The 56,522-nt window shown below is 44.5% G+C and carries 59 protein-coding genes; 36 read left to right on the top strand and 23 right to left on the bottom strand.

The window, feature by feature from the left end; all coding sequences use genetic code 11:
- Positions 1-43: 43 nt before the first annotated feature.
- Complete coding sequence (locus tag SLH55_RS02525; protein ID WP_219167156.1) at positions 44-415, top strand: DUF2500 domain-containing protein; 372 nt, start codon at positions 44-46, stop codon at positions 413-415.
- Positions 416-457: 42 nt separating this feature from the next.
- Here the strand turns inward: SLH55_RS02525 and SLH55_RS02520 are convergent, their stop codons facing one another.
- The 3 genes from SLH55_RS02520 to rluF form a co-directional block, all read right to left on the bottom strand.
- Entirely contained in the window at positions 458-1,456 is a 999-nt protein-coding gene (locus tag SLH55_RS02520; RefSeq protein ID WP_219167155.1) for an inorganic phosphate transporter, read from the bottom strand.
- 14 nt (positions 1,457-1,470) lie between these two features.
- The gene (locus tag SLH55_RS02515) at positions 1,471-2,088 is read right to left on the bottom strand and encodes a DUF47 domain-containing protein (RefSeq protein WP_320322509.1); all 618 of its coding nucleotides are present in this window, start codon (positions 2,086-2,088) and stop codon (positions 1,471-1,473) included.
- A 148-nt stretch (positions 2,089-2,236) separates the two neighbouring features.
- On the bottom strand, positions 2,237-2,944 hold the full coding sequence (gene rluF / locus SLH55_RS02510; RefSeq protein WP_219167153.1) for a 23S rRNA pseudouridine(2604) synthase RluF: 708 nt from the start codon (positions 2,942-2,944) through the stop codon (positions 2,237-2,239).
- A 188-nt stretch (positions 2,945-3,132) separates the two neighbouring features.
- Here rluF and SLH55_RS02505 point away from each other — a divergent pair, with 188 nt between their 5' ends.
- The 3 genes from SLH55_RS02505 to SLH55_RS02495 all read left to right on the top strand — a co-directional run bounded on the left by SLH55_RS02505 (position 3,133) and on the right by SLH55_RS02495 (position 4,601).
- Positions 3,133-3,897, top strand: a complete 765-nt coding sequence (locus tag SLH55_RS02505; RefSeq protein ID WP_320322508.1) for a MerR family transcriptional regulator — start codon at positions 3,133-3,135, stop codon at positions 3,895-3,897.
- A gap of 95 nt (positions 3,898-3,992) precedes the next feature.
- Complete coding sequence (locus SLH55_RS02500) at positions 3,993-4,142, top strand: DUF3934 family protein (protein ID WP_206853761.1); 150 nt, start codon at positions 3,993-3,995, stop codon at positions 4,140-4,142.
- Between the two features lie 258 nt (positions 4,143-4,400).
- The gene (locus SLH55_RS02495) at positions 4,401-4,601 is read left to right on the top strand and encodes a cold-shock protein (protein WP_206853758.1); all 201 of its coding nucleotides are present in this window, start codon (positions 4,401-4,403) and stop codon (positions 4,599-4,601) included.
- Positions 4,602-4,678: 77 nt separating this feature from the next.
- Here the strand turns inward: SLH55_RS02495 and SLH55_RS02490 are convergent, their stop codons facing one another.
- Positions 4,679-4,891, bottom strand: coding sequence for a hypothetical protein (locus SLH55_RS02490; protein ID WP_219170433.1), 213 nt, complete (start codon positions 4,889-4,891; stop codon positions 4,679-4,681).
- 243 nt (positions 4,892-5,134) lie between these two features.
- On the opposite strand from SLH55_RS02490, the gene SLH55_RS02485 reads away from it, so the two are divergent.
- From SLH55_RS02485 to SLH55_RS02475, 3 genes are all read left to right on the top strand, one after another.
- Positions 5,135-5,335 carry a cold-shock protein gene (locus SLH55_RS02485; RefSeq protein ID WP_034762315.1) on the top strand — a complete coding sequence of 67 codons (201 nt, stop codon included), beginning with the start codon at positions 5,135-5,137 and terminating at the stop codon, positions 5,333-5,335.
- A gap of 788 nt (positions 5,336-6,123) precedes the next feature.
- A complete protein-coding gene (locus SLH55_RS02480) occupies positions 6,124-7,569 on the top strand; it encodes a DEAD/DEAH box helicase (RefSeq protein ID WP_320322507.1) in 1,446 nt (481 codons plus the stop codon).
- A gap of 103 nt (positions 7,570-7,672) precedes the next feature.
- On the top strand, positions 7,673-8,539 hold the full coding sequence (locus SLH55_RS02475) for an AraC family transcriptional regulator (protein WP_320322506.1): 867 nt from the start codon (positions 7,673-7,675) through the stop codon (positions 8,537-8,539).
- Between the two features lie 210 nt (positions 8,540-8,749).
- Here SLH55_RS02475 and SLH55_RS02470 read toward each other — a convergent pair whose 3' ends face one another.
- Both SLH55_RS02470 and SLH55_RS02465 read right to left on the bottom strand, forming a co-directional pair.
- On the bottom strand, positions 8,750-11,917 hold the full coding sequence (locus SLH55_RS02470) for a bifunctional cytochrome P450/NADPH--P450 reductase (RefSeq protein ID WP_320322505.1): 3,168 nt from the start codon (positions 11,915-11,917) through the stop codon (positions 8,750-8,752).
- Between the two features lie 79 nt (positions 11,918-11,996).
- Positions 11,997-12,572 carry a TetR/AcrR family transcriptional regulator gene (locus SLH55_RS02465; RefSeq protein ID WP_320322504.1) on the bottom strand — a complete coding sequence of 192 codons (576 nt, stop codon included), beginning with the start codon at positions 12,570-12,572 and terminating at the stop codon, positions 11,997-11,999.
- Positions 12,573-12,815: 243 nt separating this feature from the next.
- Here SLH55_RS02465 and SLH55_RS02460 point away from each other — a divergent pair, with 243 nt between their 5' ends.
- The 4 genes from SLH55_RS02460 to SLH55_RS02445 all read left to right on the top strand — a co-directional run bounded on the left by SLH55_RS02460 (position 12,816) and on the right by SLH55_RS02445 (position 17,042).
- Positions 12,816-12,950, top strand: coding sequence for a hypothetical protein (locus tag SLH55_RS02460; protein ID WP_257474962.1), 135 nt, complete (start codon positions 12,816-12,818; stop codon positions 12,948-12,950).
- A gap of 243 nt (positions 12,951-13,193) precedes the next feature.
- The gene (locus SLH55_RS02455; RefSeq protein ID WP_320322503.1) at positions 13,194-14,018 is read left to right on the top strand and encodes an SDR family oxidoreductase; all 825 of its coding nucleotides are present in this window, start codon (positions 13,194-13,196) and stop codon (positions 14,016-14,018) included.
- Between the two features lie 575 nt (positions 14,019-14,593).
- Entirely contained in the window at positions 14,594-15,853 is a 1,260-nt protein-coding gene (hflX, locus tag SLH55_RS02450; RefSeq protein ID WP_320322502.1) for a GTPase HflX, read from the top strand.
- Between the two features lie 109 nt (positions 15,854-15,962).
- Positions 15,963-17,042, top strand: a complete 1,080-nt coding sequence (locus tag SLH55_RS02445) for a carbohydrate-binding protein (RefSeq protein ID WP_320322501.1) — start codon at positions 15,963-15,965, stop codon at positions 17,040-17,042.
- 44 nt (positions 17,043-17,086) lie between these two features.
- On the opposite strand, the gene SLH55_RS02440 is transcribed toward SLH55_RS02445, so the two are convergent.
- The 3 genes from SLH55_RS02440 to SLH55_RS02430 form a co-directional block, all read right to left on the bottom strand.
- On the bottom strand, positions 17,087-18,505 hold the full coding sequence (locus tag SLH55_RS02440; RefSeq protein WP_226672569.1) for an alanine/glycine:cation symporter family protein: 1,419 nt from the start codon (positions 18,503-18,505) through the stop codon (positions 17,087-17,089).
- A gap of 288 nt (positions 18,506-18,793) precedes the next feature.
- Entirely contained in the window at positions 18,794-19,891 is a 1,098-nt protein-coding gene (locus SLH55_RS02435; RefSeq protein WP_320322739.1) for a DUF1648 domain-containing protein, read from the bottom strand.
- Positions 19,892-19,900: 9 nt separating this feature from the next.
- Complete coding sequence (locus tag SLH55_RS02430; RefSeq protein ID WP_219167144.1) at positions 19,901-20,281, bottom strand: GntR family transcriptional regulator; 381 nt, start codon at positions 20,279-20,281, stop codon at positions 19,901-19,903.
- Between the two features lie 251 nt (positions 20,282-20,532).
- Between SLH55_RS02430 and SLH55_RS02425 the strand changes: the two genes are divergently transcribed.
- From SLH55_RS02425 to SLH55_RS02405, 5 genes are all read left to right on the top strand, one after another.
- On the top strand, positions 20,533-21,039 hold the full coding sequence (locus SLH55_RS02425; RefSeq protein ID WP_320322500.1) for a GNAT family N-acetyltransferase: 507 nt from the start codon (positions 20,533-20,535) through the stop codon (positions 21,037-21,039).
- 150 nt (positions 21,040-21,189) lie between these two features.
- Positions 21,190-22,890 (top strand): transglutaminase domain-containing protein, encoded by a 1,701-nt coding sequence (locus tag SLH55_RS02420; RefSeq protein WP_320322499.1) that lies wholly within the window; start codon positions 21,190-21,192, stop codon positions 22,888-22,890.
- Between the two features lie 117 nt (positions 22,891-23,007).
- On the top strand, positions 23,008-25,245 hold the full coding sequence (locus tag SLH55_RS02415; RefSeq protein ID WP_320322498.1) for an EAL domain-containing protein: 2,238 nt from the start codon (positions 23,008-23,010) through the stop codon (positions 25,243-25,245).
- A gap of 492 nt (positions 25,246-25,737) precedes the next feature.
- Entirely contained in the window at positions 25,738-26,370 is a 633-nt protein-coding gene (locus tag SLH55_RS02410; protein ID WP_320322497.1) for a M1 family aminopeptidase, read from the top strand.
- Positions 26,371-26,530: 160 nt separating this feature from the next.
- Positions 26,531-27,148, top strand: coding sequence for a LysE family translocator (locus tag SLH55_RS02405; protein WP_320322496.1), 618 nt, complete (start codon positions 26,531-26,533; stop codon positions 27,146-27,148).
- A 99-nt stretch (positions 27,149-27,247) separates the two neighbouring features.
- Here the strand turns inward: SLH55_RS02405 and SLH55_RS02400 are convergent, their stop codons facing one another.
- Positions 27,248-27,580, bottom strand: coding sequence for a helix-turn-helix domain-containing protein (locus SLH55_RS02400; RefSeq protein ID WP_320322495.1), 333 nt, complete (start codon positions 27,578-27,580; stop codon positions 27,248-27,250).
- A 131-nt stretch (positions 27,581-27,711) separates the two neighbouring features.
- On the opposite strand from SLH55_RS02400, the gene SLH55_RS02395 reads away from it, so the two are divergent.
- Positions 27,712-28,206 carry a lactoylglutathione lyase family protein gene (locus SLH55_RS02395; protein ID WP_098354137.1) on the top strand — a complete coding sequence of 165 codons (495 nt, stop codon included), beginning with the start codon at positions 27,712-27,714 and terminating at the stop codon, positions 28,204-28,206.
- 121 nt (positions 28,207-28,327) lie between these two features.
- Positions 28,328-28,783 carry a GNAT family N-acetyltransferase gene (locus SLH55_RS02390; RefSeq protein ID WP_320322494.1) on the top strand — a complete coding sequence of 152 codons (456 nt, stop codon included), beginning with the start codon at positions 28,328-28,330 and terminating at the stop codon, positions 28,781-28,783.
- 50 nt (positions 28,784-28,833) lie between these two features.
- Here SLH55_RS02390 and brnQ read toward each other — a convergent pair whose 3' ends face one another.
- A complete protein-coding gene (gene brnQ, locus SLH55_RS02385; RefSeq protein WP_320322493.1) occupies positions 28,834-30,129 on the bottom strand; it encodes a branched-chain amino acid transport system II carrier protein in 1,296 nt (431 codons plus the stop codon).
- 290 nt (positions 30,130-30,419) lie between these two features.
- On the opposite strand from brnQ, the gene SLH55_RS02380 reads away from it, so the two are divergent.
- Positions 30,420-30,593, top strand: coding sequence for a hypothetical protein (locus SLH55_RS02380; RefSeq protein WP_219167134.1), 174 nt, complete (start codon positions 30,420-30,422; stop codon positions 30,591-30,593).
- A gap of 41 nt (positions 30,594-30,634) precedes the next feature.
- Here the strand turns inward: SLH55_RS02380 and SLH55_RS02375 are convergent, their stop codons facing one another.
- Positions 30,635-32,053 (bottom strand): NAD-dependent succinate-semialdehyde dehydrogenase, encoded by a 1,419-nt coding sequence (locus tag SLH55_RS02375; RefSeq protein ID WP_219167133.1) that lies wholly within the window; start codon positions 32,051-32,053, stop codon positions 30,635-30,637.
- Positions 32,054-32,241: 188 nt separating this feature from the next.
- On the opposite strand from SLH55_RS02375, the gene SLH55_RS02370 reads away from it, so the two are divergent.
- Complete coding sequence (locus SLH55_RS02370) at positions 32,242-33,177, top strand: NADP-dependent oxidoreductase (protein WP_219167132.1); 936 nt, start codon at positions 32,242-32,244, stop codon at positions 33,175-33,177.
- 47 nt (positions 33,178-33,224) lie between these two features.
- On the opposite strand, the gene SLH55_RS02365 is transcribed toward SLH55_RS02370, so the two are convergent.
- Entirely contained in the window at positions 33,225-34,202 is a 978-nt protein-coding gene (locus tag SLH55_RS02365) for a DUF4003 family protein (protein WP_320322492.1), read from the bottom strand.
- Between the two features lie 140 nt (positions 34,203-34,342).
- Between SLH55_RS02365 and SLH55_RS02360 the strand changes: the two genes are divergently transcribed.
- Both SLH55_RS02360 and SLH55_RS02355 read left to right on the top strand, forming a co-directional pair.
- Entirely contained in the window at positions 34,343-34,555 is a 213-nt protein-coding gene (locus SLH55_RS02360) for a helix-turn-helix transcriptional regulator (protein ID WP_219167130.1), read from the top strand.
- Positions 34,552-34,917 (top strand): permease, encoded by a 366-nt coding sequence (locus SLH55_RS02355; protein ID WP_320322491.1) that lies wholly within the window; start codon positions 34,552-34,554, stop codon positions 34,915-34,917. Before SLH55_RS02360 ends, SLH55_RS02355 begins: the two co-directional genes overlap by 4 nt.
- A gap of 43 nt (positions 34,918-34,960) precedes the next feature.
- On the opposite strand, the gene SLH55_RS02350 is transcribed toward SLH55_RS02355, so the two are convergent.
- Both SLH55_RS02350 and SLH55_RS02345 read right to left on the bottom strand, forming a co-directional pair.
- A complete protein-coding gene (locus SLH55_RS02350; RefSeq protein WP_219167129.1) occupies positions 34,961-35,275 on the bottom strand; it encodes an ArsR/SmtB family transcription factor in 315 nt (104 codons plus the stop codon).
- Positions 35,276-35,710, bottom strand: a complete 435-nt coding sequence (locus tag SLH55_RS02345; RefSeq protein WP_219167128.1) for an SRPBCC family protein — start codon at positions 35,708-35,710, stop codon at positions 35,276-35,278.
- Between the two features lie 259 nt (positions 35,711-35,969).
- Here SLH55_RS02345 and SLH55_RS02340 point away from each other — a divergent pair, with 259 nt between their 5' ends.
- The 3 genes from SLH55_RS02340 to SLH55_RS02330 all read left to right on the top strand — a co-directional run bounded on the left by SLH55_RS02340 (position 35,970) and on the right by SLH55_RS02330 (position 38,236).
- Positions 35,970-36,827, top strand: coding sequence for an AraC family transcriptional regulator (locus SLH55_RS02340; RefSeq protein ID WP_320322490.1), 858 nt, complete (start codon positions 35,970-35,972; stop codon positions 36,825-36,827).
- A gap of 193 nt (positions 36,828-37,020) precedes the next feature.
- Complete coding sequence (locus SLH55_RS02335) at positions 37,021-37,794, top strand: helix-turn-helix domain-containing protein (RefSeq protein ID WP_320322489.1); 774 nt, start codon at positions 37,021-37,023, stop codon at positions 37,792-37,794.
- Between the two features lie 16 nt (positions 37,795-37,810).
- Positions 37,811-38,236, top strand: coding sequence for an SRPBCC family protein (locus SLH55_RS02330; RefSeq protein WP_320322488.1), 426 nt, complete (start codon positions 37,811-37,813; stop codon positions 38,234-38,236).
- Between the two features lie 58 nt (positions 38,237-38,294).
- Here SLH55_RS02330 and SLH55_RS02325 read toward each other — a convergent pair whose 3' ends face one another.
- Together SLH55_RS02325 and SLH55_RS02320 are read right to left on the bottom strand one after the other, a co-directional pair.
- Positions 38,295-39,830 carry a multicopper oxidase gene (locus SLH55_RS02325; protein ID WP_320322487.1) on the bottom strand — a complete coding sequence of 512 codons (1,536 nt, stop codon included), beginning with the start codon at positions 39,828-39,830 and terminating at the stop codon, positions 38,295-38,297.
- Positions 39,831-39,927: 97 nt separating this feature from the next.
- Positions 39,928-40,143: a hypothetical protein gene (locus SLH55_RS02320; RefSeq protein ID WP_320322486.1), complete on the bottom strand. Its 216-nt coding sequence runs from the start codon at positions 40,141-40,143 to the stop codon at positions 39,928-39,930.
- 237 nt (positions 40,144-40,380) lie between these two features.
- Between SLH55_RS02320 and SLH55_RS02315 the strand changes: the two genes are divergently transcribed.
- The 3 genes from SLH55_RS02315 to SLH55_RS02305 all read left to right on the top strand — a co-directional run bounded on the left by SLH55_RS02315 (position 40,381) and on the right by SLH55_RS02305 (position 44,187).
- Complete coding sequence (locus tag SLH55_RS02315; protein ID WP_320322485.1) at positions 40,381-41,247, top strand: DMT family transporter; 867 nt, start codon at positions 40,381-40,383, stop codon at positions 41,245-41,247.
- A 774-nt stretch (positions 41,248-42,021) separates the two neighbouring features.
- Positions 42,022-43,116 (top strand): serine hydrolase, encoded by a 1,095-nt coding sequence (locus SLH55_RS02310; protein WP_320322484.1) that lies wholly within the window; start codon positions 42,022-42,024, stop codon positions 43,114-43,116.
- 39 nt (positions 43,117-43,155) lie between these two features.
- A complete protein-coding gene (locus SLH55_RS02305; protein ID WP_320322483.1) occupies positions 43,156-44,187 on the top strand; it encodes a hypothetical protein in 1,032 nt (343 codons plus the stop codon).
- Between the two features lie 22 nt (positions 44,188-44,209).
- Here SLH55_RS02305 and SLH55_RS02300 read toward each other — a convergent pair whose 3' ends face one another.
- From SLH55_RS02300 to SLH55_RS02285, 4 genes are all read right to left on the bottom strand, one after another.
- Positions 44,210-44,863 (bottom strand): ABC transporter ATP-binding protein, encoded by a 654-nt coding sequence (locus SLH55_RS02300; RefSeq protein ID WP_320322482.1) that lies wholly within the window; start codon positions 44,861-44,863, stop codon positions 44,210-44,212.
- 1 nt (position 44,864) lies between these two features.
- On the bottom strand, positions 44,865-45,902 hold the full coding sequence (locus tag SLH55_RS02295; protein WP_320322481.1) for an ABC transporter permease: 1,038 nt from the start codon (positions 45,900-45,902) through the stop codon (positions 44,865-44,867).
- Positions 45,903-45,974: 72 nt separating this feature from the next.
- Positions 45,975-47,345, bottom strand: a complete 1,371-nt coding sequence (locus SLH55_RS02290) for a HAMP domain-containing sensor histidine kinase (protein ID WP_320322480.1) — start codon at positions 47,343-47,345, stop codon at positions 45,975-45,977.
- Positions 47,342-48,016 carry a response regulator transcription factor gene (locus SLH55_RS02285; RefSeq protein WP_219167116.1) on the bottom strand — a complete coding sequence of 225 codons (675 nt, stop codon included), beginning with the start codon at positions 48,014-48,016 and terminating at the stop codon, positions 47,342-47,344. Before SLH55_RS02285 ends, SLH55_RS02290 begins: the two co-directional genes overlap by 4 nt.
- A 184-nt stretch (positions 48,017-48,200) precedes the next feature.
- On the opposite strand from SLH55_RS02285, the gene SLH55_RS02280 reads away from it, so the two are divergent.
- From SLH55_RS02280 to SLH55_RS02265, 4 genes are all read left to right on the top strand, one after another.
- Positions 48,201-48,872: a sigma factor-like helix-turn-helix DNA-binding protein gene (locus SLH55_RS02280; protein ID WP_320322479.1), complete on the top strand. Its 672-nt coding sequence runs from the start codon at positions 48,201-48,203 to the stop codon at positions 48,870-48,872.
- 21 nt (positions 48,873-48,893) lie between these two features.
- A complete protein-coding gene (gene clpP, locus SLH55_RS02275) occupies positions 48,894-49,478 on the top strand; it encodes an ATP-dependent Clp endopeptidase proteolytic subunit ClpP (RefSeq protein ID WP_219167114.1) in 585 nt (194 codons plus the stop codon).
- Positions 49,479-49,660: 182 nt separating this feature from the next.
- Positions 49,661-50,179 (top strand): hypothetical protein, encoded by a 519-nt coding sequence (locus SLH55_RS02270; RefSeq protein ID WP_219167113.1) that lies wholly within the window; start codon positions 49,661-49,663, stop codon positions 50,177-50,179.
- An 80-nt stretch (positions 50,180-50,259) separates the two neighbouring features.
- Positions 50,260-51,318, top strand: coding sequence for a C45 family peptidase (locus tag SLH55_RS02265; protein ID WP_320322478.1), 1,059 nt, complete (start codon positions 50,260-50,262; stop codon positions 51,316-51,318).
- 51 nt (positions 51,319-51,369) lie between these two features.
- On the opposite strand, the gene SLH55_RS02260 is transcribed toward SLH55_RS02265, so the two are convergent.
- On the bottom strand, positions 51,370-52,044 hold the full coding sequence (locus SLH55_RS02260; RefSeq protein ID WP_320322477.1) for an NAD(P)H-dependent oxidoreductase: 675 nt from the start codon (positions 52,042-52,044) through the stop codon (positions 51,370-51,372).
- 246 nt (positions 52,045-52,290) lie between these two features.
- Here SLH55_RS02260 and SLH55_RS02255 point away from each other — a divergent pair, with 246 nt between their 5' ends.
- The 4 genes from SLH55_RS02255 to SLH55_RS02240 all read left to right on the top strand — a co-directional run bounded on the left by SLH55_RS02255 (position 52,291) and on the right by SLH55_RS02240 (position 55,402).
- Entirely contained in the window at positions 52,291-52,836 is a 546-nt protein-coding gene (locus SLH55_RS02255; RefSeq protein WP_320322476.1) for a GNAT family N-acetyltransferase, read from the top strand.
- A gap of 208 nt (positions 52,837-53,044) precedes the next feature.
- Positions 53,045-53,296, top strand: a complete 252-nt coding sequence (locus tag SLH55_RS02250; protein WP_226672637.1) for a FeoA family protein — start codon at positions 53,045-53,047, stop codon at positions 53,294-53,296.
- A 2-nt stretch (positions 53,297-53,298) separates the two neighbouring features.
- Positions 53,299-54,024 carry a FeoB small GTPase domain-containing protein gene (locus SLH55_RS02245; protein WP_219167108.1) on the top strand — a complete coding sequence of 242 codons (726 nt, stop codon included), beginning with the start codon at positions 53,299-53,301 and terminating at the stop codon, positions 54,022-54,024.
- Positions 54,011-55,402 carry a nucleoside recognition domain-containing protein gene (locus tag SLH55_RS02240; RefSeq protein ID WP_320322738.1) on the top strand — a complete coding sequence of 464 codons (1,392 nt, stop codon included), beginning with the start codon at positions 54,011-54,013 and terminating at the stop codon, positions 55,400-55,402. The genes SLH55_RS02245 and SLH55_RS02240 overlap by 14 nt, the downstream gene beginning before the upstream one ends.
- Before the next feature lie 421 nt (positions 55,403-55,823).
- Here SLH55_RS02240 and SLH55_RS02235 read toward each other — a convergent pair whose 3' ends face one another.
- Entirely contained in the window at positions 55,824-56,360 is a 537-nt protein-coding gene (locus SLH55_RS02235) for a hypothetical protein (protein ID WP_320322475.1), read from the bottom strand.
- Between the last annotated feature and the right edge of the window lie 162 nt (positions 56,361-56,522).

Here is a 56,522-nt window from a genome sequence, read left to right as displayed (position 1 = left end):
AAGTAGATGTTAAAATATAAAAAAGATAAAGGGGAGTATCGACATGTCACCAGGTGGGGATTTTATGTTCCAAGCGGTTCCGATTTTTATCGGGATCATTTTTGTCATCATTATATCCATTATATTGTCTTCTGCCATCAAAGGAGTTGCGCAGTGGAGTAAGAATAATCAGTCACCGACTCTGAATGTACGTGCGAAAGTCATCGGTAAACGGACAGATGTAAGAGGTGGTGGTGAGACAAGGGCTTACAGCCATTACTATCTCACCTTCGAAGTGGAAAGCGGCGACAGGATGGAATTGAGGGTGAAAGATACGGAATATGGCATGCTTGCCGAAGGGGACGAGGGAGAATTGACCTTTCAGGGGGATCGTTACCTTGGGTTTGAACGACTGCCAGTCGAGGCACAACGGTAAAAAGGAAGTCAAAAGGGGGTACCCTTTTGACTTCCTTATTTATTAGAAAAAGAGATTCAAAATATGAAAGAAGATGGCTGCAAGACTTGCTGAAATGGGCAATGTAATGATCCATGTGATCAACATCCTTTGCGCCGTTCCCCACTTCACACCCTTCAATCTGTGAGCAGAACCCACACCGAGGATGGAAGAGGAGATAACGTGAGTGGTACTGACAGGTAGGTGAATGGCTGTTGCACCAAAGATTACGGCTGCTCCCGTCAAATCTGCTGCGACTCCATTCACGGGACGGATCTTCATGATTTTCCCACCGACCGTTTTAATGATTTTCCATCCACCGATCGATGTTCCTAGCCCCATAGCCGTGGCACAGGATACCTGAACCCACGTCTGGATATCATCAGACGTTTGATAGTTGTTGACAATCAGGGCCATCGTGATGATTCCCATCGCTTTCTGAGCATCGTTCGTTCCATGGGTAAAGGACTGCAGTGCAGCAGTCGCGATCTGGATCAGACGGAAATTCCGGTTCGTTTTGGCCAGGTTTCGATTTTTGAAAACGATTTTAAATATACTATAAAGAAGGAAACCTACAACAAAAGCCAGAATCGGTGAAAAGATCAACGCCTGGATGATCTTAATAAATCCGCTGTAATTTAGAGCAGACACACCTGCTGCTGCGATGGCAGCCCCTGCAATTGCCCCAATCAAAGCATGGGAAGAACTGCTCGGTATCCCATAATACCATGTAACTAAATTCCATGTGATAGCGGCAAGAAGGGCTGCCAGGATGACGATGGTGCCGTTCTCAAGTGAGAAAGGGTCAACGATGTCCTTGGTGATTGTTTTCGCGACACCCGTGAAAGCGAGGGCTCCGGCAAAGTTCATGACCGCTGCGAGGATAATGGCATGCCTTGGCTTCAGCGCCTTGGTCGATACGGCTGTTGCGATGGCATTGGCCGTATCATGGAACCCGTTAATAAAATCAAATGCCAAGGCCCCCACAACAATTAATATGGTTAAGATTAAGATTGTATCCATTCCTGCAAGACTCCTTACGCATTCTTCATAATAATGGTTTCAAATGTGTTGGCCACATTTTGGCAGTAATCGGCAATTTGCTCAAGCTCTTCATAGATCTCCTTGTATTGAATGATTCGGATCGGATCCTTTTCCGTATTGAAGAGATGCTTGATGGATTGACGGAGGATACCGTCACATTTCGATTCATAATCCTTGATCTTAATGGCATGCTCTCTGATCTGAATCCATTTTTTTGTGGATAAAAGCTCGACGGCTGCTTCAATTTCATCGGAACATTGTCGGATGGCTTCAACAAATTTCAGCATATATTCATCCGCCTGGGTAATGGAATACATTTCAAACATTGCTGATGTATGCTCCAACCCGTCCAATACATCATCCATACTCATGGCAAGTGCCAGGATGTCTTCGCGCTCTATCGGTGTGATGAACACTTTATTCAAGTCAAGAATGACCTCATGCACATAAGAGTCACCTTTTGTCTCATAATCCTTCATCGTACTTGAAAATTCCTTCAAATCACTTACATTGTTGATTTTATAATCGGCAAAATAATGAGCACTCACTTTTAAATTACCAGCTATCTGACTAAGAAGAATAGCAAACTTATCCTTTTTCTTGAAAACCATGCGTTCCCAAACCTCCACAAAATCTAGTTAATTGTTCTAAACTATTTAATAATAGCGTATCTTGTCGAAAATAAGAAGAACTAATTTACTACATAGAAAACCCGTTGACAAGACTAACTGAAATAGTCTTGTCAACGGGTTTTCTATGTTACCATTCCTTCGGTTCATAATCTAAATCCTGAAACAATCTCGTTTTTTCTTTCTTTGAAAGGTCACGCCACTGTCCAACAGGAAGATTACCTAAATGGATATTCATAATGCGTGTTCGCTGCAGGCGGTACACTTCGTATCCAAGTGCCTCGCACATGCGGCGGATCTGCCTGTTCAACCCTTGGGTCAACGTAATTTGGAAAACGTATTTCGAAACCTGCTCCACTTTACATGGCAGTGTTTTCGTTCCAAGGATTTTGACGCCCTCTGACATCTGCTTTAAGAAATCGTCAGATATCGGGCGATCGACGGTGACGATGTATTCCTTCTCATGCTGATTCTCGGCACGGAGGATTTCGTTGACGATATCCCCGTCATTCGTCAAAAGAATCAATCCATCGGAGTCTTTGTCCAGACGTCCGATGTTAAAGATGCGCAAAGGATGATTGACAAGATCAACGATATTCCCTTTGACGCCTTTTTCTGTCGTACTTGTAATGCCCACTGGCTTGTTTAACGCAATGTACACATTATTCCGGGCAACACGTACTGGCGCACCGCTTACCTTCACGTCATCCCCGGGATTCACTTGGTCCCCAATCTTCGCGATCTTTCCGTTGATGGTGACCCTTCCTTCTGTGATCAATTTATCGGCACCGCGTCTGGATGCCTTCCCGGCTTCACTGATATATTTATTAATTCGCATATTCAACACAACCTTATACTCAAAATGACTATACTAAGAATATCGGACTGGCACGTTATTTTCAAGGTATTGCCCTATTTGAATCGTTTCCCGGGTACCAAACGATCTCGGTATAACTTTTTTAAAATTACCCCTTTACTTTGACGTTGCGTCAAGCTGTAAAGTAAGAAATGTCAGGAGGTGAAATCATGGAATATACCGTTAAAAAACTGGGAGAGATCGCTGGTGTGAGTACGCGGACCCTTCGTTATTATGACGAAATTGAGCTCCTGAAGCCGGCCAGGACCAATTCTTCAGGCTATCGGATTTACGGACAGAAGGAAGTCGACCGCCTTCAGCAGATCCTCTTTTATAAAGAATTAGGTGTAAGACTGGATGAAATCAAGGATATTCTGGATGATCCGACCTTTGACGCAGCACAGGCATTACGGGAACACAGGGAAATCTTAATGAGCAGGCGCACTCAGCTTGATCAACTGATTGCAAATGTAGAAAAAACATTACGTGTAAAGGAAGGGGAAGTCACGATGTCGGATAAAGAAAAGTTTGAAGGATTCAAGAAGAGAATGGTAGATGAGAATGAGAAGAAGTATGGGGATGAAGTACGGGAGAAATACGGTGATAAGAAGGTGGACGAATCGAATGCCAGAGTCATGAACATGTCTCTGGAGGATCATGAAAAGGTAACAGGACTTGAGAGGGAAATCAAGGAAACGCTTGAGACAGCATTTCAAAACGGTGATCCGGCAAGTGACACAGCTCAAAAAGCGGCTGATTTGCATCGACAATGGATCAGCTTCTATTGGGGTCACTATAATAAGGAAGCCCATGCCGGACTTGCTCAGATGTATGTTGATGACGAACGGTTCAAGGCTTATTATGATGCTGATCAGGATGGAATGGCGGAATTCCTCCGGGATGCCATCCACATTTATACAGGGCAGAAAAGGTAAGTGGAATAAACAAGAAGTATTCTGACCCCTTGATACGTGTTATAGTATGGAGACGATCTTGAAAGAGCGTATCATAATTATAACGGAGTGAAAAAATGAGTAAACCAAAGAAGAAGAGCGGAACGGGTCAAGGAACTGGAAAGAAAGGCTGGAATCGCTGGCAGGCAGGGGCCAATAAGAAGAAAAGCAACAAGCCTTATACAAGTAAAGGCGTTAAGCATGGTGGCAAACAGGAAGAAAAGTAGTGAGAGGTCCATTTCCTTGTGGAAGTGGGCTTTTTACTTTTAGGAATTTCTTTATAAATGGAGTCTGATTTTGCTGGTTTCCAGAGAAAAAGAAAGAATGCATTTGCTATTTTTACGATTTCCTGTTAATCTTAAGAAGAATTATTTTTGTTCGGTCTGTAAGGAAAGAAAGTATTTAAACTTTTCGCCTTTGATATCTAACTTGAGCAATAATAGTAATAAATCGTGGATTCAATGTCCACACAGGAGGATACACACATGCAAGAAGGTACAGTAAAATGGTTTAACGCAGAAAAAGGTTTCGGTTTCATCGAAATCGAAGGTGGAGAAGATGTATTCGTACATTTCTCAGCTATCCAAGGCGAAGGATTTAAATCTTTAGACGAAGGTCAAAAAGTTACATTTGACACTGAACAAGGTCAACGTGGACTTCAAGCGACTAACGTTAACAAAATCTAATTGCTTTAAAGAAGGACTCTCCCTGAGGGTCCTTTTTTTATGCAAAAAAAAAACGGTGCCGGGAAGATTGGCACCAATTACGCTAACGCATATTTCATGATTCCTTGAATGTACACAGAATCTTCTTTATGTGTGCATTCCCTGATCTTGATCTTGCCTTCTTTTTCTAATTCTGCTGCCGCTTTTTCGATGGTTTCAGCTTCTTCTCTTGACTGGGCAGGCAGCTCGATTGAAAAGAAGTTTCCCCGGCTTGCTTTGCTTAATGTTTTGAGTAAACCGATTTTATCCATAGGTCCATCTCCTTTATATCATACCATTCGACAACAAAGCTGGATATTCCTTTAATGGTAGAGAGTTGAGCGGTTTTTTGAATGCATTTGCTTTTTATCGGTTTATCTGTTAGTCTTAAGAAGAATTATTTTTGTTCGGTCTGTAAGGAAAGAATAAGTTTTAAACTTTTCGCCTTTGATATCTAACTTGAGCAACGATAGTAATAAATCGTGGATTCAATATCCACACAGGAGGATACACACATGCAAGAAGGTACAGTAAAATGGTTTAACGCAGAAAAAGGTTTCGGTTTCATCGAAATCGAAGGTGGAGAAGATGTATTCGTACATTTCTCAGCTATCCAAGGCGAAGGATTTAAATCTTTAGACGAAGGTCAAAAAGTTACATTTGACACTGAGCAAGGTCAACGTGGACTTCAAGCGACTAACGTTGTTAAAGCGTAATAGCTTTTAAGAAAGAGGGCCCTCTCGGAGGGTCCTTTTTTTATTGGTTTAATTTATGCTTGTCGGGGTGGGTGGGCAGCCTGCGCTTTAGGTGACTGCCAGCTTCGGCGGCTAGAGGCTCGAGGTCATAAGTCAAACAGGCCAAAAAGGCAAAGGGCGCCTTTCCGGCCTGGTCGTCTTATGCTTGTCGGGGCTGAACAAGCCGCCTGCGCTATAGGTGACTGCCAGCTCCGGCGGCTAGAGGCTCGAGGTCATAAGCTAAATGGGCCAGGAAGGCAAAGAGCACCTTCCCAGCCTATTCATCTTATGCTTGTCGGGGCTGGACGAACCGCCTGCGCTATAGGTGTCTGCTAGCTCCGGCGGCTAGCCCCTCGAGGTCATAAGCTAAATAGGCCAGGAAGGCAAAGAGCGCCTTCCCAGCCTATTCATCTTATGCTTGTCGGGGCTGAACGAGCCGCCTGCGCTATAGGTGACTGCCAGCTCCGGCGGCTAGAGACTCGAGGTCATAAGCTAAATGGGCCAGGAAGGCAAAGAGCGCCTTCCCAGCCCATTCATCTTATGCTTGTCGCCTCTGAACGAGCCGCCTCCGCTTTAGGAAATAAAAAGGGACCGACAGCGTTCGTCGGTCCCGGAGACAACATGTTACAAGTTAAAATGGTTAGATAAAGCATAACACACTATTGGTGGAATACCTAAATAAATTTAAAAAGAATTTTAAAGAGGTATTTTTGAATGAATAGAATCGGCGCTTTCCTATGAAAATAAGAAAAAATAAATGAGGTTATGAAATGACTGTCAAGAAGTTTAAAGATTATCAGCTTAGTGAAGAGATTGTAAGAGCATTGACTGGACTGGGATATGAAGCCCCTACTGAAGTGCAGACAAAGGTGCTTCCACTTGCTCTTGAGAAAAAAGATCTTGTTGTACGGTCGCAAACGGGAAGTGGAAAGACTGCTTCTTTCGGGATTCCCCTTTGTGAAATGGTCGCGTGGGAGGAAAACAAGCCGCAGGCCCTGATTTTGACACCGACACGGGAGCTTGCCGTTCAGGTGAAGGAAGATATCACGAATATCGGGAGATACAAGCGGATCAAAGCGGCCGCTGTGTACGGTAAGTCACCCTTCCATCGTCAGAAGCTTGAACTGAAGCAGAAGAATCATGTTGTCGTCGGGACTCCGGGGCGAGTACTCGACCATATTGAAAAAGGGACGTTACCTCTTGATAAGCTTTCGTATCTTGTGATTGACGAAGCCGATGAAATGCTCAACATGGGATTCATTGATCAGGTGGAAGCCATTATTCAGGAATTACCAACAGAGCGTGTGACGCTGACTTTCTCAGCTACGTTACCACAGGACGTAGAGACACTTTGTCATAAATATATGAAGAAACCCGTCCACATTGAAATCAAGGCGACGGGCATCACGACGGATAAAATCGATCATGCTGTGATTGAAGTGAGGGAGGAAGACAAGCTGTCACTTCTAAAGGATGTGACGACCGTTGAAAATCCTGATAGTTGCATCATTTTTTGCCGGACGAAAGAAAATGTGGATACTTTGTGTGAAGAACTGGATCGATCAGGTTACCCTGTGGATAAAATTCATGGAGGCATGATCCAGGAGGCGCGCTTCGAAGTGATGGATGATTTCAAGCGGGGAGACTTCCGTTATCTGATTGCGACGGATGTGGCGGCCCGGGGGATTGACATTGAAAGCATCACCCACGTCATCAATTATGACATTCCCATGGAAAAAGAAAGCTATGTTCACCGTACGGGAAGAACGGGAAGAGCGGGTCAGGCAGGAAAAGCCATCACGTTCTGTACGCCTCACGAAGAGAAATTCCTTGGAGAAATTGAAGAGTATATCGGATTTGTGATCCCTAAGCTTGAGGCCCCTACTGAAGAAGCTGTAGCGAAAGGGAAAAATGATTTTGAACGGAAACTGGAAGAGGAACCCGATTTTAAAATGGATAAAAGCGAGCAGCTGAACAGAGACATCATGAAGCTCTATTTCAACGGCGGAAAGAAAAAGAAAATCAGGGCAGTCGACTTTGTCGGGACGATTGCGAAGATTGATGGTGTGACAGCTGACGACATCGGCATCATCACCATTCAGGAGAACCTTTCTTACGTGGAGATTTTGAATGGTAAAGGGCCGCTGGTTCTGCAGGTGATGAAGAAGACATCGGTGAAAGGGAAGTTGTTGAAGGTGCATGAAGCGCGGGGATAGAGTAGAAGTGTCTTTGGATTTCTATACCCTGCAAATTGGAGCACCATAAGTCGGGATGCTCCTATTCATTCTTGCTATTCTGTTGAGGAAGGAGGTAGTGGAAATGGATTCTTTAAAGAATATGAATGACGCTTTACGGTATATTGAAGAGAATCTGACGGAAGAAATCAGGCTGAGAGATGTGGCTAAGCGAGCATATTGCTCCGAGCACCATTTTAAGCGGATGTTTTCGTTCCTGGCAGGGATCCCTTTATCAGAATACATCAGACGCCGCCGTTTGACCCTGGCAGCACTTGAAGTGCAAAACAGTGAGGCAAAGATCATTGATATAGCCATGAAATATGGCTACTCTTCACCTGATTCCTTTACGAGAGCCTTTCAAAAAATCCACGGGATCACGCCATCTCAAGCGAAGGGCCATTCTATCAAAGCATTTCCGCCTATGACCTTCCAATTATCCATCAGAGGAGGCAATGAAATGAATGTTAGAATCGTAGAAAAAGCACCATTTTCCATTGTAGGGATCATGAAGCGGGTGCCCATCATTTTTAATGGGGTGAATCCTGAAATTGCTGCTATGTGGCAGAGTTTGGACGAAGGGATGATTAAGCAACTGAAAGGGATGTCTAATGTGGAGCCCCGAGGATTGATAAGTGCATCCGTCCAATTTTCCGATGAAAGAATGGAAGAGAAAGGGGAGCTCGATCATTACATCGGGGCTGCCACAACGGAAGAATGTCCTTCTGATTTATCCAAACTTGAAGTTCCCAAGCTGACATGGGCTGTATTCGAAGCGGTCGGTCCATTTCCGGAAACCTTGCAACAATTGTGGGGGCGGATTTACGCTGAATGGTTTCCATCTTCAAGCTATGAACTGGCAGAAGGACCGGAGATATTGTGGAATGAAAGTAAAGATGTTGGCTCTGATATGTTTAGAAGTGAGATTTGGATCCCGGTTAGGAAAAAGTGAGGGAGGAAACAGCGAATTCTAGTGGATTCGCTGTTTTTTTTGTAGGGATAGGGTTAGGTTGAGAGAAAATTGTTGAGGAGGTGATTTATGAGCGAAATATTGATTTTATCACCCAAATATTCAATATATCAGCGAAATCCCCTCAACCGGTTTTGCAGTCCAGAAACATCACAAAAAAAGCGGACCCCATAAGGATCCGCTTCTCTCCCATCATGCTCCAGCCCAAACATCCTTCGCGTATCGACCTTCTTCTTCCAATGATCGCAACCATGTATCGGCTTCTTTTTTTGATGTTTGATAGAAACGCATGTAGCTTTCTACTAATGTCTTTTCTACATCGGGTGCCATTTTGCTTCCGTCACCGCAAATGTATAGACGTCCGCCATCTTTTAGTAACGGCAGGATTTCTTCAGCATTTTCTGCTAACCGATGCTGTACGTAGGTTTTCTCTTGACCCGGGCATCTTGAGAATGCTGTATGCAGGGTGACGATGCCCTCGTGTTCCGCTTTCTCCAATTCGCTTTGATACAGGTAATCGTGCTCGGGGTTTCGGCAACCGAAGTAGAGATGAGCCTCGCCGAGTGATTTCCCTTGTTCTTTCAGGACGCTGCGTGCCTGGATGAACCCTCTGAACGGAGCGATTCCTGTTCCAGGACCAACCATGACAATCGGTGTTTGCGGATCCTCAGGCAGCTGGAAATTCGACTGAGGTGTGCTGATGAAGCAGGCGATCTTGTCTCCGATTTCACGTTCAGCCAAGTAGTTGGATGCGATGCCCTTATATTCACCATTACCGCTCCATGCTTCGCTTCGTACAACGCTTACGGTGATGGTGGCTTCTCCACCCTTGTATAAAGGTGAACTTGAGATTGAATAATAGCGTGCCTTTAAAGGAGGGAGCAGTGCCAGGAATCCTTCAAAAGGTATTTCGCAAGCCATGTATTTTTCAACAAGATCAAGCATGGTGATTCGCTTGTTTAGTACCGCCTCTTTATATATATCATCTTTCAACAGTTCCTCAAGTTCAACAACGTGAGGAGGGCAGACGGTATGAGCCGCTAGAGCACGGATTTGAGAACGGGTAGCAGGCTCCTGGAACTCTACATAATTCGCCAGTAATTCGTGAAGTTTCACCGGTTTTTCGGTAGGGAGATGAGCCGCTTTACCGGAATCTCCCGTCAGTTGGACGTAGTCTGATCCGTTCAAGTTGAATCGACTGAGCACTCGCTCGACAAGAGTCGATGGATTTTGCGGAAGGACTCCGACATGATCTCCTTCCTGATACGTAACACCTTCTGGTAAGGTTAGGGAGATATGCCTTGTATTCCGGCCACTTTCAGCATGCTGTAATTCGAAATTCTCATTCACCGCGGCTGTGAAGGCATGATGCGTCCGGGCGAGTGGTGTATCACTTACATCGCTGACAAAATTCATCGTAATGGAGCTGTTCGTTTCATCATTTTGATGGAGCTTGATGTTTAGTTCTTCAGCAAGGTTTGGCCAAAGGGCTTCTACCCACTTTTCGTAATCCCCTTCAAAGTCGTCGCTTGCATCGCCGTGACCTATTTCTGTTATACGGTGAGCACCTTTTTCATGAAGCTGTTCATCAATCAAGTTCGGGATACGCTGATACGTAGTGGCCCAGTTATGGTCACCGCACCCAAACACAGCGTAGCGGACACCTTCAAATTCATCTGTCTGACTTTCCTTCAGCATGGAAATGAATTTTCCTGCATTGTCAGGAGGATTTCCGTTATAGGAAGCCGAGACAATCAGAACAGCTCCGTTTGTAGGGAGTCCGGCAGTGTATTCATCTAAAGGAGCAACCTCCGTCGAGAATCCTTGCTGACGTCCTGACTCTCCTAAATCACGGGCTATCCCTTCAGCTGTTCCCATGTTAGATCCATAGAGAACGAGTAAAGGTGTTCCGTGGGAAGATTCAACCACTTTGGGCTTGGTGACGTCATCTGCTTTTTCTTCTCCCTTGGAAGCAATCGAGAATGACATGGCAGGCTTACGAGGTGATACCCGCATCGTTAATCCATCCGGCTTGAGGGTCAGTGTTTCTTTTACATCCAATGTATAGTCTTTGTGATCGATCAGATCAAAGTGCTGAAGCACCATGCCAAGGACCAGTGTGGCTTCATGGAGGGCGAACTGCTGTCCAATGCAGGCACGCTGTCCGTTTCCGAACGGTTTATACGCATGGTACGGAATGGATGAAGGATCCTCGAAACGCTCTGGAATAAAGGCTTCAACATCGTCTCCCCATACAGAGGAATCGCGGTGCAGTTCAGGAATGACCAGTGTAAATACATCATCTTTTTTGACATCATATTTGCCACCCAGTGTGGTATCTTCTTTCGCATAGACGGAAAAAGCAGGGGCGGTCGGCCAATGCCGGAGTGTTTCATTCAACACCATACGGACATATTTCATTTGTTTCACTTGTTTATAGTCCGGAATGTCATCTCCTACAACGCGGTCGACTTCTTCCTGGGCCATTTTCAGTTTATCCGGATTGTTCATCAGGAAGTAGAGAGCGAAAGAGAGCAGTCCACTTGTCGTTTCATGTCCTGCGATCAAGAACGTGATGATTTGAAAGCGGATGTTTTCGTCACTCAGCGCTTCGCCTGTTTCTGGATCTGTTCCTTTCAACATATAGGAGAGTAGGTCTTCTTCACCAAGATCCCCTTTTTCCTTCCGCTCGGCAATCAATTCATCGACAAGGGAGAACATATACTCAATGTCTTCTCTGAATTGTTTTTTTGATTTGATCATCAGTTTATCCTGGACCCCAAGACGCTGGGATTGGTTCATCGCTTCGTCCAGTGCACGAACCATGCTGTCCACGAAAGGATGGGACGTTTCACGGTAGAAACTGTTAAAGCGGTAATTGAAACCGCAAAGTCCGATGGTATCAAGGGTCAGACGGGTCATATCTTCAGGAACGTCGATTTCATCTGCCGGATTCAGTCGGGACCATTTTTGGATGAGCTGGGTGGCGAGATCCACCATTTTAGCGTGATATCCTTTCATGGCCTGCTGACTGAAACTCGGGAGAAGGATATTATGTGCCTTTTTCCAATTGATTTCTGTCGTTTCACTTGTGAAAAGACCGTCTCCGCCGAATGCTCTCACTTTTTGGAGGGCAGGCCCCACTTTTTTGTCAAAGCGGGTTTCATCGCATATTTCCTCTGCAAGGGAAGCGCTTGAAACAAAGGTGCTTAATCTACCTGGAAACTGGAACTGATAGATCGGTCCGAGTTCCCTTGCAAGCTTCATAAAGGATTGAAGGGGCTTTTCTTTATCGATAACGGGTAAACTCCCGAGGGGGCCATAGGTTTTCGGTTGTGGATATTGTGATTGATGTGTCATTTTTCCTTCACCTCGTAATAGTCGTTTAGTCTACGGAATGAACGTTCATTCCGTTTGGGGCTGAGAAACAAATTGTTTCTCAGCCGTGTAATCGGACAGCGTCCCACATACTTTCCTCTACGTCTTTAAGCATGGTGGCATCAGGTTTTAATTCCCCGATCCGGACCAGTCGCTGTAGCTCGAGAAAGGCACCATACAAAATTGCGATCAAAGCCGTTGAAGGAAGATTCTTGATTTCCTTTTTGTCTTTTCCTGAATCGAAGAAGCATTTAAAGATATTCAGCAGTCCTTCGAAACTTTCATGACTTTCTTCGTTTAGGAAATGGGCGCTGCTATGTGTTTTGATAAAGTAAAGGGCTTGACTTTGTTCCTTTGTAAACAGGATCATTGAATGAAAAATATGGTGGAATTGACTCCGGATCGACTGATCATAAGGGAAATCCTTTTCCACCGTTTCTTTGAACATATTTACATATTCTTTGAAGAGTGAATTCCCAAGCACTTCTTTATTTTCGAAGTATCGATAGATCGTACCGGCTCCAACGCCGGCAGACGTCGCAATCATGGGAATCGTCGTGGCATCATAACCCCGCTTTGCAAAAAGAACAAGGGAACTCTTTACAATGCTGTCCCGTTTATTTATTGCCTGTGACATGTTCGTTCAGCCTTTCATAACGTTAATACGGAATGAATGTTCATTCCAGTATAGTGTATACCCATGAGAAACGTATCTCAATCACACGAAGTACCTATTGTTTGTGAAGGTTTTGTTAAGAAAGGGCTCTGCCCTTTTTCTGTTTCTATTATATTTGCCGGTCCAACTCTAGTGATTTTTCATAGAATAACGTTGTAAGAGAGCTCACTTACTAGATTTCTTAATAGAAAGGAGGGATTCTACATGACGTTAGGTCTTGTTACCTTTCTAATCGCCGTATTACTACTAGTCGCTTGGTTGTTGGTTTCAATCTTGGCTCCGAACAGCAATCTTGTATCTGTATTGAAAAACGCTGTTTGCAGTACTTTGGGATGTTAATTAGTATAACTCCTTAATTCAGGGACGGACCTCCAAATTTTCATCATTCCATTTGTTGATCAAATGGAAAGCGTGAAGAATTGGAGGTTTTTTTCTTTAGTGGCGTACCGTGGTGAGGGACGGACCTACATATATGATATTTGAAATCTGAAATTAGGTGGTTTAGAGGTCCGTCCCTTATGTTTAGTATTTCACATAAGGGGAAAAGGCTCTCCATGAGATATTTCTAGGAGGTTTTATCAGATGGGAAGATTAGAAGATAAGGTTGCGGTGATTACAGGAGCGGCAACAGGTATAGGGGCAGCTACAGCGAAAGTATTTGCTCTTGAGGGTGCTACAGTGATTTGTGGAGATGTGAATAATGAACAAATGAATAAGACTGTAGAGGAGATCAGAGGGAAGGGTGGTAAGGCTGAGGCTTATCACCTTGACGTTTCAAATGAAGAAAGTGTTACAACGTTTGCAAGTACGGTAAAGGAGCAGTTCCATACTATTGACATTCTGTTTAACAATGCTGGGGTAGATGAACAGGGTGGAAAAGTGCACGAATATCCAGTAGAATTATTTGATCGAATCATGGCAGTGGACTTACGGGGGACTTTTCTATGCAGCAAGTATTTAATCCCGCTAATGCTTGAAGGTGGAGGCTCCATTATTAATACGGCGTCCATGTCCGGTCATGCGGCAGACCTCGACCGATCAGGGTATAATGCAGCCAAGGGTGGTATCATTAATTTCACGAAGGCAATGGCCATAGATTATGCAAGAGATGGAATACGTGTGAACTCCCTCTCCCCTGGAACAATCGAGACCCCTTTAATTGATGATCTCGTGGGGATTAAACAGGAGAAGATGGGTGAAGAATTCAGGGAAGCTAATAAGTGGATCACCCCGATGGGACGCCTTGGTCGACCGAAAGAAATGGCGACAGTTGCCTTATTCCTTGCATCAGACGACAGCTCTTACGTTACAGGTGAAGACATCACAGCAGATGGTGGAATCATGGCTTACACATGGCCAGGAAAGATGCTAATCGAGGAAGAAGAGTGGAAGAAGGGTACTGAATAATTTTCTTGAGGGGCGGACCTCCAATTTTTCATCATTCCGTTTGTGTTTCAAATGGGGAGAGTGAAGAATTGGAGGTTTTTTTATTCCCTAAGGTAACATGGTGAGGGACGGACCTCAATCGGTAGGCTGATACAACCCGAAAAAGCGGTTTTGGAGGTCCGTCCCTCAAACCATATCTTCCCATTCATCAAGAGGTGTGGTAGAATGGGTGTAACTTATGAGAAATGGAGGTTTTCCTTTTGATTTTGATCAGACTTCGCATCCGCAATTTGAACGCTTAATTGAATAAGTTCAAAGGCTCTGCCTGTGTGCAGGGTAAATGGGATCGGTCTGACTATTTTTAAAGGAATTCTTCATTTAGCGTGTATGAAGAAAGGGGAGTTCTTCTTCCTCTTTGAGAATAGAATTGAATATCTACTGGATGGTGCTATTTCGATGACTTTTATTACTGTCATCAGGAGAAAGTGCGGGCTTCTTCGCGTGCCATCTGTATATTCAACATCCATTTACAAAAAGCACAGGCAGCAGCCTGTGCTTTTCTTGTACGAAAATATGTGATAGGAAGTGACCCTATAATGGAAGAAAGATTAAAAGCGATCGCCATAGGCGTTAATACAAAAGATAAGAACAATGACTTTGAATATTCGATGCTTGAGTTGAATGGATTAGCTCAAGCAAGGCAAATCGATGTGGTCGGTGAAATGACACAAAACCTGCCCCGGCCGAACCACGTACACTATATCGGGAAGGGGAAGATCGACGAATTGCTTCCGCTAATTGAAGAGTGGGATGCGGATGCTCTGATCACCAATGATGAACTGTCTCCATCACAAATACGTGTGTTGGAGGAGAAGCTGGACGTCCGTGTCATGGACAGAACGATGCTGATTCTCGATATCTTTGCAGAGCGGGCGAAGACACGTGAAGCCCAGCTTCAAGTCGAGGTGGCACAGCTTCAATACATGCTTCCCCGTCTTGTGGGACGTCGTGAATCACTGGGCCGTCAAGGCGGAGGTTCGGGACTTGCCAACCGTGGTGCGGGTGAAACGAAGTTAGAGCTCGATCGTCGACGGATTGAAGAGAAAATCACGGCCTTGAATAAGGAACTGGATTCTCTTGTCGACCTGCGAACCACACAGAGAAAACAGCGCAAAAAGAGTGAAATCCCCGTTGTTTCCCTTGTCGGCTACACGAATGCCGGGAAGTCGACGACGATGAATGCGTTTGTGGAAACATTTCATCCGAACGAGAACAAGCAGGTGTTTGAAAAGGATATGCTATTTGCGACCCTTGAAACATCGGTAAGGAATATTACGTTACCGGACAAGAAGGAATTTCTATTGACTGATACCGTCGGATTCGTCAATAAGTTGCCACATCAGCTGGTCAAGGCGTTCCGTTCTACCCTTGAAGAGGTCGTTGAAGCGGATCTAATCGTTCACGTTGTGGATTATTCAGACCCTCATTATGAAAAATTGATGAAGGTGACGGATCAAACCCTTGATGGCCTCGGGACTGGCGATATCCCTGTCATTTATGCGTTCAATAAGGCAGAGTTGCTTGATGAGGAAGTACCTAGAGTAGAGAAGGATCGCATCTATTTTTCTGCAAAAAATAGAATAGGGATTGATGAGCTCCTTCAAGTCGTGAAGAGTTATATCTTTAAAGACTATAAACGCTGTCAAATGCTGATTCCGTTTGATAAAGGGCATTTGATCTCTTATTTTAATGAGAATGCCAATGTGTTAGAAACCGAATATGAAGAAAATGGAACGAAGCTTACCCTTGAATGTAAGGTAAGTGATGCTGAAAAATATAAAGAGTATATGGTATAAGTGGTATGGACTTCTCCACCTCATGTGGGGAAGTCTTTTTTGTTGAAAAATATGTACATACTCCTCCACCTGGGCTCTTGCATACAGTAAATGCGAGGAGGGATGCAGTATGTTTTTTCAGAGACGGTACCCGGTTTATCCAATTCCATATGAGTGCTATCCATTTGGAGCAGAAGTAAGGAATGATTATGAAGACATCCTTTTACCACATACTTATCAGCAGCATTTCCCACAACAGGAATATTATCCACAGAATCTTCACTATTATGATCCTTATCAGGGGTATGCTACACAGGCAGGTTATACGGATCCTTTTGACTCCCGTGCCAACTGGAGGGAATGGGAGGATCTAGGTGCGCCACCACGTGGGATGAAGGGATCACCTGCCGTTGCTTCCTGGCAGGCGAACCGGCTTGATACGTTTGTCAGAGGCGAAAACGACAGAATGTATCACAAATGGTGGGACGGTTCGCAATGGAGTAATTGGGAAGACCTCGGAGCACCGAGAAGAGGGCTGAAGAGTTCGCCTGCAGCCGTATCATGGGGTCCTAATCGGATTGATACCTTTGTCAGAGGGAATCGGGATATTCTTTTTCATAAATGGTGGGACGGCAGAAGATGGAGTGAATGGGAAGATCTCGGCGGACCTCCGCGGGGCTTTAAGGGAGATCCGACGGTGTCGTCCTGGTCAGCCAATCGATTGGATGTGTTCGTCCAAGGATATGATAACAACCTTTGGCATAAGTGGTGGGACGGCCGGAACTGGAGTCAATGGGAGAACCTTGGCGCACCAAGAGGCGGTTTGAGGGACTCACCTGGTGCCGTATCCTGGGGGCCAAATCGCATCGATTGCTTTGTACGGGGAAACAACGACCGGATGTGGCATAAGTGGTGGAATGGTTCACGATGGAGTAATTGGGAAGATCTTGGTTCACCGCCTCGAGGGTTTGAAGGGGCTCCTGCCGCATCTTCATGGGCCCAGAACCGCATTGATACCTTTGTCCGTGGAGACAACAACAATATGTGGCACAAATGGTGGAACGGTTCCCGCTGGAGCAGCTGGGAGGATCTTGGTGCACCACGTGGAGGCGTGCGTTCATCACCGGGAGTGGTTTCATGGGGACCGAACCGGGTGGACGCATTTGCCAGAGGAAGAAATGATCATATGTGGCATAAGTGGTATGCATGATCAAATTCAAAAACCCGGCGTGACAGGGATCACACCGGGTTTTTTTAACTTGCTTTTTTTCTTGGACGAGCTTCCATCATAGGCAGATATTCATTAAAATAATGATTCGTTTCCGAAACAATCACTTTATAGAGTAATAGTAATGCAATCAGGTTCGGAATCATCATCAAGGCATTAGACATATCGGCAAAAGCCCAAACAAGTTCCAGGTTGGCGACTGCCCCGAGTCCAGTTGCAAAGATGTAAATAAGTCTGTAAGAGTTAGCGAATCGGTAGTTCGTAATATACTCGAAGCATTTCTCTCCGTACATATACCATCCCACGATGGTAGAGAAACCGAAGAAGATGACGGAGAACGATACGATGTATTCCCCTACTACCCCGAGGGCATGTCCGAATGCGGCACTTGTCAATGCCCCACCGTCCAGGCTCGGAGCGTGCTCGACACCGGAAATCGCTCCACCGGTCGGATCCCAAAAACCTGTGATCAACAGTACAAGCCCCGTCATTGTACAAACGACGATCGTAACGATGAATGTTCCCGTCATTGCAACGAGTGCCTGCTTGACCGGGTGATCGGTTTTCGCATTACCGGCAATCAGTGCGGCGGTACCAAGCCCGGCCTCATTGGAGAAGATGCCCCGTGAAACCCCGCTGCGGATCGCTTCTGAGATGATGATCCCCGTAAATCCACCGGCAGCTGCTACAGGATTGAACGCATAGAAGAAAATCATTTTAAATGCAGGGATGATCATGTCATAATTCAGGACGATGATGATCAGAGAGCCTCCAATATAAAGGAATGCCATGATCGGCACGAAGAAGGAAGCGACCGTACTGATCCGCTGAATTCCTCCGAAGATGATCAATCCTGTCAGAACGGCAAGAATGATACCTGTTGTCAGGTTGTTGATGTGAAAGCTTGTACCCATGACATCGGCGATCGTATTCGACTGTACACTGTTCCCGATTCCGAGAGCGGCGAATGCTCCAAATAAAGCGAATGCCACGGCCAGCCACTTCCACTTACTGCCAAGGCCTTTTTCTACATAATACATAGGACCGCCTGAGTATTCCCCGTTCTTATTTTTAACCCGGTACTTCATGGCAAGAAGGGCTTCGCCGTACTTCGTTGCCATACCGAGAAGGCCAACGACCCACATCCAGAAGATCGCCCCGGGTCCACCGATGGTCAGGGCCGTAGCCACACCCGCGATATTCCCGTTTCCGATTGTTGCCGATAAAGCCGTCATCAGCGTTTTAAAGTTACTGATGTCCCCTTCTGACTGATCAGAGGATGCAGAAGGCTTCTCTTTCGTGAAAGCCAATTTAAAAGCATACATCAGTTTGCGGAATTGAAGTCCTTTCAGCATAAAGGTCAGGAAAAGACCTGTCCCGAATAATAGCACTAAACTTGGTGTCCCCCATAAGAATGAATTAATCTTGTCTAGCACATCTAACATAGAATCCTCCTTGTCAAATCATGTTGTAAACGTTTTCTTTGTGAGTTTCCATCTACTATTTATATAGTATTCCGAACAATCTGTCCATAACAAATGTCGAATTTTCAGAGATTGAGCCTTTTTTAGTATAGTAACTTTGTAGAGGGACGGACCTCGATTTTCGATGGGTTATGAAAGATTTCTGCATGCAGCCGAAACGTGGAAACCGCATCACAAAAGGGACGGGCCTCCATTCAGCAGTACGTGAATATCACGTTTTGCTTGAAATTAGAGGTCCGTCCCTCAACATTATAGTAGTGTAACGATTAGTATGATGAGGAGCGGTCCGATGAGGATGAAGTACCCCAGTGGTCTGGCGAAGTTCATGGTCCAGCCTACTCCGAAGCGTTTTTCGACGAAGATGGAGGGATCTTCTGGGTTGAAGTAGAAGAGTCCGCCTTTCCAGTACTGATCGTCGTCAGCATTGATCACTTCACCGGATCCTTCCTCGATGATTTCTATGTCCAGGTCTGAATCCTTCTTCCCCACTTTGACTGCAAGTATGATGGTCCCGACCAGGACGAGTGCAGAGAAAGCGAGTGGCATAGTGATGATCAGCAGATCGCTGACGCTGTTTTCATATAAGGTCGTGAACTGCAGGAACGTAAACAGCATGGAAACCATGATGGAGATGAAGAACAATAACCAGCTCGTGTATTTACGAAGGCGCAGCTGACGGACCCTTGATGCCTTTACATTACCTGCGCTGAGCTTGATGCCGGAATTCCTTGTCAGCTCATTGATCCCTAGGAACATCCCATTCATAATCAGTAACACAAGAGGAAGGGTCAGAGCGGAAAGGTACGTTTTATCGGTGAAAGCATCAGGCTTTCCATCGGGTCCCCAGTGAGTAGGGATCTGGTCCGGAAGACTGGTGTAATTTATTAAAGTAAACACCACCAAACCAACTGAGATGACCATGGGAATCACATAGACCACCCACGGAAGCATTTCATCCATTGTCCTCAGATTCAATTCTGAAACCCGTACCTGTTTTCGGTCCTTGAACCAATGCTTTTGTTTTTTTAACGTCATGACTTTCACATGAAAATAGAAATAAAGAGCCATTGAAATAAATAGGATGACAAAAGGCATGAACAACCCTACAATAATAAGTTGATTTTCTGTAAGGGTGATGGATGATGACCAAATGAAATAGATGGCCACCACGATGACAGAGATGAGGAACGTAAGGATTGCATAGAGTTTTTTGTATTGCTTGAGCTGGGCGTTCTTTACTTCATCCACAGGTATCGTTACACCAAACACCACCGTCCGTTTTACAATGAATGGTATGGCCATTTGTAGTGCTGCGAGAAAGCCTGCGATGACGAAAATAAGTGTCATTTCCAATTGTTACTCCCCCTTAACGTTTAGTATGATGGACGTGACTAATTCAGTGATCTCCTTTTCGTTCATGCCAGCGACAAGGGATTCCACTAGCACCGGACGCAGTTCTTCTGAAATCTGGTTTAATCTTTGGGTCGGAATCTTCTCAGAAGGCGAGCAGATGACGGCGCCAGACTTCGGCACAATCCGGATGATCCCTTTGCTTTCCAATTCATGATAGCTTTTATTCACTGTATGCATGTTCACACCAAGGTCACCGGCAAGGCTCCTGACAGAGGGAAGGATGTCTCCAGGTGTCAGTTCTCCCCTGACAATCCCTTCCATGATCCCATTCCGTACCTGGGCATATATAGGTGTATCCGATTGAGGTTCAATTTGGATAAACAAAGTTTCACCTCCTCATTTTGTTATATATATAGTATAACAGTTTTGTTCTACTATATGTATAACAATTTAAGTTATTTTCCAAAAAAAGTTAGAGTGTTGGCCGGATTGCCGATATAATTTGAGGTATATGAATAAAAGTGGGGGGATTCTGGGTCTTTGGAAAGGTAGAATAGTAGCTTACAAGGAGTCTAGTGGTGAAAATCACTCTACAGGCAGTACGTATGATCAAAATGAAGTGAGGGTGGAACGTGATGAAATTGGAGCTTTACATTGAGGAATTGACAACGGTAGAACAGCAATTAGAAGAGCTTTCCGACCTGATAAGGACGGTGGTGGATGACGGGGCATCGATTGGTTTTTTATCCCCCTTATCTCCGGCTGACGCAACAGACTTCTGGAGGGGAACCCTCAATCCCCACGTGATACTATTTGTGGCTTGGATAGAGGGGGCCATGGCGGGAACCGTACAACTTCAACTCTGCACAAAACAAAACGGAACAAACAGAGCCGAAATCGCCAAAATGATGGTCCACCCCAACTTCCGCCAAAAAGGCATCGCCAAAAAACTCATGCAGGCAGCAGAGAACAGAGCGAAAAAAGAGGGACGGACCTTGCTCATACTCGATACAGTTGAAGGTGCGCCATCCAACCATCTCTATACATCCATGGGATACATTCAAGGAGGGCGCATCCCGGACTACGCCTATTCACCCTTTGGGGAATTAGAGGCGACCATCCTCTACTATAAACAGATATAGAATGATGAGGGACGGACCTTAAAACGCGACAGATATTTTTTAAATTTAATCCCTTTTAAGGTCCGTCCCTCTGAATAGGAAAATAGTATGAGGAACCATTTTTTGTGTGGTTCGTAGATGTAGTATGGTAAGAAATTTGAGGAGGAAGACATGGAGAATAGAAGGTCGTTTTGGGTTTTGTTGATGAGTGTGGTTGCCAGTTTGTTGCTGGTGACGGCATGCAGTGACTCGAGTGCCGGCAGTGAGGAAACGAAGGCGCATCAAAAAGAAGAAGTTCCGTATGAAAAGGAAGTAAAGAAGAAGAACGAAGAAATCGGGGAGCAGGAACCTCTTAAACTCACATCCTACAGCGAGGAGCTCGGTGTCACCATCAATGAACCGACGTATAAAGAATTCGCAGCGAATGGGAAGGTGAGCATAGACGGGGAAATCGAGAAGTATCAAGACCTGAAATCTGATTTTGCCTGGATAAAGGTCAGGGCGAGCGAAGAAGCTCCTGCAGGAAGACAGCTCGAATACTATACACCGATTAAAGATGGAAAGTTTAAACAGGACATTCACTTTTTCAATGGCGAAGGGGAATACAGTGTTTCTGTGCAGCTTCCTAGCAAGGACAGTGAGGATTACTACTACGATACCGCTTCCTTTAAAGTTCATAATGTGAATCCCGAGACCAAGAGGGATGTGACCCTCACACCATTTGGACAGGATGCGGAAATGACTTTGGACACTAAATCAAGCTTTGTTAAGGGGAATGAAATCTTCTCTCTAAAAGGTGAGGCTGGAAACCTTTCAGATGAAGATACCATCATGCTAAGACTAAAGAAGGATTCAGAAAACTGGAAGCATGTCATCCCGGTAATAAACGGGGAATTTAATTATGATGTCCCACTGTTTTATGGAAAAGGGGTACATGAGCTTGAAGTGCTCGTTCCTGATGGAGACCGTGACAACTACTACCAGACTGCGACAACACTCCTCATCGATAATGAATCTGATCGTGTCATGAGTCCGATCGACTATTCAGAGACTTATCGTGAGCGTGGTGTGACCCTTGAATCACCACAATTTGGGGGCGAGGAGTCTGACGGGCAATATACAGTCAAAGGAAGCATCGATCCGAAGGTGGAATTCGGACCTGAAACCACCCATATTTATATCACCACGAAAAAGGGTGAGGATGAAGCGCTTGATGTGATTCCCGTTGAGGATTTCACGTTTGATGATTCCTTTTACCTTCGCTTTGGACCGGGTAAATATGAGGTGACCCTCAGCGTACCTGAAATCAAGGAAGAAAACAGCGACTACTTCAGGTTCTTTGGTTTTGCAAAGTTTGAGGTAGAATCCACAGGGGAAGATAAAAGAGATCTCCTGCCTTCACGTGGGGTACAGTCCGACTCCCCTGAAATCAAGAAGCAGGCGGAAACTGTCACAGACGGAAAAACGAATGACAGGGATAAGGCGAAAGCCATCTACGATTATGTCGCAAAGAATGTTTCTTATGATGTTGAAAAGTATGAAAATGATGACTTCAACTGGGATGATAGTGCACTGAAGACACTGGAATCCAAGACAGGTGTATGCCAGGATTATGCGTATCTGGCAATTGCCATGCTCCGATCAAGTGATATCGAAGCGAGATTCGTGGAAGGCAGGGCAGGAGGGATTTTTCCTGGAAGGCATGCGTGGGTGGAAGCGAAGCTGGATGGGGAGTGGGTGACCCTCGATCCGACATGGGGTTCGGGTTACTTGAAGGATGGCAAGTTCGTCCCTGCTTTTAATGAAGATTATTTTGATCCTGATATGAATGAATTCAAGAAGACGCATACACGTACAGGTGTATCATATTAATAGCGGACCAGCCGGGGTGCTGGTCTTTTTTTTATAGGTAATTATTACTTATATTGAGAATGAAACCCATAAATAGTACACTTGGGAAGAAAGAATTTATATTCAGGAGAGTAATGAATGTTTTTTATACAAAATAAGAAAACCGTCCTCATACTTTTTATCACAATGATCTTTTTAGAAATACTTGATTTTTCATGGAAAGCAAATGAACACTCAAATGGGGAATGGTCACTATTTCTCCACACAGGATTAGTGCTGTGTATGCTGGCTTTATTGTATTCCCTTTTTAGAGGGAATTGGAGCGCTACAAAGGAATTATCCAAGAGTAATAAAAATTTAAACAGCATATTTGAAACACTCGATGTTGCCATTTGGTCTCATGATATGAAATCGGATGTTTTATTGATCACACCGGGAATTGAGAATTTATATGGATATCCATTGAATGACTTCTACCGGGACACTCTTCTCTGGAAGAAAGTGATCCACCCTGATGATAAGCAGGTGCTGGACGAGAGGGCTGAGGATCTTGGTTCCGGTCAGGCATGCGTGAGTATTTACCGGATCATAAGACCGGATGGCCAGGTACGCTGGATACAGGATAGAGGAATCCCCACCTTGGATGAGCATGGTGAGATGATTTCTTTTACCAGTGTATTATTTGATATCACTAACCGTAAGGAAAGTGAAGATCAATATCGCAGTTTAGTAGAATTGTCACCGGATATCATTGCGGTGATCAGTAATCAGACATTCGACTATATCAATGAAGCTGGAAGCAGGCTGATTGGTGCAGATAACCCGACAGATATTATAAACAAGAGTGTTTCCCGGTTTACAAGTCTTGAAAATATTAAAAAAATAAGAGAACAGACGAAAGGCTCGACCTCAGGAGAACGATTTGAATTGACCATTACCCGGCTAAATGGCGATGAAATTGAACTGGAGATTTCCGCCATGCCAATTTTATATGGAGGAAGGATGGCCATACAATTGGTGGGCCGGGACATTACGAACCGGAAGAAAGCGGAGAAAACGATCCATGCCATGGCGTATTACGATTCGTTGACCGGACTTCCAAACCGGAATAAATTCAAGCAATATTTGAGTGGATCTTTATATGATTATCCGGAGCAATCCATGGCCATCTTGTTTCTTGATTTAGATCGATTCAAGGTCATCAATGACACAAAAGGTCATTCTACTGGAGACGGCATTTTAGAGAGGGTAGCCATCCGCTTGAAAGCTGTGATAGACGGTAAAGGGATTGTATTTAGGCAAGGAGGAGATGAATTTATCATCATCCTTTCCAATGTGGATGAATCATTGGTTGCAGCTACGACAGAAGAAATATTGCAGCGGTTTACCAATCCGATCGTCATCGAGGAACAGGAATTTTTCGTGACCCCGAGTATCGGGATCAGCATGTATCCGAGAGATGGAAAAGACCAGGAAAGTTTAATTAAGCATGCAGACACGGCCATGTATTTAGCGAAAGAACGTGGCAAGAACAATTACCAATTCTACTTTCCCGAACTGGAAAAAGCATCTTCAAGGAATATGGACATCGAAAATGGGTTGCGAAAGGTATTGGAGTTCGACCAATTAAGTCTTCATTACCAGCCGAAAGTCGAGCTGAAGACCTTTGAAATCATCGGTGTAGAGGCACTTGTCCGTTGGGAGCACCCAGTATTGGGAATGGTTTCTCCAGCTGAATTCATTCCACTGGCAGAGGAGACAGGCTTGATCATTCCGATCGGTGAGTGGGTTCTGCGGGAGGCGTGTAAGCAAAGCAAGGAGTGGGAAGAGAATGGATTGGGTATTGTTCCCGTTGCAGTGAATATATCTGTCCGGCAGATCAAAGATGATGGTTTTGTTGAAATGGTGGAAGATACGTTGCAGAATCTCGCTTTCGAGCCTGAACGACTTGAGCTTGAAATAACGGAGAGTATAATGCAGGACTTTGAAAGGTCAACGACCGTGCTTAACAGGTTAAAACAGTTGGGGGTCATCATCTCCATGGATGACTTCGGAACGGGTTACTCGTCATTGAATAATCTAAGACATTTACCGATCGATTGTATTAAAATTGATAAATCGTTCGTGGATGATATTGTGAAAAGTTCAAATCAGGTCTCGATTGTAAAAGCCATCATAGACATGAGTCAGAATATGAATTTCACGACTATCGCAGAAGGGATTGAAACGGAAGAGCAACTTCTGTTTCTAAAGCGGAATGGCTGTCAGATAGGGCAGGGATATTATTTTAGCAGGCCTCTGCCTGCAGGTGAATTGGAATGGTTCTTCATTGAGCATAAAGGAAAAGAGCATTCCAGGAAAGTGTTGAAGCATTAAGAGAATAAGAAATAATCGCATTTCATTCAAGGGGAAGAGATGCCTAAAAGTGTCAGTTTAGTGAGCAATTTGCTAAACTGACACTTTTTTATCGTCGCGGTTGCACCTAAAGGTTAGGTCAATACTTGATGGTGTCAGTTCCATCACTGTTTTCGATTTTTTAAAACCATAAGGGTTGTGATGATTGAATACATAAAGAAAAATAATACGATGACTAGTTCAACAGAAGATTCAAACATAGGATCGTCATCCCCTTTCCAAAAGTTCACTAAAGTAATACCCAATTGATGGAAAAACGAACCATAAATTGAACATATACTTTTTTTTAGAAACCGCGCTGGTAGGTGCCATTTGAGGGACGGACCTAGTGGATACCCCAGTCAATCAGGGGGAGATCGAGGATGGGAATATTCCAGATTACTATATCGCTTTTATGAATCCCAGAGATTGGGTAGAAAAAACAGAGAATGTAAAGCTTGGGATGTATAACAAGTGGACATCCATACCTTCATAAGGAAAGGGGATCAATCCATCATAGATGAAGTATCCAAAAAAGCTGCCGATACCTATCTCTTTTTCAATGATCATATCGGTGAGAATCCATCGAAGGAATTGGATCTGATGGGGAATAATGGTGACATGGAATATTCCAATATTGTTGAAATTTCAGGTGACCCGAATGGCAATGAACATCCATTGGTCCATGAAATCGCACATCAATGGTTCTATCAGGGAGTGGCGAATGATCCTTATCGGGATGCCTGGCTGGATGAAAGTCTGACAGAGTTACTATCCGCCTATTATCTCGCATATGCATATAAGGACGAGGGAAAAGCGTTTGCCTTTTCAAATCAAGTGTTGAGCAGTGAGAAGCCGGAACCATTCTTAAATACTCCCCTGAATGAATTTGAGGACAATTACATCTCAACTGTTTATGGAAAAGGGCCGAATCTGTTAAACGAATTTTTTAACGATAATGGAGGAAGGACGGAAGCTCTAAACTTCCTGTCAGCCTACTACAAAGAATACCAATACAAACATGTGGACTCCCGCACCTTTGCCGAATTCTTCGAACAATATTTCGACGGCAGCCAGGAAGAATTCCTGGACAGTTGGCTTAAATAAGAGAGGGCCGGACCTCCAAACGCATATTTTCTATTCAATTAAGCAATCAGTTGGAGGTCCGTCCCTCTTTATCACTGCCATTGTGATGGATTCTCTTAAAGAAAGTTCTGTCGTGCCGTTGCATTCAGACACGTGTTCTGCAGAATAAGGAGAGGGAAAAATGACCGCTGCAATATTATTTATGAAAAGTCTTATTATCGGCATGGCAATTGCTGCTCCCGTTGGACCTGTCGGGATCCTCTGCATTCAACGTACATTGACTTATGGAAGAAGGACAGGTTTCATTTCAGGGCTAGGGGCAGCCACGGCAGATGCTCTTTACGGGCTGATCGCCGTCATGGGACTTACGATTGTTTCGGGCTTCCTGCTGAGTCATCAGTTCTGGATTCAATTATGGGGAGGATTATTCCTGTTCCTGCTTGGATGGAGGACGTTCAGCACACCACCGTCTGCAAAGGTGACAGACAGACCGCACACCACTTCCCGGTTGAAGGGGTTTTTATCTGTTTTCTTGTTAACGCTCACCAATCCTATGACGGTACTGGCTTTTATTGCGATCTTTGGAATGTTTCGAGTGGCAGGTTCTGAAGATATAGGGACTGCTCTGACGGTGGTGTTTGGCGTGTTTTTCGGTTCAGCCATTTGGTGGGGATTTCTGGCCTTGATTGGAGGCTGGATAAGCAGCAGAATGGGAAAGTCTTCGTTAAGTATGATCAATCGTTTAGCGGGTATCATCCTAACCATCTTCAGTGTACTATTCCTTATTGACTTGTTATAAGAGTAGCGACAATTAAAAGAGGGACGGACCTCCCACATGGATACTTACTTTACATAAGATATCCATGAGGAGGTCCGTCCCTTTAAACTGTCCCTTTAATTAAAACTCCCCATTCTCATTTCCCCACTCATGCATCTGTTGAAGGATTGGCATAAGGGTCATGCCGAGGTCTGTCATGGAGTATTCGACTTTCGGGGGGATGGTGTCGTATTGGGTCCGGTTGATGAAGCCGTCTTCTTCGAGCTCTTTCAGCTGCTGGCTCAGCACTTTGTGGGCAACACCGGGCAGAAGACGGCGCAATTCATTGTACCGGTGGGTCCCTTCCGTCCCGAGATGCCAGAGGATGACCGTTTTCCATTTTCCTCCGATTTTCCTTAGCGTGTATTCAATTGAACATTTCAATTTCCCCTGTTGATCCACAGGTGTATCCATCGTGCACCAGTCCTTTCTTACCTAAAGGTTAGTTTCTCACAAAAAAGTGCATTCTTACATTTATCCGCTTATCTTCGTATAATGAAGGCGTGTTAGATGAAACTAATCAAATCTAAGGAGGAGTTATTAAGATGTTACCATATCCAAGATCATTTTCTCATATAGGACTATCCGTCCCAAGCCTTGAAGAAGCGATAAAATTTTACCAAGAGGTGTTTGGGTGGTACGTCATCATGGAACCATCCGATGTCGAAAATGATGACACGGCGATCGGCCAGATGTGTCGAGACGTATTCGGAAACGATTGGGACAAGTTCAGGATTGCCCACATGGCAACAGGAGATAAAATCGGGATCGAGCTATTCGAATTCCCGCACAATGAAAAACCTGAGAACAACTTTGAATATTGGAAAACAGGATTATTCCATTTCTGCATCCAGGATCCAGATGTGGAAGGCATGGTCGAAAAGATCAAGCAGCACGGTGGGAAACAACGTATGCCGGTCCGCGAGTATTACCCTGGTGAAAAACCGTACCGCATGGTGTATGTGGAGGATCCATTCGGGAATATTTTCGAAATCTATTCCCACAGCTATGAGTTAACGTATTCTGACGGCGCATATTAAGTCCAACCAAAAGGCATGTTCCATGAGGGACGTGCCTTTTTATAGTGAAAAAAAGGGATTTTTTCGACAAATGAAGAATCCATTAAATATACGTCAATGCAATAAAGAGAGGAATACCGTTATGAAGATCGTTGAGTTACATAAAGAAACAAGTTTATTTGATGAAGCAGTGAAAGCGTTTTGGGAGCAGTGGGGGAGCGAAGACAATTTCAGGTTTTATGAGGATTGTATGTACCATTCATGCCGAACGGAAGAGGATCTTCCCAGGTTTTATACCGCCCTGCAGAGAGATAAGATCATAGGCACATACGCTTTACTCAGGAATGACCTTAACAGTCGTCAGGACTTGTATCCTTGGTTGGCATGCCTGTATGTCGACCCGGATCACCGAGGGGACGGACTTGGTTCCGAGCTTCTTGATCATGCTTTAAAAGAAGTCGGTAAAAAAGGATACGATCGGCTATATCTCACAACAGACCTTGAAGGCTATTATGAAAAATACGGATGGACTCATTCAACCGATGCTGTTGGGTTAAGCGGGGAGTCCATAAAGGTTTATGTGAATGAAAGTAAATAAAAAGCAGCAAGGGGTCCTTCCCTTGCTGCTTTCTTTTTGAGGTCCGTCCCTCAGATTTTTTTCTGTACCCGATCAATGGTGTATCCTGCGATGACAGCGAGGAGGGCAGGGATGGTCCAGGAAAGCCCGTTTTCGCTGAGGGGGAGGATGCTTAGGGATTTCTGTATTTCACCCATTGGGATCGGGAGGGTGGAAAGCATTTCGTAAAAGGCAAAGATCGTCGTAACACTGACTCCGTATACATACATCCTTCTGCTTTCACCGAAAAAATGCTGGAAGAGGGATAGAGCTACAAGAACGATGGCAACGGGATAAATGAGAACAAGCAGGGGAGCCGCAACCGTTAAGATCATGTTCAGTCCCAGGTTTGTGACAGCCATACCGATCAGGATGAAGATCATGACATACGACTTATACGAATATTTAGGATACACTTCTCGGAAAAATCGCCCACAGGCATTGATAAGACCGATACAAGTCGTCAAACAGGCAATCATCACAATCAATCCAAATAACACATTGCCGCTGTATCCGAATAGCTGCTGAGAGGCAAGTACCAGTATGTCAGCTCCGTTCTCCATTGGTCGTTCATGTGGGATGACCCGGCCGATCCATCCAAGTGATAAGTAAACCAATACCAATCCCACGGCGGCAATCAACCCTGAACTTATGGTCCCGCGAATCAGCTCTGATCTTGAGGATGCACCTTTATCCTTCAATCCGTTGATGATAACGATCCCAAACGCCAGGGCAGCCACTGCATCCATGGTGAAATATCCATCCAGAAACCCTTTTAGAAACGGGGCGGATTGGAATTTCTCTGTGGGCATGGCATCGGTGTACTCAAATATGACAAAAGCCCGTACACATAATACCGTCAAGACAACGAGCAGCACGGGAGTTAAATACTGTCCGACGAGATCAATGACTTTTTTGGGATTGATGCTAAGTATGTAGGTCAAACCAAAGAAAGCGATAGAAAATAAGAAAAGCGGAAGTCGCCCCTCTACATCGATCATTTGTAAAAAGCCCAATTCATAAGCCACATTGGAAGCCCTCGGGATTCCGTAAAGAGCTCCGATTGACATGTAAATCACGATGACGAACACAAGTCCGAAAACAGGGTGGACCCGTTCACCGATGGATAACAATCCGTCTTTGGAAAGGGAAACCGAAATAATCGTTAAAAAAGGCAGAAACACTGCCGTTAAAATAAATCCGGAAATCGCTGCAATAAAATATCCTCCAGCCTCCATCCCGAGATAAGGCGGAAAGATTAAATTCCCTGCACCAAAAAATAACGAAAAAAGCATAAATCCCGAGATGAGGATATCTTTTTTCCTCATAACCATTCCTCCAATACTCACTACTGCCTATCACATGAAAAAACCCGCCCCTTATGAGGGACGAGTCCAGGCTCGCACTATAAACCATATTTCGTATGTGATCACATTAAAGTCATACTTTTCTTCTTATTTCAAATTTCATTAATACTCACAATCTAGCACAGGCGATTTGCCTCGTCAATGAATTTTCCTAATATAATATTAATTTCTCTACGCATGTTCTCTCTTTTAAGGTTATGCAATGCGTCATACCGGAATATGCATAAAGAAAACATACGGGAGTTGGTCTCATGAAGCATATTGCAGCTGCGATCTATCTTTCTTTCGGAATGCTCTTTTTGTTTCTTCAAGGGTTTGCCGGGTTTACAAGACCAGATAACATGAACTTTCTGATCTTCCTATTCTTTATGGCCGGTTTATTGTATCTGTACCGGGAAATCCAGGACCGCTTTTCGAAAAAGTAGGCATGAAAAAGGCACGCATGAGAATGCGCGCCTTTTTTCTATTATAATCCGAGTGAGATGTATTTTACTTCAAGAAATTCTTCAATCCCCTGGTGACCGCCTTCACGGCCGAGTCCGCTTTGCTTGAACCCTCCGAATGGAGCTTGTGGAGTGGACGGCATGCCATCATTCAGTCCGACGATTCCATATTCCAGCTGTTCACTGATACGGATTCCCTTCGTGATATTCTCTGTGAAGACATAAGCTGCAAGACCATAGATGGAGTCATTGGCCCGTTCGATGGCTTCTTCTTCGGTTTTGAATGTGGTGATCGGTGCGACGGGACCGAATGTTTCATCTTTCATGCAGAGCATATCATCATTTACGTTCGTCAGGACAGTCGGTTCAAAATATAGACCTTCTATTCCTTTTCCACCGTAGGCAACGGAAGCACCTTTGTCTACAGCATCTTCCACATGCTTCCGGACTTTCTCGATGGCATCCTCATCGATCAATGGACCGATGTCCACACCTTCTTCAAGTCCGTTCCCTACTTTCAGTCCCTTCACTTTTTCAACCAGTTTTTCTGAAAATGACTGTGCGATAGACTCATGGACATAAATACGGTTGGAGCAGACGCATGTTTGACCGGCATTCCTGAATTTAGAGGCGATGACTCCATCGACGGCTTTTTCTAAATCAGAGTCAGCCATGACGATGACAGGAGCGTGACCTCCCAGTTCCAGGGATATTTTCTTGACGGTATCGGCGGACCCTTTCATGAGGACCTTTCCGACTTCCGTTGAACCGGTGAAGGTGAGTTTCCGGACACGAGTGTCTTCCATCCATGCTTCCCCAATGGATTTCGAATCACCTGTCACCACATTGATGACGCCTTTTGGAATGCCCGCTTCTTCTGCAAGTGCGGCCATTTTTAACGCAGTTAAAGGTGTCTGGTTTGCCGGTTTGATCACGACCGTACAGCCTGTGGCAAGTGCCGGCGCCACTTTACGGGTGATCATCGCAGCAGGGAAATTCCACGGAGTGATAACGGCAACAACCCCAACCGGCTGCTTATGAACGAATAATCGTTTATTACGCTGAGTGGCAGGGATCTGTTCCCCATAAACCCGCTTGCCTTCTTCAGCATACCAGGAGATGAATCCATTGGCGTATTGGATCTCTCCAAGTGCTTCTTTTAGCGGCTTTCCTTGCTCGATCGTCATGGTGCGGGCAAGATCTTCTTTGTTTTCATCGATCAGGTCATGCCATTTGCGAATCAGTTCGCTCCGTTCATATGCCGAATACTGTGACCATTCCCTGAAGGCATCATAAGCTGCGTCTACCGCTTTCGTTGCCTCATTTTTCCCTCCATTCGGGATGGTGGCGATGACTTCCGATGTGGCAGGATTGGTTACATCCTTTTTCGCAAGATCCGAACCGGTTTGTTCTCCGTTGATGATCAAATTGTAGTGTTGCATAGTGTTCCTCCTTTTGAAAGTTAGATTCCCATATGCTTATTACTATGTAGTTTGTCTTAAATTTACAATAGTGAATGGGAAGAATCCAGTAATACACCCTGTGTAAATGCCGATGGGCCATTCACTGTTTAAATACCCTGAGTAAGAGGGAACATAAACCGTATGAAAAAAAATAGGGAGGCGCTAGGATGAAAGCCATCATCATCAACCAATATGGAGATAAAGAAGTATTGCAGGAAACAGAAATCGATAAGCCCGTGATAGGGGACAACCAGATACTGCTGGAAACTTATGCAACATCCATTAACCCCATCGATTGGAAGGTGCGGGCAGGGTATTTAAAAGATATGCTCGACTTTGAATTTCCGATCATCCTGGGATGGGATGCAGCGGGAGTGATCTCTGAGAAAGGTAAAAATGTGAAAGGGTTTGATATAGGGGACCGCGTATTTGCAAGACCGGCGACGACAAGGGAAGGTACTTATGCAGAATATGTGGCCGTGGATGAAGAGCTGCTCGCTAAAATGCCTGAAAACATGAGTTTTGAAGAAGCGGCCGCCATCCCGCTTGCCGGATTGACAGCCTGGCAGTGCTTAGTCGACTTTGGTGAAATCGAAGAAGGAGATAAGGTGCTGATCCATGCAGGCTCAGGCGGGGTCGGGAATTTTGCGATTCAGATTGCCAAAAGCTTTGGAGCACATGTCGCTACTACCGCAAGCGGAAAAAATGAAGAGTTCGTCAAGTCACTTGGCGCAGATCAGTTCATTAATTATAAGGAAGAAGATTTCAGTGAAGTACTAAGGGATTATGACCTGGTCCTCGATTCCATGGGAGGGGAAATCCAGTCTAACAGCTATAAGGTACTTAAGGAAAATGGAAAGCTCGTATCGATTGCACAGCCCCCTAATGAAGAGGAAGCTAGAAAGTACAGTGTGAAAGCCGAATTCCTATGGCTCGACCCTAAAGGAGAACAACTGTCCAAACTTGCCGATCTATACGAATCCGGTCAGCTCAAACCAGTGATTGGAGAAACCTTCGAACTAAGTGAACAAGGATTGAAAGACGCCCACGCCTTAAGCGAAACCCACCATGCAAAAGGGAAAATCGTCATCAAAGTGAAATAAAATAGAGGGACGGACCTTTCGATGAAAGGTCCGTCCCTCTATTTAGTTCACGAATCCCCTCCACCCGTCGTCACCGAAACTGCCGCAACGGTTGCGATCATTGTCGCCTGCTGTGCCTGGATGAGTGTTTCAATGGCTGTGGATAAACTGACTTGCATCACAGCGTTGTTTTCGACCTTATCACTGATGATCATGTTCACGGCCATCATCAGGTTGATGTCTTTATGCCACTTGAAAGCCTTGCTCGAGTTCAGTTCTTCCCACACATCCTTCACCTGGTTCACAAGGGAAACATCTTCTTCCACGAATGAGAGCAGTGCGATTTGGGGATAGAACATGGCTTTTGGCTTGATCCCCACTTGTTTAAAAATGTCATACAAAACTGTGCAGCGTTGAACCAGCTCCTCCTGAGACCATTCAGAGTGAAGGGAAAGAATATGGCTCATGCTTTGAAGATCATTTCCTTTCCTGAATCCTGCTGAGTTCAACTGATGGTAGAAGCCCTCAATCCGATCAATCAGAGCATCATGATCCCCTGCCCGTAGGGAAATAAGCAGGGCAAACGGGTAATCGCTATGCCCGGTCAGAAAAAAGTGCTGATCCCTCATTTTTTTATACACTTCCATCCCGTGAACGGCGAAGTCCAGTTTCCTTCCTTCATGAGAAAGCATCGTCATAGCCGCAGTATAGGAGAACGGTCCCCTTGAAAATCCGGCAGCAATCAAGGAATCATAAATGGAGAGAAATTCATGGAAACGAGATTGATAGTCATCAAAACGCGTATCGAGCATTGCCGCAAAAGTGAAGCGGATTTCCTGCTTTAATGTTGAAAAGGCACCTACCTCATTCTTAATATAGTCACTGATTTCAATAAATCGTTCGATGTGGAAGGCACGTTTATTCGTCACATACAACGAAGACACCATCATCAGAGATCGAGAATCGGATACCTTCCACCTTAAGCGTCTCTTTAATTGCGAATAGATATCCTGATATTCCTCAAGTTTGTTCATTACTTCTTCCATAAGTGTCCACATCCCTTGTTTAATCGTTAGTAGGAAATACGTATGAATAATATAAAAGGTTTCATTAGAGTTATGTAAAGGATACTTGACGTAAAGTTACCTTTACATTATGATATGGAAATATAAGGAGGTAGCACTTTTTGAAAAATAAACTGGTAGAATACCGAAAGTCGTTTGGATACTCACAGGAAAGATTGGCTGCAAGACTAGGAGTATCGAGACAAACCATCATTTCAATCGAAAAGGGGAAGTATGACCCTTCTTTGAATCTGGCTTTTCAGTTGGCAGGAGTATTTGATGTGTCTATTGAAGAGATTTTCGTTTATGAAGAGAAGGGAGGAAAGGAGTTGTGACGAAGGGTTATCTGATTATTGGCTGTATTATGGCACTACAGACTGCTTTCTTGTTTTTTATCGGTATCACTGCAGGGAAATTTCCTTATTATGCTCTTAATCCACTGGCTTTGACTGTAATGAGTTTTTGTATGTACTATCTTTATCCACAGTTTAAAGAAAAGGATGAGCGTATGAAGATGATCAGGGAAAAGGGGATCTTTTACTCGTACTTTGCCATTTTAATATTTTTCATCATCATCATGTCATCACTGGGACTTGGCCTGATTGAGCTAACAGCAATGAACCTAATGTACATCATAACCTGCCTCACCATCATGACCGTATTCATCTCCATGGTCATCATGGCAAAAATCTACTAAAGAAGAGGGACGGACCTTTGGAACAAAGGTCCGTCCCTCTTCTTCAATCCTTTTCTACCATGTATTTCAGTTTGGTCAACTTGTTCGTCCAGAACTGCTCGTAGTACGCTAACCAGTCTTTCAATTCCGCCAGGGGTTCGGGCTGCAGGCGATAGATCTTTTCCCTGCCGATTTTTTCCCCGCGAACCAGCTCAGCTTCAGATAGGATGGCGAGGTGCTTGGCAATGGCAGTCCTGCTCATGGGGAAGTGGGAAGTCAAAGCAGAAATGGGCATTTCCTTTTCTGAAAGGAGGCGCAGCACTTCCCGGCGGGTCGGGTCTGCAATGGCCTGAAATACATCATGTTTAGCCGCAGACACTTATTCCTCCACCACTTTCCGAAGTCGCTGGTCCACAATTCCGATCCATCCGTTTGCCATGCGTTCGCGGATAACAGAGCTTTTCTCATTCGGTTTCGAAACCACTGCATCATCATCTTTCCAACCACCATGGATCACCGTGAATTCAGTTTGATTCCCGACTTCTTTTAATCGGAATTCTACAAACCATCCATCCGTATCCCATGAGAAGGAAAGCTTGTGAGGTGGATTGATTTCCAATACCTTACATGGGGAAGGGCCGAAAGGGGACTGGATATGAAATTCGTGCCCGACTACAGGCTGGAAGTCATTGGGCATAAACCATGAAGAAATCCCTTCCGACGTGGAGACCGCATCCCAGACCTTTTGAATGGGTGCCTTGAATAGGACTGTCTGCTGAATATCCTGAAGTTGATTAGGTTGATTTGATTGCATATAAGTACCTGCTTTCTGTCTTTTGATATAACACCAATTGGTTTCGTATTAAATGATATAACACCTTATGGTTTCGTGTCAATGGAAAGAGGAGAATGATGAACCTATGTAGAAGTAGAGTCTTGATGAACGTTAGTATGTGCATATAAGCTATTATTGAACACTCTTTCCGGCAAAAGCCGGTCACAACATCGCACAGAATGACAGGAGTACATATAATCCCAGATGGTACATTAAGGTAGCGAGGAGAAGATGAGCAATGGAAATGCTTCATAGGATGAATGACTGTATTCAGTATATAGAGGACAATCTTGAGGGAGAAATCGAGATGGAAGAACTGGCACGTCTGACACTCCATTCGAAATTTCATTTCCAAAGACTGTTTTCTTTAGTCACGGGCTGCACAGTGGCTGAATATATCCGCAGAAGGAGACTGACTCTTGCGGCTCAGGAATTGAACAGCCCGAACACAAAGGTCATTGATGTTGCTTTCAGGTATGGATATGAAACACCGGAATCCTTTTCGAAAGCCTTCCGGAAAGCGCATGGTGTATCACCATCCCAGGTGAGGGAATCAGGAACTCCCTTAAAAGCCTTTCCACGGATCTCCTTCCAAATTCAGCTAAAAGGGGAAGTTGAAATGAATTATAAAATTGTTGAAAAAGATGCGTTCCAGGTAATTGGGAAAGGAAAAAGAGTATCTGCAAACAACGGCAAAAATCTGCAGGATATCCCTGCTTTTTGGGATGAAGTGAACACCTCGGGATTGGACAGAACGATTTGTGAAACGGCTGGTAATGATGAAATGCTGGGGATTTGCATGGAGTTTGATCATCCCAATGAAGAGTTCACGTATTTTATCGGAGCGGGTAAACAGAGTGACCAGGATCATTCCCTGGAAGTAAAAGAAATCCCCGCAGCCACATGGGCGGTATTTGAGTCCGTGGGTCCCATGCCAGGAGCGATTCAAGGTGTATGGAAGCGCATTTTCTCGGAATGGTTCCCGTCTACAGGCTATGAGCATGGGGACGCACCTGAATTTGAATTGTATCCTCCAGGTAATCCTAACGCTGAGGATTATCGTTGTGAGGTTTGGGTACCGATAATGAAAAAATAAGAGCTAAAAGGGGCCTCCAGTTCAGACTGGAGGCTTTATTATGGTTTAACATAATAAATTGAAAAAGATTTTAATATCAGGCAGGAAAAGAAACATAAAAACATTGTACTTTAGAAATCATCATGTTACTATTAAGTCACATATAACATGTGACCATTCATTCACATGTTGATTTAAAGAAAGGATCATTGATATGAAAGACGAACTTTCCACCTTGTTCAAAGCTCTCGGTCATCCCATTCGCAGGGAGATCCTTGACCTTTTGAAGAAGGGAGCAAGAACGACTGGTGAACTAAATGAACATTTTCCCGAGGTGACAAGATACGCGATCATGAAGCATTTGACGATCCTCGAGGAAGGAAATCTGGTGGTGGTGAAGCGTGAAGGGAAATTCCGGCGAAACTATCTGAACGCGGTCCCGCTGCAGGAAATGCACAACAGGTGGGTCGGGAAGTACATGGAGTCTAACGCCAATTCACTATTGAAACTACGGTCATTGGCAGAAAATAAAGGAGGAGAATCAATGGAACAAAGCAATGTATTTCGTATTGAACAGGAAGTCATGATTAATGCTCCGCGTGAACAGGTATTCAAGGCATTAACAAGTCAGGCAGGGGACTGGTGGGAGTTCAAATTGGCCCCAGAGGGAGTCGATTCACAATTCACATTTGATCCTGTACCGGGTGGGCAATTCATCGAGAAATGGGGCAGGGACGAAGGAGCTCTATGGGGTACCGTGTATTACGTGAATGCTCCGGAAGAAATTAGATTGCACGGCCATCTTGGCATGCAGGGCGCAGTTAACAGCGCATATACGTATCGGTTGATAGAAAAAGGAGAAGCTACGTTACTTCAGTTATCCCATGCAGCTTCAGGAGTCCTGGAAGACGACTGGGAGGAAAAGCATTCCGAAGGGTGGGCCTATCTACTCGGAACGTTGTTGAAAAATTATGTTGAAAGGAAATAGGGCAATGGTGGATGTTATGACAGACATTACGATACGCTGTCCGATTCAGAAGGTTGCAGAGTATGCTGCGGATCCGGATCATGCACCGGAATGGTATGTGAATATTGATTCCGCAGAATGGAGAACGGAAAAGCCATTATCCGTACATTCTCAAATTGCATTCAAAGCCAGATTCTTGGGAAAGGATCTCTCTTATGTATATGAGATCAAGGAGTTTGTCCCGGGACAGAAGCTTGTCATGAAGACCGCCAATGGACCGTTCCCTATGGAAACCACCTATGAATGGGAGTCGATTGATGGACAAACGACCAAAATGACCCTAAGGAATCAGGGAAACCCCATTGGATTTTCAAGAGTCATGATGCCCTTGATGTCTGTCATGATGAAAAAAGCGAACAAAAAGGATTTAATGAAAATCAAAGAAATTTTGGAAAACTCTTAAATAACAAGGGATCTGCTCCTTATCAGGGGCAGATCCTTCTATTTTGACTATCTCCCTATCATTTAATCACCACGTAGGGCCTCATCATCTCGTAATCTTCATGCTCCAATATATGACAGTGCCATACATACAATCCGGTATAGGGACCAAATGGAACAATGATCCTTGTCATCTCCCAAGGATTTGCACACACCGTGTCCTTCCAACCCTGCTCGTTCGGTTTCGGTTTGATGCGGGTGCCTGTGGGGACAACCCTTCCTTCTCTTTGATAGATTTCTTTATCAAATGGCTGACGGTCCAGTACCTGAAATCGTACTAGATGCAAGTGGATGGGGTGAGACCCTTCCGTTATGTTGATGAAGTTCCACACTTCAATGCTCCCTATCCGTGGCATTTCCGTAATCGGATCGTCCCATAATTGATGATTTAATAGATGTACCTCCCGCCCATATTGATCATGCACCATATTTAACGGAAGGTTCCTCATCTGGAACGCATGTCTTTTCTTCAGTCTTGGAACATGCCGTAATGCAGAGGGGATCCTGCTCGTATCCTGACTTTGCAGCGGTTTTATTACGCGGAATTGCATGAGCACTCCCGTCGTGTCAGGATCTGGTGCCGAACCAGTTGGAAAGGGGGCAGGTCCACTGTTGCGGATAGTGATGTATTCCCGGGTCTCGGAAGAAAAGTCAAGAATGACATCCGCCCGTTCTGCAGGAGCAAGCAAGATCTCCCGAACGGTGACAGGTGCAGAAAGAAGGCCCTGATCAGATCCGATTTGAATGAAAGGCTTTCCGTTCGAAAGGGAAAGCTGATACGTCCGCGAATTTGAAGCGTTGATCAATCGAAAGCGATAGCGTCGCGGCTCGACTTCAAGGAATGGCCAGACCTTCCCGTTCACGAGAATCTTATCCCCGAAGAAATTGGAAAGGGTGGAGGGACGGACACCGGGCGTGGGAGGATCAGGCTCGGAAGGATAATAGAGAGATCCGTCGCTATGAAAGGACCGATCCATGATCACCAGTGGTATATCGTATGGACCCGAAGGCAGTGACAATGCCTCCTCTTCTTCATCGTGGATGATATAAGCTCCGGCGAGTCCGGCATATATATTCAACCGTGTGATCCCAATAGCGTGGTCATGGTACCAAAGGGTAGTGGCCTGCTGCTGGTTGGGATATGTGTAGATTTCTTCTGCAAAGAATGGCCCTGTTTCTTGAAACCCTCTAGTAAACCAGGCATCCGGGTAACCATCGCTCGTATCCGGTGTAGCCCCTCCGTGAAGATGAACGACCGTACGGACCTCGGGCTTGTTTTTTCCTGCACCATGAACGGTAGTATCAATCGGAAGGAAGTGCTTGTTTGGAAGATCGTTTTTCCATAATACCCGTACTGTTTGATTGCGTTTCACTTTAAAAGTAGGTCCCGGGAATTGCCCGTTGTATCCCCATATAGTAGTTGGTGGGAGATCCCGGTGGAGTTTCTGATTGCCCTCCTTCATGATCACTTCGTAATAATCGGAACCCTTCTGAGTTGAAATGGGTTCGATCGTTTCCATAATGGGAAGGGGGTCGACGAATTTCTCAAGCATCACAAATCCTCCTCTAAAAGGCGCTATTATTCCATATGTATGGAATGGGAAGTGGAAATATCTCTATCCAAAAAAAGAAGAAGCACCTGCTGACATGTGATCAGGTGCTTGTTTTCTTAACGAGCATCTTTATATCGATAGCGATATTGAATAGTCGCCGTGCGGTCATCCATATCAATGGTAAACCGATTCCACAGGCTGGTGTCCTGAGTCGTTTCCGATTTCGGAAGGAAGGGGATGAGGGTCCTGTAATCTCCTGATCATCTTCCACTTTGAATGTAGAAAATCTCTCCTGCAGTACGTCTAGTAAAGTCAAACTGGTCACCTCTGCTTTTTTCATGGTATGTATTTACGGATGAAGGTCCTGTATGTTTCATTTCCCGTGAAGTGAGGAGTATTTTCCTAGACCATGAGTGCACATCCTGCTTGTTCCTATACCCAACTGGTTCAAATTGCATTCCTTTAATTGGTAAAAAGGTTCGGATTTTTTTCTTTGCGTCATTTTTTTGTTACACTAATTTAGTTGCGAAATTGTTTATCACTGGAGGATATAATGTCAAATCGAAATAAAGGCATATTACTATTACTACTATCAGCGTTCGGCTTCTCCTTGATGGCGGCTTTCGTCAAGCTGTCCGGGGATGTGCCGACGATACAGAAAACCTTCTTCCGGAATATCGTCTCTGCATTCATTGCACTTGGTTTTGTCCGGTATCATAAGGAAAGGCTATTTGGAAAAAGAGAAAATCAAAAGCTGCTATTGCTGCGTTCCTCATTAGGTGCTGTTGGAATTGTGCTGTTCTTCTATGCGATCGATCATCTCGTGTTATCGGATGCCGATATGCTGAACAAGCTGAGTCCATTTTTGACCATCATCTTCTCCGCTCTATTCTTGAAGGAACGGACGCGCGTCTTTCAGGTGGTGGCGATCATCATTGCGTTCATCGGGACATTGTTCATCATCAAACCGGCTTTTTCTTTTGATGTCATCCCGTATCTGGCAGGAGTGTTCTCCGCTATTTTTGCCGCAGGTGCCTACACGGTCCTCCGGGTGCTCGGGAGCAGGGAAAAGTTTTATACAGTCGTCTTTTACTTCTCCTTCTTTACGACCGTCGTGTTGCTGCCGTTTGTGATCGGGTTTTATGAACCGGTGAGCGTGAAACAGTGGGTTTATCTGTTATCAGCAGGTGTCTTTGCTACAGTAGGTCAGTTCGGGATCACGATTGCGTACAAGTTTGCGCCTGCAAGGGAGATTTCAATTTTCTTCTATTCCACGGTTGTTTATTCCGCCCTTATCAGCATCTTCCTGTTTGGGCAAATACCTGATGTATACAGCATCATTGGGTACATTGTGATTTTCGGTGCGTCACTGTACATGTTCTTGAAAAATAATGAAGCCGGCAAAAAACAGGCAGCATGAATGAAACCTATCCATCACGTGGTGGATAGGTTTTTTTATGTTCTAAAAAGGCTGTTTTCGCAAAGATTTTTACTATTGAATACAAACTAAAATTTACGATGCACTGTCATTTAAGTTGTAGTGCAGGAGGGTGAAGGGAACTGCTCTCTCCGCTTTCCACGGACATTCGGCCGAGCCTCCTCAGCAAAAACCGCTTCCGGGGTCTCGGCACGCCCGTTTTCCGTAGGAGTCTACGCAGTTCCCTTCACCCTCTAAAGTAGTAAGTAGTTGACAGAGCAAAATGGTTTATGACCATCAGTTTAAAAAGAGTAAAGGACTATTAAATAACATCAGTCACAGCAAAGAATGAAAAAGCAGTGGCATAGGCAATCTCCACATTTCCTTTATGATAGTCAAACTTTGCGTCAGTTGATTGGAGCGGAAGGTGCTCGACTCCTGCGGGAAACGCTGGACAGCACGAAATGCGGAGGCGGCTCGTTCAGCCCCGACAAGCATAAGATGAATGGGCTAAGAAGGCGTTCTTTTGCCTTCTTGGACCATTTAGCTTATGACCTCGAGGGGCTAGCCGCCGTAGCTGGACAGGTGAGACCCCGCAGGCGCAGCCGAGGAGGCTCACCGCCAGCCCCGCGGAAAGCGAGCACCTGTAGCGGAAATCAACAGCCACTCGCTACATCCAAAAGCAACAATGTTTAAGAAAACAGCCTTAAAAAATGAAACATTTCCCATTTACTGATCGTATATATACTAACCGTAATAAAGACAGGAGCGAAGAAAATGAAGGTTGCTTTACTCATTATTGGAGTTGGTTTGATTGTCGTTTTGATCATCATTGTGGCAGGCATTAGACAGAGGGCGGGAAAAAATGATCCCGACTATCTGATCAACCATTTAAAACATCATAAGAATTGGAGCTTAATGGTGATTCGGAATGGGGAAACGCTCGCATCCGTCAGGGAAGATGAGATGTTCCCGTTAGCAAGTGCGATGAAGACCATCGTGGCCATTGAATATGCGAAGCAATGCGAGGAGAAAAAAGTAGATCCTTCCCGCAACATTTCTCTGGAAGAGCTTGATCGATACTACATTCCGGATACGGATGGCGGAGCCCATGAAGGCTGGATAGAGTATTCGAAACAAAATGGACTTCTTCTTGGAAATAGTACGACCCTTGAAAATGTGGTAAAAGGAATGATTGCTTTCAGTTCTAATGCAAACACAGACTATTTAATCGATCTCTTGGGATTGGAAACAATCAACGAGTCACTGGATGAACTGAATATTGAAAAACATGAGGCTCTCTACCCGATTTCAGGGGCCATGCTGATTCCAACGTACTTGAAGATGAAAGATCCTTCCTATACTGATGACTATATCGAGACAAAGGTTAAGGAAATGTCAATAGAGGAATACATACGAATCGCTCAAATTATTTCACAACAGTTAAAAGAGGGGGAAAAAGGTCTGTACCTTGAGAATGAGCATTCAAGTAAAGGGCTGGACAAAATTTGGTCCGACAGACTGACCCGGAGTACTACTTTTGAATACGCAACACTTATGGGGAAACTCAATTCCAAGACCTATTTTCAACGTGAAACACAAGAACGATTGGATGCGGTCATGGAAGGGATCATGGAGAATCCCAACAATCAAGACTGGCTAAAGCATGCCGGGCAAAAAGGGGGATCGACGGAGTTTCTTGTCACGAATGCTGCGTACGCGACAGATAAAGATGGGAATTCAACTGAGGTTGCCATCTTTACAAACGAGCTGGAAAGAGGGGAGTTAGAAAAGATTTCAGGGAGTTTGAATTCATTCATGCTGAAGATTCTAAGGGAAGAAGATTTCAGAAATAAGTTGAAAGAGTTATAATGTAAGTAAATGGAATAGATGTAAATTGGAGGTGTGAACATGGTTCTCCGAAACTCGAAATGGTCACTATGGGCACTTGCCCTGTTAACACTCGTCCTCTTCAGCAATGTCATGCTTTATCAACCAATCGTGCAGCAATTCCTGGTCAAAGAACTTGATCGAGGTGCCGTAATTGGATCTTTAGTCGATCTGGTCATCATTTCACCGGCACTTGCTTATGCCGCTTTTAAAGTGTCAAAAAAGCAGGCCGCCGGATTAATCGTAGTTGCATTGGTGATGGCAAGAGTCCTCATCCCAGAAGAATTCTTCGCTCCCTATACGATTCTTCTGTACTCCGGTATTAGCTTTGAAGCATTGTTCTTTCTGGCGGAACTGGGCCTGATCTTCCTTCTTCTCAAGAGAATCCCGGTCATCCGGGCCGAAATGAGGTCATCCCAAACAGGTCCAATCTTTTCATTCCTTCCTGCAGTGGAAAGAAAGGTAAGCAGACTTCCTCTCATTCGAATCGTGGCATCTGAGATTCTGATGGTGTACTACGCCTTCTTCAGCTGGCGGAAAAAAGTCCCTAATCATGACGGGGTGGTCACAATGCATCATAAAACCAGTGCAATCGCCATGAATATCATGCTCATCCATGCCGTAGCCATCGAAACAATCGGTCTTCACTGGTGGCTTCACACTAAATTTCCGATCCTGTCATTCATTCTGCTCGTTTTAAACGTGTATAGCATTGTCCTCGTACTGGCGGAAATCCAGGTTACACGATTGCATCCTGTAGAAGTGAAAAATGGCTCGATGCACATGGCTCAGGGACTGAGGCAGCGACTGATTCTGCCCCTGTCAAACATCGAGCGGGTAGAATGGGGAGAGAAGAAACCAAATAAAGGCACCATGGTCTTTATGCAGAAAGACTTTGAAGACATACATCCTCAAGTGATCCTGTTCTTGAAGGAGACTGTCGAAGCGACGTTGTTCATGGGTAGAAAAGAAGAGGTGTCTAAAGTGGCTTTGAGAGTCGATGATCCCGAGAGATTGAAGGGACTATTGAAGCAAAATGAAGAAAGTGCCTGACGGTTTCCAGGCACTTTCTTTCTTATCCCATACGATAAACCCAGTCACATTTCCCGATCATCGTCTCGTCATGTGTGACCATAATGGTAGCGATATTTCTCTCTTTCGTTTCTTTTACCAATAAGTCCACCACTGATTTTCCGCGTTCTCTGTCGAGGCTTGCGGTAGGTTCATCGGCAAGGATCAGCTTTGGTTCATTCATGAGGGCCCGTGCGATGGCGACCCGCTGCTGTTCCCCGCCTGAGAGCTGCTCCGGGTAATGGGAGAGCCGTTCTTCAAGTCCTAAATGAGTCAATAATTCCAATGCCCGTTCCTGAAGGCGATCTTTTTGTTTGCTGAGCTTTCCGACAAGAAATAATTGTTCTTCAACCGTTAAGAATGGAACAAGATTGGACTGCTGAAAGATGAAGCCGATTTCTTTCAGGCGGAGGGACGTTTGTTCTTTTCCGTTCATGTCGTGGACGTTACGCCCATTGATGATCACTTCACCACTTGAAGGACTGGTCAAGGCCCCGACGATGGAGAGTAGGGTGCTCTTACCAGAACCGGACGGCCCGAGTATCGCACCAAATTCCCCGCTGCCGACCCTCATGGAAAGATGATCGAGCACTGTAAGTTGTTCATGTCCCTGCCTGTATGTCTTTGTAACCCCGTTTAGTTCTAAAATGGATGTCATTTTATTTCACCCCTCCGATTGCTTCTAATGGATCGACCTTCATAATGCTTCTAAACGACAGAAGTGAACCAATCCATGCCATGACCAAGATCAAACCGCTGTTTAACAGGATCATCCCGGAAGATAATTCAAACGGGACATCTCCTGGAATCAGTTGTGTCAATCCATACGTAAGGGTATTTCCGGTCAGGATCCCGAAGATAGAAAGAATGGAAATCTGGATAAAAAGGGCGCGCAGGAGCATGCCTGCTTTGGCTCCGATCGCTTTCAGTACTCCGTATTGATGAAGCTTCTGCAGCGTCATGACATAAAAGAACGTTGCCAGGACAATTGCCGAAATGATAAGGAGAAAGATTACCATCATCTTTAATGACCCCTGTTCAGCAGAATAACCGGGTACATTGGAAAGGATGTCCTCCTTGGATGCCGCGTCCAGTTTGGAAGGGATGTCGACCCCTTTAAAGTCTGTGAAGAGGACTGCCTGGTACGTAAGGTCATCTTTCAAAAAATCTTTCCATGTTTCCATCGATGTGAACATGGCCGGAGTATGACCATAGCTGAATCGTTTTTCAGTGAATCCCCGAATGACCCATTTTTTATCTTGAAAGGTGAGAGAATCTCCGGTTTTATATCCTTCACCCTGTAAGCTTGGGTCTGCCAATATCTCATAAGGAGCTAGTTCTACATTTTCTTCTCCCGCAGGCATGAACGGACTCTCCTTGTCTAATGAAAAGAGGCTGATATTCACGGCTTCCCCGTCATGCATCATTTCCACCATTTTCAACCCTAATGGAGAACCTCCTTGTACAGCGTCGACTTCGTCAGGGATCATCATTGATCGTTCAAGCTGATGTTGATCGCTTTCTTCTACGATGTACGTATTGGCCGTCATGTTTTTTATGGCAGAGGCGTTATCTTCGGACAAACCATTGGCCAGTCCGGATATCGATAACACCAGGCTGGTAATCAATGTGATAATGCCTGTAATCAATAAGAACTTCATTTTGGCATAGCGAATTTCTTTCCATGCAAGAAACAAAAAAATCACCTTCCCTTTCATTACTTCCCCTTCATCATAAAAGGGAAGTATGAACGGAAGATGAACATAGGGTTAAGGCAGAGTCACCGTAAAGGCAGTCCCTTCGTCTGGAATGCTCTCTACATGAATGTTTCCTTGATGGAGCAAAATGATTTTCTTGACGATGGAGAGACCGAGTCCGCTGCTGTTTCGTTCATGACTGCGTGACTCGTCCACTTTGTAAAAACGATCAAAGACCTTCCCGATATGTTCCGGAGGGATGCCGATACCGGTATCCTCGATCCTAAACGTGATGCCTCTTTGGTCTTTATGAAGGAAAAGACGGATTTCACCTTCAGGGGGAGTATATTTAATGCTGTTGGATAAAAGGTTTTCGAAGGCCTGGTAAAGCAGGTCTTCGTTTCCTGAACAGATTACCTCATCCGCCTCCAGTGAGAGGGCAAGGTCCTTTTCTTCCCACAGCCACCTTGTCTGGCTAATGAGAGTTTGCAGCATCCCGGTCAAGTTAACAGATTCATGCTTGATGACTCCCTGGTCTTTATCAAGAGAGGCAAGGGTCAAAAGCTGTTTGCTTACCTTTGACAACCGGGTGCTTTCAGATTCGATCACCTTTGTGTAGGCATCCAGTTCTTCCGTCGAAAGGGTAGGGGAGCGCAGCAGATTCGCATACCCTTTCATGGATGAAAGGGGTGTCTGAATTTCATGGGACACATTCGAAACAAATTCCTGACGCATTTGTTCAACCTGCATGAGCTGTCGACTCATAGACATAAATGATTTGGCAAGAGTCCCGATCTCATCCTGCCGATTTTCCTTCAGCTGTATCGAATAATTCCCACCGGCGATCTTCTTCGTAGCAGAGGTGAGCTCCCTGATCGGTTTCACCAGATACCTTGTACTGAAGAAGACAATCAGCATGCTGAGGGCAATCGTCAGGAAGAGCAGGACAGCCAGGAGGATGTGGATCTCGTTGAACTGCTGCTTGATGTCCGGTCTCATGAACAAGGCATGCGATTTCCCGTCGATTTCAATCGGGACACCGATCGAGTTGGACAATTCATTTGAGAAAAAGCCGGTCACAAACGTGGTGGAGGGATATTCAGCCATGCCGTGGTATGTATGGCCATTCAGTACATCCTTTATCACGCCCTGCGACAGTGTCTGATTCCGAAAATCGGCTCCGTAAAATGTTCCGTCTCCCTTTCCGTCCGTTATGTAAAATTGATAACTGAGTTTTGCCGTCTTTTCAAAAAACGTGGAATCATCCATGGAGGCAGCTTCAAATAAGTCCACTACGTCATGGGCGATTTCAGTGTTTTTCTTATCATTGGAAGGCTTTAAGATCTTCTGGTAATAAAGGTTGGAGCCAATAAAGGCAATCAAGCTGCTTACCATCATGATAAAGAGCGTCACCAACACGATCCGGATATAGAGGCTCTTCATTTAGATACCTCCAATTTATAGCCGACTCCCCGCACGGTCATGATGGCAAAGGAGTGGGAAGAATCCTGGAACCGTCCACGTAGTCTTTTGATATGGACGTCGATGGTCCGGTCATCCCCTTCAAAGTCCATTCCCCATACATGCTGGATGAGCTCATCCCGTGTAAAGGTGCGATTCGGGAAGCTGGCTAGATAATACAAGAGTTCAAATTCCTTGAGGGGGAGGATCACGGTTCTGTTACCGGTTTTCACCTCATAAGATCGCTTATCAAGCGTCATGTCTCCGATGCGGACAGTTTGGGAACCGGCCCGGTCGTAACGTCTCAAGATGGCCTGGACCCGGAAGAGGAGCTCTTCCTTTTCGAATGGTTTCACCATATAATCATCGGTCCCTGCCTGGAATCCTTTGGCCTTATCCGTGATACTGCCCCTGGCCGTCAACATAATGATCGGGATATCATAGTCGGACCTTATTTCCTCTGCCAGCTGAAATCCGTCTTTATTCGGCATCATCAGGTCGACAATGGCCAGATCGACGGCTTGATGGAGGAGAGTAGCAGAAGCCGCTTCCCCGTCTGCTGCCTCTGTCACCATGTATCCATTTTGCTCCAAATACACCCGGACGAGCTTTCGCAGATGTGGATCATCATCAACCACAAGAATTGATATCATAAGGGCACCTCATTTCTATAAACGATTTTTATGATTTCACTTTAGCACAAGTGACCGAAAGGAAACCAATTTATGACGAATACTCCTCTCCTTGGATATAATAAGAGTAAAATATGCTCTTACCCATATCTTTTTTCCATACTTATCCGTTATAGCCATGAGAGGATGCAAAGGAGTGAAGACAATGCAAATGAGGTCGGTGTACAACCGGGTAGATGAGGCGATAGAGGAAATGGTACCAAAACTGGTACGATACTGCTATTTTCTGACGAAGGATAAATGGAACGGGGAAGATCTTGCCCAGGAATCTGTATATAAAGCACTCATCCGATACCCTGACTATCAAGATTGGAGTCCTGCGCTACTAAAGAAAATGGCGTACCATCTTTGGATCGATAAAGGGCGGAAAGAGAGCAGGGAATTGATCGGTTCAGTTCCGGAATATGCTTTAGAATACTTTTCAAAAGAGTGGGTCAGCCCCGATACAATTGACATGCTGTCCGATCAACTGACTCCGAAACAGCTGATTTCCTTCGTATTAAAGGAAGCCTTTCAGTACAAGATTTCTGAAGTGGCCGATTTACTGAACCTGACGGAAACCGCTGTAAAAGCGTTGCTGAACCGTTCCAGATCCAAATTGAAAAAGATCTCTGGTGACGATGAATGGAGCGAAAGTGAATCATACGGGGAGGATGCTCTTCAAAAAGAGCTGAACGCCATTTTGTATCGCTGCTTGAAAGCCCAGGATCCAAGTCTCCTGCTTGCCTACATTCCGACGCTGATTGCAACTGGTACTGTCCACATGATGGCACAGGCATCTCCTTCGTCTTCAACTGTCCTCTCAATGGCAGCATAACGAATGAGGGAGGAAACATTCATGAATGCAATACCTTATGTGATTGAACAATCCGGTAAAGGAGAACGCTCCTACGATATTTACTCACGGTTATTAAAGGACCGGATCATCATGGTGAGTGATGAAGTGAATGATCATATGGCCAATAGTATTGTGGCTCAACTGTTATTTCTTGCGGCGGATGATCCAGAAAAGGATATCTCTTTATATATCAACAGTCCCGGGGGCTCGACTTCAGCAGGATTCGCCATTTTTGATACGATGGAGTATATCAGCCCTGATGTGCGGACGATCTGCACGGGAATGGCGGCATCATTCGGTGCGATGCTTCTTCTGGCAGGTACTAAAGGGAAGCGATTTGCCCTTCCGAACAGTGAAATCATGATTCATCAGCCTTTGGGGGGCGCACGTGGTCAGGCGACAGATCTTGAAATCTCTGCAAAGCGCATCCTGAAATTAAGGGAGCATATCAATGAAATCATCGCTGAGAAAACGGGGCAAACCGTAGAAAAGGTGGCCTTTGATACAGATCGTGATTATTTCATGAGTGCCTATGAAGCTAAGGAATATGGGATTATTGATGAAATTATCCTAAAGAAGAAATAAGGATGGGAGGAACGGTCGATGAGGCCGTTCTTTTTAGTTCTCTCGATGCTGAACGAAGGAAGGGGATACGTACCTGTTTCATCGATGATTAGGCACTAAAACCAAGAAAAATATGGTAAAATATACGTTGGGTTTATCGTAACGATCGTATATAACAACAAAGGGTAGGAGGGGAAAGTCAGATGACATTGATAGTAGTGTTAGGGCTTATCGGTCTGTTCTTTTTCATGAGAAGATCTCGTGAAAAACCGTACTCCTTTAAATGGATTGTATCCTTAAGTAAGCATGAACGGTTTCGAAATCCCTGGTTAATGGGAGTTTTATTATTTGGGTTGAATCTATTTTTATTTAGTGCAACAGCGTTAATATTGTACGGTATGACCTTTATGATGATTCCATTCATTCACCTTGTGGTCATGGCGGCAGCAACGGCTTCGAGTGTCCTCGCTTGGCAATCGATTGTATATTCTAGGGATTGGGGAAAAGGTGAGCGACTGAAAGTGGGGATGGTGGGAAGCAGTTTTTATTTGTTCCTGTTCTTGTTTATTCTTTATAAATGGGTGACGTATGTCCCCAGATATCCAGGAGAGGACGAGTTCATGAGCGCCATCGGTTATTTTATGGCGGAATTGGTAACGGGGATGGCGTTCGTCATATGCTTTGTAATGATTGTTTTTCTTCCGGTTGATAAGCGTGTATAAGAGAATGGTGTTTTCTTTCTTTTTCAGATCCATTCTATTATCCTTGTAGAATAGAATCTGATGAAAAAGAGGTTTTAGTCATGAAAACAATACATAGCGACGTGATTCAATTTCGAGGCTCTCATTATGACTTTGGCTATATGCAGGGTGAGCGGATAAAGGATTCCATTACGGTTAGAAATCGTGAGAATCAGTGGAAGGTGCGAAAGCCGCGCTTTTCGATCAACGTCAAAGAAACGGAAACTGCGATCAAACGATTTGCTTCAGGGATTTGGGATGAACTACATGGGCTGCAGGAATCCCTCGAATGGCCGATGGAACGGGTTCTGAAGGAATTTGGTGGCTACCGGGTAGATTATGTGAAGTCCGGATGTTCCATTGTCACAGGAAAGGATTATTTAATCAGAAATTATGATTACCACCCTAAAACCTACGAGGGACGCTATACATTTTATCAACCGAGTGATAAAGGATACGCGATCATCGGTCCAAGTCAGCGCGTGACCGGCAGGATGGACGGCATGAACGAAAATGGCCTTGCGTTGGGGTATAACTTCATGCACCGGAAGAATCCCGGTGATGGTTTCATCTGCTGCATGATCGGACGATTGATTCTTGAATCCTGTAAAGATGTTATCGAAGCCGTTGACATGTTGAAGGAAATCCCTCATCGGCACTCATTCAGCTATGTCGTCTATGACAGGAGTGGGGAAACGTTTATCGTCGAGACCTCACCGCGTGGTGTGGAGGTAAGGCAGTCCAATGCATGCACGAATCATTTTGAAGTGATGACCGAAGAGAACCGTAATCACCTGGTCGATTCTAAGCGGAGATTGGGAGTCATCAAGGAAACGGGTGATAAAGACGCTTATAGTGCCTTCCGATTAATGAATGACACGGATAAGGGGGTATTCTCGGATCTTTACGGCAGCTGGGCAGGGACAATTCATACATCGGCTTACTTCCCGAAAGAAATGAAAGCATGGTTCGCCCTTGGAGGGGATAGGGAGCCGGTTGAGTTTGATTTTGCAGAGTGGCTGAATGGGAAGGATACCGGGAAGGATAAAATCACGGGTGCAGTGGATACAGACATTCCCTTTGTTCACATGGATGAGGGAGCGGATTGGTTCAAACAATAGACTGAAATGAAAAAATGACCCGCGGTGATGTGAACCGGGGTCATTTTCATATTAGACAAACTTCACGATATCTTCAAATGGACGACGGGATTTCGGCGCTGGATCCTTGACCCTGTAACCGAAAGCCACCATGACGGAAATACTGAAGCTACCGTCTTCAAGCAGGCCTTCCTCTTCCAAGAGCTTATTCATTTTCTCAATATCGAATCCTTCGATTGGACAGGAATCTACCCCGATCTGGGCAGCGGCGGTCATCATATTTCCAAGGGCAATATACGTCTGCTTTCCGGCCCAGTCGTATAGAGGTCGATCTCCTTCAAGCAGATCGAAATCAACTTTCTGGAACTGTTCAATCCGCTCTAAGTACTTTGCCAAATGATCTTCAGGCATCTTCTTTTTATTTTTAAAATGGTCCTGCAAGTAGTCTGAGTCGTACTTGGTATCTTGTTTGGTTCTTGCCAGGATTATAACGAAATGACTTGCCTCAGGCAGTTTTCCATATGCTCCCCAAGCGGTATTTTTAATCTTCTCTCTAAGTTCAGGATTTTGAATGACCAGGAACCTCCACGGTTCGAACCCGAATGAACTCGGAGACAGTCGACCCGTTTCCATAATGAACCTGAAATCGTCTTCGGACACCTTTTGATTCGGGTCGAATTCTTTAGTTGCATGTCTGAAATGGTAAGCATCTAAAATGTCTTGTTTGATTTGATCTTTATTTGACATATACTATTCACTCCTTATCCATTATTTCCAACATGTTTAACTTACCACAAGTCTGGATTGTTAATCATGTGTTGTGATTGGAAGAACTCTTCTTTGGGGGATGGTGAAACAATTGATTGATCCTATCCGTATATATAATAAAGAAGTAAAAGGAGATGAGTGAAGTGGTTCAACGGGAGGAGTACCTTTGCAAAGGAGAAGCCCGTATAGAGTAAGCATGTTGATTATCCATGGGGGGAAGAGATATTGAATACTGTTGAAATAAGAAAAATTTCGGAATTTGATATAAACGGAGACATTCAAGATCGCTTGCAACGGTTACTATGTGAGTGCTTCGGAGGGGAATATCCTGTGGACAGGATCTATTTCAAACAGAAGCCCCACTTAAGATTTCTTGCATACATAGAGGATCGTTTGATTGGACATATCGCATGTGATTATCGAGTAATGAATCTGAATGGAGAGCGTATAAATGTGTTGAGTCTTATTGATGTATGTGTTTCATCCAATATGCGTTCCCGGGGGATCGGATCTCAATTATTAAAAAAAATCGATGAATTCTGTCATGATCGGAACATTGACTATATTGTGTTATTCGCTGATGACCCTGATTTATATGAACGAAACGGGTTCCAAAGGGTACAGAATCGATGCAAGTGGTTAAAGATCAAGGATAAGGATCAAACGACTTACGGAATTGGACATGAATTCATCAATGAACTAATGGTTAAAGCGGTTGGTGGGAAAGGTTGGAAAGAGGGAGAACTTGATTTATTAGGATATCTTGGTTGATGCGTGAGTTCCATATGTCTGATTCAAAAAGGAGTATCTGTCTGGCAGATGCTTCTTTTTTTTCTTAATGGACGTCCATATAAAAAATCTACAAAAATATGAAACTTTGTTTGACATTTTAGGGGTGAAGGGAATAAGATGAACATATAATTTGCACAAGGGAAACTTTTTAATATATAGACAATATAATTTACCGGAGGAATGAAACATGTCCGAAGTCAAAACGATGCCTCTTTCTGAATGTAAGCCAGGGGACCGCGTTCTTATAACATCATTATCATTAGAAGGAACAATGAGGAGAAGACTGTTGGATTTAGGGTTTGTGAAGGGATCTGAAGTGGCCGTCGTCCAAAGAAGTCCACTCGGGGACCCTATGGCCTTTCGGGTCAGTGACACGACGATCGCACTGCGAAAAGAAGAAAGTTCACGGATATATGTAGAGAAATTGGGAGGTGCGTAACAATGGATTCATACAGAATCGCTCTTGCGGGAAATCCGAATACAGGAAAAAGTACGTTATTCAATCTGTTGACCGGCTTACGTCAGCACACTGGAAACTGGCCTGGGAAAACCGTCATTCACGCTGAAGGTGAGTTCAAGCACAACGGATCGGATTTTACCATTGTTGATCTGCCAGGAACGTACTCTCTTTATTCCAATTCGGCGGACGAAGAGGTCGCCCGCGATTATATTATTTTCGATAAACCGGATGTGACACTTGTGGTCCTCGATGCAACGTCCTTGGAAAGAAATATGAACCTCGCACTACAAGTGATGGAAATGACAGACCGGGTGATCGTGGCCCTTAACTTAATGGACGAAGCAAAGAAAAAAGGAATTGAAGTAAATAGTGTGGCGCTCAGTGAAAAACTCGGTGTACCTGTCGTGAAGATATCGGCAAGAAATAAGACGGGCATCAAAGAGTTATTGGATACCGTCCATGAAATGGCTCAAGGAAATGTACCGACCACTCCGTATCGCATGACCTATTCAGAGGATATCGAAGCAAAAATTGAAGAACTCTCACCCAAAGTACGGCAAATGATTGGGGATGAGTTTCCGATTCGATGGATTTCCTTGCGTTTATTAGATGGTGATGAAAGTATACTAAACTCGTTGAATGGTTACTTCCGGAGGGAACGTAAGGGAGGAGGAATGACGAATGTCTCAATCAATGCAACCACATGAAGGAGATCAGGGCCTCGCGTATTTATTCAATCATGCCAAGGGGATGTCGAGTGACAACCTTCGGGATGAAATCGTCGAAAACATTTATTCGACAAGCAGAGGGATCTGCCAGGAAGTCGTGAAGTACAAAAATAAAGATCGAATTCATTCAGAAAAGCTAGATAAAGTGCTGACTTCTCCGATTTGGGGATTTCCGATCATGCTTGCCATGCTTGGTGCGGTCTTCTATCTGACCATCGCCGGGGCAAACGTCCCATCAGGTATGCTTGCAGAAGGATTTGCCTGGATGGAGGGACAGCTGACCCTGTTCTTTAATGCCATGAATGCACCTGCATGGCTCCATGGTGTGCTGGTACTCGGTTTCTTCAGGGGTACAGGGTGGGTCATCAGCGTCATGCTTCCGCCTATGGCGATTTTCTTTCCGGCGTTTGCACTGCTTGAGAACTACGGATATTTACCACGGGTTGCCTTTAACATGGATCGCCTCTTTAAGAAGGCAGGGGGACATGGAAAGCAATCCTTGACGATGGCAATGGGCTTCGGATGTAACGCTGCTGCCATCATGTCGACCAGGATCATTGAATCCCCTAGAGAACGTATGCTTGCCATCCTGACGAATAACTTTGTTCCTTGTAATGGACGCTGGCCGACACTGATCCTGCTCGCTTCTTTATTCATGGCAGCAGGATATGCAGGGGGAATGGCTTCCCTTGTGACGGCAGGAATGGTCATGACCATGGTGTTGATCGGGATTACCGTGACCATTGCTGTATCGTGGGTGTTATCCAAAACAGCCCTTAAAGGGGTTCCGACTCATTACACACTTGAGTTGCCGCCATACCGTCGCCCAAAAATCTGGAATACCGTGTTACGTTCCAGTCTTGATAAATCATGGTATGTGTTAAAAAGAGCTGTGATCGTGGCAGCGCCAGCTTCAATCATCACGTGGATCATTGCCAATATCAATATCGGTGACACGAGCATTCTTATGCATTTCGTCAATTTCCTTGATCCATTCGGGCAGGCTCTCGGCATGGATGGGTTCATCATGGCAGCCTTCATCATCGGACTTCCTGCCAACGAAATTGTCGTGCCGATTCTGATCATGGCCTATCTTTCCCAGGGAGCGATGCTTGAGCTTGATGATCTGACAGAATTAAAAGCGGTTTTCGTCAGTCATGGATGGACTTGGTTAACGGCACTCAATATGATGCTCTTTTCACTGCTCCATTTCCCTTGCGGCACGACCCTTGTGAATATTTATAAAGAAACGAAAAGCAAGAAATGGACGTTCATGTCCTTTGCGATCCCCACAGCGATTGCCATCGGTGTTACATTCCTTGTAGCCACCATTGTCAGGGCACTGGGCTGGGTGTAAGAAAGAAGAAAGCAAATCCTTTTATAGGTAAGTAGTTCAGTTTTTGTGGAGAAACATCGCAAATGGCATATGAATTAGCATACCTTATAGCACAGTAAATAGCAGAACCGTTTGTATTGATATATAGGCGTTTTACAAGAAAATAACAACAAAATAACATAATAAATAGCACCCATAATAACAACGTGACAATGGCTATTGTCATTGTGCGAATTAGGGTGCTATTTTACTTGTGAATTGGTATGTTATTATCAAACTGTTGCGAGAAAAAATATAGGATTTATTACATTATGTGGTAAAATAAATTTAAAGAGTATGAAAATTCAGTTCTTCAACTAACGGGCAGGTTAATGGAATAACAAGCGGCGGTATTTTAAAAGGAACCTTCCATAAAACAGAAGGTTCCTTTAATAAAGTAATATTAACCATTTTTGTTTGCCTGCATAGGAGTCTGAAAAAGCTCTTTTATCTCTGCCATAGATAAAAAGGTCAAATTTGCTCCTATTCCATCTGGGTCTTCAATTTTCATTAAATTGATATACTTTGCAAGTGAAATTTTCTTGTTGTCTTCGGCAGTATTTTCGTTTTTAACTGATATTTCAATTCTGTATCTTTTTGAAGGGTCTGGTCTATCGATTACGACTGGTTCCACCTTTCCTTCTTCATCCACGAAAACTGTTGTAATAGTGACATTCTCTTTTTGAGGCTCAACTTCATATGTTTGTATTTTGCCTAAAGGTTGATTTTCTGAATATGGTTGAATAGAAATTGCTAACTCGGTCTTTGGAGGAAGATTGGTCTTATTTCGTATTAATATGTTTGCACTCTTTATATAAACTTTAGCATCCAATTTATATTTTGAATTAGGGACCTCAACTGATTCTTCAAAAAGGATAACTCTACATCCTCCCAATAACAAACTGAAAACACTTAACAAAATAAGTGAATAAAACTTCATATTCCACCCCTTATAATAATTTTTAATATTCAGTTATATATTAACATACAATAACCTTTTTATTTCCTTTTAATTACATTTGTCTGGGAGCATCTTCAATTAAACCAGCTAATAGTTTGTCAACATTTTTCAATGAAAAGTTCAAAATGAACATGTTACACT

Origin of the sequence: Rossellomorea sp. YZS02, assembly GCF_033963925.1 — a bacterium.
GTDB lineage: Bacteria > Bacillota > Bacilli > Bacillales > Bacillaceae_B > Rossellomorea.
This window is presented reverse-complemented; position numbering and strand designations above follow the sequence as displayed.

What these genes read in the sequence shown, in the direction of transcription:
- SLH55_RS02365 (WP_320322492.1), bottom strand. Translation starts at nt 34,202, where the DNA reads ATGGAAGAAGTAATGAACAAACTTGAGGAATATCAGGATATCTATTCG.
- SLH55_RS02480 (WP_320322507.1), top strand. Translation starts at nt 6,124, where the DNA reads ATGACTGTCAAGAAGTTTAAAGATTATCAGCTTAGTGAAGAGATTGTA.
- clpP (WP_219167114.1), top strand. Translation starts at nt 48,894, where the DNA reads ATGAATGCAATACCTTATGTGATTGAACAATCCGGTAAAGGAGAACGC.
- SLH55_RS02405 (WP_320322496.1), top strand. Translation starts at nt 26,531, where the DNA reads ATGACCGCTGCAATATTATTTATGAAAAGTCTTATTATCGGCATGGCA.
- hflX (WP_320322502.1), top strand. Translation starts at nt 14,594, where the DNA reads ATGGAAGAAAGATTAAAAGCGATCGCCATAGGCGTTAATACAAAAGAT.
- SLH55_RS02335 (WP_320322489.1), top strand. Translation starts at nt 37,021, where the DNA reads ATGAAAGACGAACTTTCCACCTTGTTCAAAGCTCTCGGTCATCCCATT.
- SLH55_RS02500 (WP_206853761.1), top strand. Translation starts at nt 3,993, where the DNA reads ATGAGTAAACCAAAGAAGAAGAGCGGAACGGGTCAAGGAACTGGAAAG.
- SLH55_RS02445 (WP_320322501.1), top strand. Translation starts at nt 15,963, where the DNA reads ATGTTTTTTCAGAGACGGTACCCGGTTTATCCAATTCCATATGAGTGC.
- SLH55_RS02245 (WP_219167108.1), top strand. Translation starts at nt 53,299, where the DNA reads ATGGATTCATACAGAATCGCTCTTGCGGGAAATCCGAATACAGGAAAA.
- SLH55_RS02240 (WP_320322738.1), top strand. Translation starts at nt 54,011, where the DNA reads ATGCAACCACATGAAGGAGATCAGGGCCTCGCGTATTTATTCAATCAT.
- SLH55_RS02525 (WP_219167156.1), top strand. Translation starts at nt 44, where the DNA reads ATGTCACCAGGTGGGGATTTTATGTTCCAAGCGGTTCCGATTTTTATC.
- SLH55_RS02285 (WP_219167116.1), bottom strand. Translation starts at nt 48,016, where the DNA reads ATGATATCAATTCTTGTGGTTGATGATGATCCACATCTGCGAAAGCTC.
- SLH55_RS02305 (WP_320322483.1), top strand. Translation starts at nt 43,156, where the DNA reads ATGGTTCTCCGAAACTCGAAATGGTCACTATGGGCACTTGCCCTGTTA.
- SLH55_RS02420 (WP_320322499.1), top strand. Translation starts at nt 21,190, where the DNA reads ATGGAGAATAGAAGGTCGTTTTGGGTTTTGTTGATGAGTGTGGTTGCC.
- SLH55_RS02390 (WP_320322494.1), top strand. Translation starts at nt 28,328, where the DNA reads ATGAAGATCGTTGAGTTACATAAAGAAACAAGTTTATTTGATGAAGCA.
- SLH55_RS02315 (WP_320322485.1), top strand. Translation starts at nt 40,381, where the DNA reads ATGTCAAATCGAAATAAAGGCATATTACTATTACTACTATCAGCGTTC.
- rluF (WP_219167153.1), bottom strand. Translation starts at nt 2,944, where the DNA reads ATGCGAATTAATAAATATATCAGTGAAGCCGGGAAGGCATCCAGACGC.
- SLH55_RS02290 (WP_320322480.1), bottom strand. Translation starts at nt 47,345, where the DNA reads ATGAAGAGCCTCTATATCCGGATCGTGTTGGTGACGCTCTTTATCATG.
- SLH55_RS02495 (WP_206853758.1), top strand. Translation starts at nt 4,401, where the DNA reads ATGCAAGAAGGTACAGTAAAATGGTTTAACGCAGAAAAAGGTTTCGGT.
- SLH55_RS02270 (WP_219167113.1), top strand. Translation starts at nt 49,661, where the DNA reads ATGACATTGATAGTAGTGTTAGGGCTTATCGGTCTGTTCTTTTTCATG.
- SLH55_RS02250 (WP_226672637.1), top strand. Translation starts at nt 53,045, where the DNA reads ATGTCCGAAGTCAAAACGATGCCTCTTTCTGAATGTAAGCCAGGGGAC.
- SLH55_RS02515 (WP_320322509.1), bottom strand. Translation starts at nt 2,088, where the DNA reads ATGGTTTTCAAGAAAAAGGATAAGTTTGCTATTCTTCTTAGTCAGATA.
- SLH55_RS02475 (WP_320322506.1), top strand. Translation starts at nt 7,673, where the DNA reads ATGGATTCTTTAAAGAATATGAATGACGCTTTACGGTATATTGAAGAG.
- SLH55_RS02265 (WP_320322478.1), top strand. Translation starts at nt 50,260, where the DNA reads ATGAAAACAATACATAGCGACGTGATTCAATTTCGAGGCTCTCATTAT.
- SLH55_RS02485 (WP_034762315.1), top strand. Translation starts at nt 5,135, where the DNA reads ATGCAAGAAGGTACAGTAAAATGGTTTAACGCAGAAAAAGGTTTCGGT.
- SLH55_RS02345 (WP_219167128.1), bottom strand. Translation starts at nt 35,710, where the DNA reads ATGCAATCAAATCAACCTAATCAACTTCAGGATATTCAGCAGACAGTC.
- brnQ (WP_320322493.1), bottom strand. Translation starts at nt 30,129, where the DNA reads ATGAGGAAAAAAGATATCCTCATCTCGGGATTTATGCTTTTTTCGTTA.
- SLH55_RS02310 (WP_320322484.1), top strand. Translation starts at nt 42,022, where the DNA reads ATGAAGGTTGCTTTACTCATTATTGGAGTTGGTTTGATTGTCGTTTTG.
- SLH55_RS02520 (WP_219167155.1), bottom strand. Translation starts at nt 1,456, where the DNA reads ATGGATACAATCTTAATCTTAACCATATTAATTGTTGTGGGGGCCTTG.
- SLH55_RS02490 (WP_219170433.1), bottom strand. Translation starts at nt 4,891, where the DNA reads ATGGATAAAATCGGTTTACTCAAAACATTAAGCAAAGCAAGCCGGGGA.
- SLH55_RS02470 (WP_320322505.1), bottom strand. Translation starts at nt 11,917, where the DNA reads ATGACACATCAATCACAATATCCACAACCGAAAACCTATGGCCCCCTC.
- SLH55_RS02395 (WP_098354137.1), top strand. Translation starts at nt 27,712, where the DNA reads ATGTTACCATATCCAAGATCATTTTCTCATATAGGACTATCCGTCCCA.
- SLH55_RS02370 (WP_219167132.1), top strand. Translation starts at nt 32,242, where the DNA reads ATGAAAGCCATCATCATCAACCAATATGGAGATAAAGAAGTATTGCAG.
- SLH55_RS02280 (WP_320322479.1), top strand. Translation starts at nt 48,201, where the DNA reads ATGCAAATGAGGTCGGTGTACAACCGGGTAGATGAGGCGATAGAGGAA.
- SLH55_RS02440 (WP_226672569.1), bottom strand. Translation starts at nt 18,505, where the DNA reads ATGTTAGATGTGCTAGACAAGATTAATTCATTCTTATGGGGGACACCA.
- SLH55_RS02435 (WP_320322739.1), bottom strand. Translation starts at nt 19,891, where the DNA reads ATGACACTTATTTTCGTCATCGCAGGCTTTCTCGCAGCACTACAAATG.
- SLH55_RS02400 (WP_320322495.1), bottom strand. Translation starts at nt 27,580, where the DNA reads ATGGATACACCTGTGGATCAACAGGGGAAATTGAAATGTTCAATTGAA.
- SLH55_RS02300 (WP_320322482.1), bottom strand. Translation starts at nt 44,863, where the DNA reads ATGACATCCATTTTAGAACTAAACGGGGTTACAAAGACATACAGGCAG.
- SLH55_RS02465 (WP_320322504.1), bottom strand. Translation starts at nt 12,572, where the DNA reads ATGTCACAGGCAATAAATAAACGGGACAGCATTGTAAAGAGTTCCCTT.
- SLH55_RS02340 (WP_320322490.1), top strand. Translation starts at nt 35,970, where the DNA reads ATGGAAATGCTTCATAGGATGAATGACTGTATTCAGTATATAGAGGAC.
- SLH55_RS02460 (WP_257474962.1), top strand. Translation starts at nt 12,816, where the DNA reads ATGACGTTAGGTCTTGTTACCTTTCTAATCGCCGTATTACTACTAGTC.
- SLH55_RS02505 (WP_320322508.1), top strand. Translation starts at nt 3,133, where the DNA reads ATGGAATATACCGTTAAAAAACTGGGAGAGATCGCTGGTGTGAGTACG.
- SLH55_RS02415 (WP_320322498.1), top strand. Translation starts at nt 23,008, where the DNA reads ATGTTTTTTATACAAAATAAGAAAACCGTCCTCATACTTTTTATCACA.
- SLH55_RS02330 (WP_320322488.1), top strand. Translation starts at nt 37,811, where the DNA reads ATGACAGACATTACGATACGCTGTCCGATTCAGAAGGTTGCAGAGTAT.
- SLH55_RS02455 (WP_320322503.1), top strand. Translation starts at nt 13,194, where the DNA reads ATGGGAAGATTAGAAGATAAGGTTGCGGTGATTACAGGAGCGGCAACA.
- SLH55_RS02425 (WP_320322500.1), top strand. Translation starts at nt 20,533, where the DNA reads ATGAAATTGGAGCTTTACATTGAGGAATTGACAACGGTAGAACAGCAA.
- SLH55_RS02235 (WP_320322475.1), bottom strand. Translation starts at nt 56,360, where the DNA reads ATGAAGTTTTATTCACTTATTTTGTTAAGTGTTTTCAGTTTGTTATTG.
- SLH55_RS02260 (WP_320322477.1), bottom strand. Translation starts at nt 52,044, where the DNA reads ATGTCAAATAAAGATCAAATCAAACAAGACATTTTAGATGCTTACCAT.
- SLH55_RS02375 (WP_219167133.1), bottom strand. Translation starts at nt 32,053, where the DNA reads ATGCAACACTACAATTTGATCATCAACGGAGAACAAACCGGTTCGGAT.
- SLH55_RS02380 (WP_219167134.1), top strand. Translation starts at nt 30,420, where the DNA reads ATGAAGCATATTGCAGCTGCGATCTATCTTTCTTTCGGAATGCTCTTT.